Raw genomic sequence first — 57,671 nt, 5'->3', positions numbered from 1 at the left:
GAGTTTGCCTTTCATTTTGCTGGCGAGTTTCGCTGAGATAGGTAAACCAAGCCCTGTGCCCGATTTATGATGGCAAGTTTGTGCAAAAGGTTCAAAAATACGCTGCTGATCTTGAATAGCAACCCCTCCCCCCGTGTCTTCCACACTAAAATACAGATGCTGCTTAACCACTTCGATACGTAATAAAATCTGGCCAGCTTCGGTAAATTTAGCCGAATTACCGAGCAAGTTAACCAGAATTTGCCTGACTCGCAGAGGATCCAGTAGTGCTTTCTCGGCGACATTAGCATTGACTAAGCATTTTAGGGTGATGGGTTTATTCACGATCCGAGATTGGATGGTGATCATTGCATCATCAGCCAACTTCAAAATGGGGTAAGACTGTAAGTTCATTTCAATTTGGTCGGCTTCTATACGGGAAAAATCCAACAAATTATTGATAATGGCGAGTAAAGAATTGGCACAATTATATGCGGTATCACGCAAATCCATTTGCTTAGGTGTCAGTTGGGTATTACGTAGTAATTCGAGCGACCCAGTAATACCATTCAATGGAGTTCGAATTTCGTGGCTGATAGTTGTTAGATGCTCGGTTTTACGTTCATTGGCCTTTTCTGCTTCTTGCTTAGCCAAGGCTAATTCATTGGTACGAAGGGTGACTTTTTGCTCTAACTCGTCATAGCTTTCTTTTACTGTATCGAGTAGATGATTATAGGCTTTCGCAATTTGTCCCAGCTCGTCATTACGATCCTGTGGTAGTCGGTGTTCGAAGGTCGACTGACTGGCATTATTGATGATATTTACGAAGTTTCTCATAGGTTTGCTAAGGTTAATCTTTAATATATTCAGTAGGATAGTTGCTGTCAAAACTAAGACCAACAGAGCGCATGGCAGTTCTTTAAAAAAAGGTATTAACGCCATATCTTTAAGATAGACATCTGAAATTAACGTGATGTGCTGCCAGCCTGGCCCATGAATATGCTCTTTTATGACATAGTAATCGCCTAATGGGTGTGCGGTGTTCTTAGCATGTGGGTGGTCATGACTAAATTCATCTTTGAGTTTAACGAGTATCGACGGAGTTAAGGTTAAGGTAGATTTAGAAAATAACTCCCCCTTTGGTGTCATGAAAAAGCTGATGTCCCCAGGTCCTAAGGCATTATTTAGTGACATTGCTGACGCTAAATTGATACTAAAACCGACTTGTGGGGATAGGGGATCCTGTGGGTCACTCGAGTAACTGAAACTTAAGTGGTAGTCCTCAGAATTCTTGTCCTTGAGCGGTGTTCCCCAACGATAACCTGTAGTCGACGCTTGCACTGAGAGCTGTTTTATCTCGCGTAGACGAATTTGAAAATATTCATCATTGGCATCGGATGCTGCATAAATCGTAATACCTTCGTTAGGTTTCAAGATGAAAGTATCTAAATATCTGTGTTGCCCAGCACTGCCAAATGTTTGCGCGACCCACATGGTCAAAGTATCGTCATGGCTTTTCGCTTGGAATGGAAAATAATGAGACACAATTTCCTGGTCATTCACTTTGTCTATTGAAGCGAACTGTTTGAGCTGTTTATCGAGCTGGCGCACATCATAACTGGCATCGGTGAAAAGTGTATTACTCACCTCGGCCCGTAATCCGCTGAGCTCACTAAAGGCAACTAAGGAGCGTTCGAGTGTATGGCTGAACGTGTTGTTATAGGATAGATATTCCATCATCAGCCACAGAGCTACGAGCACTGACATAAAGGAGACTGTGAGCTTAGTAACTAAGGAAAACTTCCATTGGATCTTCATCTATGTTCTCTGCTCATCTTATTTCGGCCTTTGTCAGTTAAAAATACGCTATTCATCTTGTTCTTGCATGAACTTCGAAATCCATTCGAACCATTTTCTCATCTTAACCACGTTAACGGCCAGTGCTATCAGGTGAATAACTGAGGCTTGGTATTTTTCATCTACCTACCTTAAGTAGTTAAGGTGTTCACCTGATGGGCGCTAGGCTTGGACACTTACATACTGATCCTATGAAAGTGAAACTGGGTGTGAAAATGCTGACGAGATTGATTGAAAGTGGCTTCTTGGCTAGCCAAAACGTCGAAGGAAACACGACTTGGACCTTAGCCGAAAGACAAGCCCTCGTTCTCGAAACTGACACCTCTGTATCTATTGCAATAGTGCTAGCGATTTCGACCGATATTGCTGTGGATTGGCTAACACAAGCAACGCTCGCATTAGCCGCTAGTGATCACGCCTTAGATTGTGGCCTTCAGCTTAGAGGTGAACTCTGGTTGTTATGGCGTTATTACGATGAAATTCAAGATGATGAAGCTTTATCTCAAGGGATTGTCATGCAACTTGCTATAGCGAGGTTTCTCGAAAAGAGCCTGCTTAAACCTGTTGATAGCAATCGAGCTTCACTTATCGGGAGGACAGTATGAAAAAACTACTCAGTCTACTGTTACTTTGTCAGATTGGCCTAGTTCAGGCTGCACCACTGACAAACATTAAATGGCAAGGTGAACCCTTTGTAATGATCAGTCGAGGCACTGCGCTAGCCTCCGTCATCCAAGACTTTGCCAACAATTACGGCGTACCAGTCATTGTCAGTAACAAGGTCAACGACAACTATATCGGCCAAATCCAAGAACAAGATCCTAAATCCGTTATTCAAGATCTGACCCGTCGCTATGGCTTAGTTTGGTACTACAACAACGAAGTCTTATATGTTTACAAAGCCAGTGAAATTAATAGTGAAGTGCTACCGTTAACTAGCTTATCCGCGACTAAGGTCGACCATTACCTGCGCAGTGCAGGAGTGTTAGATAAGGGGGTCTGTAACATTAAATCTATGGCAGGGATCAGTGGCTTGCAAGTCACAGGTGTACCCGAATGCATTAACAGTGTCACCAAACTTACGGCACAACTTGATGCCAATGCTAAACAAACCACAGAAAACCAAGAAACGGTTAAAGTCTATCCACTGAAATACGCATCTGCCACAGACTCTATTTATGAATATCGTAGCCAACCTGTGAGTATTCCAGGATTAGTCACGGTGCTAAAAGAAATGGATCAAGGTACACAAGTCGCCAATGCAGTGGCGGGTTCTGTGAGTAATATTAGCGGCCCAGTCTTTGCCGCTGATCCTCGTCAAAACGCCATCATAGTCCGTGGAAGTGCCCGTGATATGGCCACTTATGGCTCTTTAATAAGACAACTCGATACTAAGCCCACCATGATTGAAGTGTCTGTATCGATATTCGATGTGGATGCCTCTGACTTTAAACAGTTGGGCATAGATTGGTCGGCGTCAGCCAAATTAGGGGGTGGTTCAGTCAGTTTCAACAGTGGTGATAGCAGTGACAATTTTTCCACTGTCATAGGCAATACTGGCAACTTCATGATGCGCCTCAATGCACTAGAGAAGAACTCTAAGGCCAAAGTGCTCTCACGTCCCTCTGTGGTTACGTTAAACAATGTGCAAGCAGTACTCGATAAAAACGTGACATTTTACACTAAGTTGGAAGGGGATAAAGTCGCTAAATTAGAGTCAGTGACCACTGGTTCTCTATTACGAGTCACACCAAGATTGATTGATGAAGTAGGTCATCAGGCTGTGATGTTGGATCTCAATATTCAGGATGGTCAACAGAGCCAAGCAGTGAGCCGTAGTGAACCATTACCACAAGTGCAAAACTCCGAGATCTCGACTCAGGCGACGCTGAAATCGGGGGAGAGTCTGTTACTCGGCGGCTTCGTACAAGATAGAGATGAAACGACCCAGAACAAGATCCCGTTACTAGGCGATCTACCATTACTGGGCGGTTTGTTTAGAAGCACAGATCACCACACTCAAAGCGTGATGCGTCTGTTCCTGATCAAAGCGGAACCCGTTAACCAAGGAGATTAATATGTCTTCAGGATACAAGCTCTTATGGTTAAACGGTCCATTGCAAGGACGAGAGTTATCTTTGCCTCTTGGTAACTTAAGCATCGGACCCGATGGTGATGTGTTAGCCACACTTGAACACGTAGAACAAGTGGATTTATTGATCGATGAAGCGGGGGTTCGGCTGCAGTCTTGGGTACCGACTTGGATAGCTGGACAGCCTATAAGCGAAGTCAATATGTTGCCATTGGGGCAAGTTATTGAACTCGCTGGTGTGGGTATCCTCTTAGGCCATTGCACCGATGAATTACAGCAACAGGCAATGCCATCACATTTTCAAACAAAGGCAAAGAAGTCGTGGTGGTTACTGGCGACAGTTTCAATGCTCTCTATGGTGCTATTAGCGACAGTGTTATTAGCTCCTGCAAAGATGCCTATCGCCGAGTTGACACACGCACAATGGTTATCGCAGCAGTTGCAGACCGACGGTTTAAACGGAGTTCAAGCCCATTGGTCAAAAGATGGCGTGGTGACATTGAGCGGCTTTTGCCAAGATTCACAACGTATGGCGCAGTTTCTCGGTGATATCAAAGGACAAGGTATTTTATTTATAGAGCAGACCACTTGTGGCGATCAGTTGATACGTAATGTCAAAGATGTCTTAGCCCAAAATGGATTTGCCAATGCCCTTGTGACCTTAGGTAGTGAGCCCAGCAATGTCATTATCTCAGGCGCCATTCAGTCAGGGGAGCGCTGGGATAAAGCGGTGTCTAGCTTGAATAACTTGCCCGGACTTGTTAATTGGCAAGTTAGCAATCAGGTTGACAGTCAGCTCAAACCGTTAATCTCCGCATTGCGAAACAAAAATTTACTGGTTGGTCTCATGATAGAGCGGATCAATGATGCCATCGTCATGACAGGTAAAGTCAGTGAACAACAGCAGCAACAGATTATGACTGTTGCGCAAGGATTAGAACCAACGCATGCCAATAGATTGAAGTTAGTATTTCAAAATATTCCAGTACAAAACGAACTTAATCATTTATTAAATGCTTCTGTGGTGACCTATGGTGGTAATGCACAGTCTCCATTCATAGAGTTATCGAGTGGTGTTCGGTTATCAACGGGTAGCAAATTAGATAATGGTTATGTCGTGGAATATATGAACATTCATGGATTAGATCTCAGTAGAGCCGGTGAGTTAATTCATGTACCACTTATTTTTTAGGAGGCATTATGTCAAGAATTACACAGCTTGAGGATGATATTAAATCACATAATTACAAACAGGAGGCTTACCATAATAGACTAGCTAAAATGCGCAGCAATATCTTATCTGGTAATAGTGGAACAATTCCATTGTTGGATGAAGCTATCAATGCGGCAGAAATAGTTATAGACACACTTTTTTCACGTTATAAAAAATAGCTTTAAATTTTAATTTAGTGGTTTGACCAGTTTTGTTTTATTCCCATCGTTTTTAGGTATCTTCAATGCACAATAGTATTATTATATAAGTCAAGGGGTTAGTTATGGATATGTTCAGCGATATAAAATCAGTTATGCAAGATCTTCAGCAACGTAAAGCAGCACTTGGAGAACATATTAAAGAATTTCAAGCGCTACAAGAAGAAATAAATCTTCTAGTTGAACGTTCTGATAGAGATCCTGAAGCATTAGCTAAGCTGATTAAGTTAAAGAATGCATTCCCTGGTGGATTTGAATCACAGCAAAATACTGTTATGAATAAAGTCAGTGAATTGGAACATCATTTCAAAAGTCTCGAAACACAATTTAATTTGTTAGGTAAAATAGAATCTGGCGAGGTTGATAATGATATTGACTCAACTTCTAAAGAAAAGGTGATCGACAAGGTTAAAAAAGTTAGAAGTTATATGTAAGTTCAATAGAAATCATGCTTAATTTAAATAATCAATGAGGTGTTATTATGGATATTTCAAATGTAGGTAATCAAGGCACTAGCATTATTAACTCTCAACAACCTGAAAGTGTCAAAAATCAAATTGCTTCACGCGGTGATTCAGTACTCTCAGGGGGAATTGCAGTCTTATATATGTTTATGAATCTGCTTTCTGAATTAGCCGATGCCAAATACAGTCAAATGCAGCAAAAAGCCGATGTTTCTCGTCAAGCGCAAGATATGGCAAATCAGGTTGATGAGGTCATTGCAAACGTCTCCAAAGATGGTGATAAAGCCGTAGGTAAACTTCCTGATGATGTCGTGAAATACATGCATGACAATGGTTTCACCATAGATGGTATGACCATCGATAAGTACCTAGCCAAGAATGACCCCGACGGTAAAGGGTTAGATAAAGGTAAGTTACAAGCGGTGAAAGCGGCGTTGGAATCTGTATCTAACCGTGCCTCTGACTTCGTTTCACAATCTCAGCTACAGCTGCAAAAAATTATGCAGACTTACAACGTTACCGTCAGTTTATTAAACAGTATGCAAACCATGCTAGCGGAGATGAACAAGTCGATTGCACAAAACATTCGTTAATTTAGTGCGATATCGTTTTTTGTTGGAGGTAATCATTGTGGAAATTACAAATGTAGCAACTCAAGGTACCAGTATTACCAACAGTCAAGCGTCGGATGAGGTGAAAGCTCAGATAGCGTCTCGCGGAGATTCAGTGCTCTCTGGAGGTATTGCAGTACTGTATATGTTTATGAATTTGTTGTCAGAACTGGCCGATGCTAAGTATGGCCAAATGCAGCAAAAGGCCGATGTGTCGCGCCAAGCTCAAGACATGGCGAATCGCGTCGATGAGGCGATAGCTCAAGTCGCGAAGCAAGGGGATAAAGCCACGGTAAATCTGCCTGCTGATGTCGTTAAGTATATGAGTGACAATGGCTTTGAAGTTGATGGCATGAGCATCTCTGCTTATCTCAGTCACAATGATCCCTCCGCTGTTTATTTGAAAAAGTTACTAGACAAAATTGCCGCAGCTGGACCAGAAGGAATGCAATCGGCGAGTTGGCAAGATGTGATCAGTTATATGGATGAACACGGCATCAAGGTCGATGGTCAGCGTTGTTGTGATTATATCTGGGGTCTTACCGAAGTCGGACAGCAATCATGGCAAAGCATCAGTAAGGTACATATGCAACAGATTGCCAATGCCCTTGGCGCTGCTGGAGGACTAGATAAAGGCAAGTTGCAAGCGGTGAAATCGGCTTTGGAATCGGTCTCAAATCGTGCCTCTGACTTTGTCTCCCAGTCACAATTGCAACTGCAGAAAATTATGCAGACCTATAACGTGACCGTCAGTTTACTCAATAGCATGCAGACCATGTTGGCCGAGATGAATAAATCCATCGCCCAAAATGTCCGTTAGGGAGTCAGTTATGAAACAGGAAGAATTTGAAGTAATTGAACACTTTCTGCAACGGGGAGGCTCACTGCGTATGTTGGCTGACGTCGAGCAAAGTGACTTGAATGTGTTGTACCAATACGCGTTGCAGTTAATGGCTTGCCGTGATCAACAGGGGGCGAAGCGGATCTTTTACCTCTTAATGCGCATAGACCAATGGAATTACGACTACTGCTTTTCTCTAGGAATATGCTGCCAGCAGTTACACGAACATGAAGAGGCCATTTTCTGTTTGGGCCGGGCAGGGATGATCAAAGTCGATAATCCGTTACCCGCTTATCATGCTGGTTTGAGTTACTTGGCGTTAGGTAACCATGATTATGCCCAGAGAAGCTTTAACGCCAGTCTACGTTGGTGTGAAGGCCACCCCGAGAGCACAGGGATTGCCGCCAGTGCACAGCGCGGGCTAGCCACACTCGCGAAGGAGAATTCCCATGTCAATTAACAGTGTGACAGAAAGAGGCCCTGAGAATGTGTCGGCCAATTATGCTAGCGCCCAGGCGCATGCTGTTAGCAAAGCAAGTTTGCCCGACTGGTCCATGCCTGTGACGCTCACTCAAACTGAGCATAAAGATCAGCATCAAGGTCCAGTCACAATGAAAGATGCACAAAGGGCATTGCAGCGTATTTTAACGCCCTTTTTTACCCCAGATCCTAAGACGGGCACTGTTGGTGGATTGGGATCATTGAATTCATTAGAAAAAGCGTCCATGGATTCCATGGTCATGATGGCTGCGAATCTCAGTATTTCGACCTTCGCAGACACAGCAAGCTCGGCCATGAAAGCTAGCAAGATAATGACCGATACTCAAGAGTTCCTGCGCGATAAAAAGGTGAAGGAATATCAAGAGCAACTGGCAAAAGCCATCGAGCAAGCTGATAAGGCCCACAAGGGGGGAATTTTCGGAGCCATTTTCGACTGGATTGTCGGAGCGGTTGAGGCCATTTACGGTGTAATTAAGTTGGTCGAAGGTGCCTTACGCTGTGCGGTTGGTGATGTTGCGGGGGGCGCATTAGAAATTGCCGGAGGTGCTGCCTATCTCGCTGCAGGAGTTGCTGGCATGGTTAAAGCCGCGGCAGAAACCGCCATCTTATGTGGGGCAGATAAAGATAAATGCCAGAGCGTAATTGATGTGGCAGGCAAAGTGCAATTAGGTTGCGAAATAGTGGGCATGGCACTGGATATCTTCCAAGCAGGGCGGGCAATTTCAGCGACACGTTCAATTGCCAAAGGTACAGAAACGGCGATGAAGGAAGCGGCTCCTAAACTCGTTGATGGTATTACTAAAGGTTCTACCGAAGCGGTCACTAATGTCGCGAAAGAAGTTGGTAAGCAAGTTGCCGAACAAGTTACTGACCAAGTTATGGCCAACTTAGGCAAGGGTTTAAAAGAAGCCGCTGAACAGGGGGGACGTAAACTTGCCAGCGGTCTGATGGATGCCTTCAGTAAAGAGGCGATTGAGCAACTCGTGACTCGATCTGTCGAAGAAGTCGGCAAACAGGCTATTAAGAAAGGCGTCCAGGTCACTGCCGAGGAAATCACTAAGCAAGTGGTGAAAGAGGTTAGCCATGAAGTGATTAAAACGGCAATCAAGGCATGTACTTTTACGACCTTAGATGTGATCCGTGCGACCGCTGGTGCAGGAAAAGCGATTACCGATGGCAGCATAGCCGTTGAGAAAGCCAAACTGCAAAAGCAAATTGAAGAACTGATTTTAAAACAGAATTTCTTAGAGTTTTGCTACGAGTGGTACGACAAGGCTAAAGAACAGCAAATGAAAACTGTAAAAGATCTGATTGAAAAACAAGGCGACAGCTTAGACGGTGCCAGTAAGGCGATCAGTCAGAGTGGCGCACTACAAGCTCGTATCGCAGGTTCAACAGTATAAGTGAGGTTTACCATGACAGATATCAACATTATTTCGAGCCAAGGCCACACTCCAGCGCCCGTTAACACAGACAAGACTGATCAACTGAATGACAACTGTGCCAGTGACGGTATGGATGCTATCTCGCAAATTAATGATCTTATGCTGAAATTGGCCGAGATGTTTAAAAAATTACGCAACGTATTACAGGACTACAACGTTAAGCAGCAACAACTCGGTTGGGACGTACAAATTGCCTCTATGGACGATAAACGTTCCGCCATTGATAAGGCCTGCGAAGCGAGTATCTGGACTGGTGTATTAGAGATCGCCGGAGGCGTGATAGGTATGGCAGGGGTTGGGTTATCGGGCAAGTTTGGAGATGCTGCGACTCACATGAGTGGGGCGTTTAGCAAAGGGATTGAAGGCACTGGCAAAGTGGTCGGTGCCAATATAAGCAAAGAGGCTGAACTAGAGCGCACTATCGGTGATTTTAAGGCGAGTAACGCCCAGAGCTATATCAAGGGTGTTAATGATCTGAATGATAAAGCAAAGCAAATTTCGGAGCAGATGCGCTCCTTGATCAAAGAGCTCGTCGAATTGCACGGCCGCATTAGCTCGGCAGTACATAACTAGCAGTGCTTCTATTCAACATCATTAAGTGTTAGGTCGAACTGGCCTAACACTAAGGAGATCAATATGGATAGTGTAAGTCAATATCTTGCCCGTCAAGGGGTGACAGTCAGTCCTGCTTATTTTGAAAACAGCCAGTTTGAATGGGGAAAATGTTGGGATAGTCCCCATTGGTCGATGGTGTATCGCGTCGACGAAAACACACTGACCATTTGTGACTTTTGCAGTAAAGGCAATACCTCGGGGGTCAGCAGTGCGGTTTTACAGTTAGTGGAACAATTACGTCATTTAAGGCGAAGTCTGCCGGATATTCAGCAGATCCGCGGCATGGTAATCCATGATGCAGGTAGGCCTGCACAACGTCTCGCTCGTCAGGCACTGAGAGAGGTATTGCTCAAACAAGGCGCCAAGGAAGTTAATCAGAATGGCGAGACTTGGTTGGTGTACTAGGCCAAACAAAAGCCGTTCATGGGCATGGTCAATTAAGAGGTAAAGATTATGACTGTCGAAGTTGCATTAGGTAGGCAACATACCTATCACTTTAACGAGAGCCGCTTAGAGCGGGTTCTCACCGCCAACACTTTAGATGAAGCGGGGAAAATGGGCTTACTGGACAAAATTCTTGATTGGTTTCGTGGTGGCGTGAAACTCGAAGCGATACAAGCTCTATATCAGCAAGTAACCCAGCCTGGCGTGCTCACTCCTTCCCAAGTGGCACAAAGGTTTTGTGCATTACGTAATTTAGCGGTCGATCAACATCAAACCAAATTTAAATTAGCTTTAGGCGACAATGGTGAGCAATGGCGGATGTTGTTAAGTATTGGTGGCCGTACAATTTATCAAACGGATAACCGCGATATAGACACACATTTCTATCAAGTTGCTGCAGTGAAAACCACAATAACGGCCAGTGATGACTTACGAAAAATGGCCTCTTCACTCACGCTGGAAAAGTATATTGAAGGCAATATTCAATGTATGTCTGACAATCAAGCTGTACAACAAGCCTTGCGAAATAGCTTGACAGATCCTCGCTTTAGCAGTGAAAAGTTTACTGGAATTCTCCCTAATGATAGCGAAGCTGCGACCTTTGTCGCTCAATTTGGCGATTTTCAGTGGACCTTTTCTAATCGCGCTGAAACAAATGGTGAATTTCGCGGTGGTTTACTTAAAAATGCTTTATCTTCAAGTGATTATGAAAATATTGGCGACTTGGTGGCTAAAGGTTTTATGAGCTGTGAGGATAATTTTCTGCGTTATGCCGTCACACCATCTCGTTACGAATTACTTAATTACGTTACTGCTCATGGCATGGAAGATGAAGGGCTAATACGAGTGCTATATCAGGCCAAAGTAGGTAATACTAATTTAGGGGCTCTTTATGGTTTGCCCGCCCCCAAAGATGCACCGCAACTAGACAATCTCGATGATTTTGTTTTATGCGATGAGGATATTAATCTTGGCGAATCCCAAGCGGATGTTTATGCCGATGAAGCTACATTCTACCAAGGTATAGGGCAGCACCAAACAACCACCATAGGTGATAACTGTTATAAATTACTTCAGTTGGATATCAATGAAGGCCTGCATTATCTCGCGACTAAAGCTAATCCGTATAAATTTCACGGAGGCATGCAGAACGCGTTCGACTACCTTGTTGGACGCAACTCAGGTGCGATTGCATTACGTAATTGTATAACATGCGCTAAGGCTGTCGATGTCAATATGGGACTCATGTTGGCTCGACAAAATGATAGCGTCGTTCCGCTCAAGTTTTGGGAAGCGATAGACACGAGAGCGGGTGTTATCAGTCAAGTTACGGCTCAGAGCCAAACGATAGGGTTATCGCCTGAACAGTCTGTCTCATCGTTATTATTTAGCGCCTTGCCTCAAGGAAAGCGAGCCATAGTCACTGTCCCTGTCAGTGGGGGAAAAGATTCCCATGCCATGAATTTTTTTCACTTCGATTCGGGTAAATGTTTTTTGGTCGATGGACAAAATGGTAAAAGCTATGATCTTCAGCACCCTGAGGATCGCACCGCGTTAGATAGCCACTATAATGCTCAGGGCCGAGACCTAGCACCTATCACACTCCATACCACAGGAGACTTGCCGAAATTTTAAGTAGATAAGGCATTCAATCGGATAGTTTACGATTTTCTCGTTATTCAGATACAGGATAGCAATCCGATTTAAGACACTTATTCGTGAACATTTACCTAGCCAAAAACGAATGAGCATCATCTTTTTTTCATACTAATGGATAGATTTTCGCATTGTCGAGTGGATCCCCGTAAATGCATTTAAATTGAACCGCTAAAGGCACCTCAAATGATAAATAAAGAGATTGAATTAGATTTTGAAAAGCTTGAAGCAGCCTGCAAGTTAGCCTTAGTCGAACAACAGACCTTAGCTGAGCAAGCTGGCTTAACGAGTCAAGATCTCGAGCTAATTTACCTATCAGGTACGAGTAAATATCAGGCAGGCTTACCTGCAGAAGCGATTGTCGATTTTACCTATTTGGTCATGCATCAGCCTTGGGATAGACGTTTTCATCTTGGACTGGGGTCTTGCCTACATTGGCTAGGTGAATACCAGCATGCCTTGACCTTCTATGGTTATGCACTCGTGATGGATGCTTGCTCTCCCGACGCGAGTTTCCGCATTGCGCAGTGCTTTCTGAGCTTAGATGATGACGCCTCGGCAATCGAAGCGCTACAGATGGCTATCTCACAGAGCTACAGTAAGCCAGAGCACCATTTTGTGGGGGAGCAAGCACAGCAATTGCTTAGTGCTCTCAATAATCAATAGACAATAGGATTTGCAATCTTCATTTATATTATTGAAAGAGGTTTATTATGAATGAGTTAACACATGTTCCTTTATCATCCCCGACTTTAAGTAGTTTAGATTTAGTCAGTTCGGCCCGCGCCTTGTTAAAAACACAATTAGGCAGTTTTGATCCCAAACAAGTGCCCCTGAGCTCTGAAGTCGACGGTAAGGTCACTGATATTCAATCCAAGGCACAACTGACTCGGGATGAAGCTAAAGTGGCTGCCGATGAGGCTAAAAAAGTGGGGGTAGATCTGGCCAAGTCCGGCTTTTTTAGTAAGCTCGCTTCGGTGGCTTTTGCTGGTATTGCGCTTGGCGTGTCTATCGCTGCCACAATACTCACGGGGGGGGCAGGGGTTCCCTTATTGATAGCCTCTGGCGTTGCTTTTACCTTAGCGGTCGCCGACGCGGGTTGTGCTTTTGCTGACTGGCGTAGTAAAGCGGCTGGGGGAGAAGGACTCGCCATGGGCAGCGATTCCATTGCTAATGCGCTAAATATCTTGTTAAGCAAGATGGGGGTAAATGATGATAGAGCACAGTGGTGGGGCAAAGCCGTTTCCATTAGCTCAAGAGTTGCGCTAGCAGTAGGCACTTTATGGAGTGCGGTGGTATCTCCTCCCTCTCTTCCCGCGCATATTGCTGGCACAGTTAATATGGTGAATATGGCCCGTAGAAGCGCCGAACCTGTCGTAGAAGGGGTTATCGGTTTAGTGAACCATACCTCGACCAAGGTACTGGATAAGTTAAAAGGTACTTCTCAAAATAAATCATTCGAAGCAGAAGTGTCTAGCGTAAAAGCATACCAACTGCGTCAGTTACAAGCCTCTGCCCTTACACAGCAAGGTAATATGAAACTCAGTGAGGTGCAGTTAGCACTGAAAGAGAGCCAAGCCAATGAAAAAACGGCGCAATTTGATGCCGAAATCCGTATGAAACAGAGTGAGCGATTCAGAGGAACTAATCAAACATTACAGCAACAACTTGCAGAGAAAGAGGGATTGCTACTGCAGAGTCAAAATCAATTTGAGCAACTACAGTCACGCTTCGATAAATCCAACGTTCAACTATCAGGCGTGATGCAGCAACTACAAATGCTACAGCAGCAATTAGCAGAATTACAGCCTGCGAGAGCTAGAAATAATAGCTTTAGCTAAATCAATAACAGTCCTTAAACAATATAGCGAGGAGACAATATGTTAAGCAGTAACGCCTTTAACGCTAGCATAGCGACTGGGTTAGGCCGTTTTTCTCCCTCAGAGAACGCAAGGCAAGCAATTCGGTTATCGCCAGATCAAGCGATAACTCAAAGACAAGCGATTAAAGACCAACACATTACGCAATTATCTGATGCACTATGGCTTAGCAGAGACGGGGATTCTGTGGTGGCAAAAGCATGTAAATCCGCGTTTAATGCCCTGGGAACGCAAGCTGATAAGCAAGATGCCGCTAAGCAGCACATCTTATGCTATGCAGCCCTAAAGTTAGACAAATTGATCCAGCATGGCAGTTATCTTGCGAGTCCTAAGGTGAACAAACAGGTACTGGCTGATATCGCTACTATGCTCGAAATCGATAGACACAGTGCAGGCAAGAGTGCCCTTGAGAGCGCTGCAAGGGTCCTAGTCGATAGAGTACATCTCGATCGACTAGAACACGTAGATCCCGCAATAATGACCGCAGTTAGAGATAGATTAGTCTTAAAAACACTCCATTGTTTGACCGAGAAAATGAATCGGGTCGTCGATAAACATATTGAAAAAAAGGGGTTATACGGAAAAGAGGGCCATAGTTTTAGTTCTGCACAAATTGACCATAAAGTGTATGACCTCCTGCTAATTCATAAACAAGTTCAACGGGGTCAAGATCTTAATGCATTACGCAGTGGCTTAGTCTGAGTCATTACGGACCGTCAGCAAGGATGCTGGCTAGTATATCAATCGTTTTCTTTTTTAGTCGTTCCTTCGATTCTTATCCCACGGGTTAGTTTCTCATAAGTCGTTGTTGACGCAGCTGCATTTAAGCGAATTCAGATCTCAGGTTAACACCTGATGTCAACCTATCCGCTCGCGTTTCACAATGAATCATAGTTTGCAGTAAGGGTTAATCCATATGAGTGCAATACAAATAATTTTGTTTCGACAGCCAGGGAAAATCCACTATCAGGGTGAAAATCTAGCGGTCGGCAGTAATCAGTTAGTTGTAACCACTGAGGAGGCAACAGCTTCTGCTTTGAGTCGTGACAATTGGATGAGCATCTTTTGTTATCCAGGTGAGCTACACGCATTATTTCACGAAATTGCCGATCTGATTGGCCCGAGTGCTGAGATGAATCGATTTCAACCAGAATCAACAAAAATACTCCCTGTATTTGATGAGTTAAGCAATGTCATTGAACAGTTGAAAGGTAATCATAATTTATTGATTAAGTTTATTTTTATGTACTGTCTTGGCATGGATAACCGTTACTTTTCCGGTTTAATGCGTTACTTCTTAGCCCATAACGACAAGATGCTGAGCTATCTTGAGGGCAATTTTATGCAACCTTGGCCAGTCACACGCTTTGCCGAAAATTTAGGCATTGAAGTACGCCGACTCAATTTCTTGTTTTATAAAAACTATGGTGTATCGGCAAAGCAATGGTTGTTAGAACGGCGCTTAAGTTATGCCCGTCAGCAACTGATAGTGACTGAGAAAAAAGTCGCCGATATTGCCTTAGATAGTGGTTTTAGTAATCACGCACATTTTACCGAATCGTTTAAGAAACGTTATTTATGCAGCCCAACCGTACTGCGTGCAACCTTTGTATAAGGAGGTCCCATGGACTTAAGTGCCATAGTTAATCAATTGTCTCAGCTATCGACGCGCTCAGCTCAAGAGGTACAGGCCAAGATGTCTGCAGGCGATTTGACCGATCCCGACAAGATGATCAAAGCCCAATTTGCCATGCAGCAATACTCTAACTTTGTCGGCTATGAGAGTGCCATGATAAAAGCGATTAAAGACATGATCCAAGGGATCATTTCTAAGATTTAACCCCCTTCGATTGCAAGGAAAAATTATGTTAACCAGTGCCGATAAACAACTGTTAGTAGAGGCTGCTATTGCCGCCTCAAACCATGGTCTAACATCGCAAGCCTATGCTTTGCTAGCCATTTTTCCTCAACTGATTAGCGATGATGAAGACAGACATATTTGTGCCAGCCTTATTTACTTTGGTTTAAATGAAAATACTAAAGCATTAAGAGAATTAGCCTCTTGTCAGACTGAAGCAGCCCAAGGATTAAGGTTTTTATTTTCAGGTTCAGGCCCAACAGCTGGGCGGAGTGAAATTATTTCACAGATGTTACGTGGAGGTTCCAATGGAAATTCATAGCCTAAGTCAGCTTGCTAAAGTCACCCAGCAAGCCAGCAAAACTACAGAAGCAGACCCTAACTTAGCAAGCCAGTTTTCACAATTAATGCAATTAGGGGGATCGGATATAAGTCAGGCGGTGAACATAGCAACTCAGCCACAGGCTTCGGGTTCATTACAAGGTGTGATACAGAGTGCTGAAAGTCACGGAGTCGGCCACTCACCCTCTCCAGAGGCCATGTTAGGCGGACAGCTCTTGATGGGTAAAGCCATAGTTGAGGTCGATTTGGCGGCAAAGACTGCGGGCGCCGTCTCCCAATCCATAAACAAATTGGTGAATATGCAATGAAATATTCTAAATGGTCAATATTGTTGCTCGTCTTCGCATTGACTGGATGCAAAGTCGATCTCTATCGAGATCTTCCACAAGATGAAGCGAATCAAATGGTCGCCCTGTTGATGCTTAATCACATAGATGCCAGTGCTGAAGCGGATCAAAAATCAGGTAATGTGTCCTTAAAAATAGATAAAGATCAATTTATCAATGCCGTTGAATTACTGAGGCAAAATGGCTTTCCTAAACCTCATTATGCCAATATCGAGGATTTGTTCCCTTCGGGTCAGTTAGTGACTTCACCCGCCCAAGAGGAAGCGAAAATGGGTTATCTAAAAGAGCAACAACTTGAGCGTACCTTGTCGAGTATGGATGGGGTGATTAGCGCTAGGGTGTCTATTGCTGAACCAGCACCCGACTCAGGGCGTCAGATTGCACAGACTAAGTCGGCCTCCGTTTACATTAAATATTCACCTCAGGCTAACTTAACAAATACGGAAAATCAGATTAAGAGCTTAGTGCAGAATGCCGTTCCAGGACTGAGTTACGACAATATCAGTGTCTTTTTGCAAGCTGCGAGTTATCGTTATCAAGCAATTACCCAGCCGACTAGCAGTAGTTCATCTCAATTTTTAGCCCAGGTTGAAGCGTACAAGTTACCATTAGTGATCAGCTTATCTGGAATAATGCTACTCAGCATAGGCGGTATGTGGTGGATGAGACGTAAGTAACCATAACAATTGTTGTTTCTGGAGGAACTATGGAGGACTTGACCCCTAATCAACCACTAATACGGGTCGAAGCTACTGGCCAAAACAAGTTAAATCGAGTTGTATCACCAGCATTATTGGCCTTCAATCGTCTCGTTTGGCAACCTGTTGCGACTATGCATCCGAGCTGGTGGCAAGAATTACAATTAACTCTTTGGCAGGCACAGTATCAAGCGGGTACCCGATTAGCGCAGCGAATCGAAGCAGTTGTGGTTTCCCGTTATGGTTTGGCAGGTCAAGATTTACCAAAGGAATTTAATGAGCTCGAGGCTAACCTGTTAGCCTGCCGGCATAAACTCAGTGCCATAGTGACGGCGCTGGGGCTCTTTCTCCTCAACCGCCCTGATTATGTGTCATTACGTGAATATCGTGATGCCTTGCATCAAGAGTTAAGCCAAGCACAAATTCAACAAATTTGGAATTTGTGGCCCCAGAGGCCCCAACTTACAACATATGTCTATCGAGACGAAGTGACTGCGACAGAGTTAGTTGGCGTAGCCCAGGCCTGCGCTATTACTCTGATAGGACAATTATGGGGAAACAAACCGTTCTGGCGGGCATTAGCCTTGACCTTACCTGTGCAAGCAACATTGCCATGTAAAGCGGACTCCTTAGCACCTATTTCCTTAGATATTCCTCGCTGGTTAATGAGATTGGAGCGACTACTATGAACCCATTTTTAATTGAGGTACGCCCTTGCGAGCTCCGTCGTGAAGGGCATCATTTGATCAGCGCCACAGCGTTACATCGGGCGAGTGAGTTAGCGGATATGGAACACTTAGTTCGTACGCGAATTGCCAAAGCACTCAAAAAAGCCCGCCGTCAACGCGATGCCGCGCAAACTCGTAGTGAGCAGATACTAGAGCAAGCACAACAGGATGCCCAAGCGCTTAGCGCACAGTGGCAACAGCAAGCTAAAGCTGTGGCCATCGATGAGGCCATTAGCTGGCATTATAACGAAGCCCAGTTAATTCAATCGCTTACCGATAAATTACATGCCAATATTGCCGAGCAAATTAAAAAAGTGTTGACGACTTGGATGCAAGAACATGAGTTGTCTGCATTTCTAATCAAACGGTTATCCGATCAAGTCTGCGAACGAGTAGGGCAAGGTGCCTTAACATTACTGGTTTCAAATGATGATTTTGCCGCGCTAGCCAAGGCATTCGATGGCCGTATGACAGTGCAAGTGTCAGCGGAGTTAGTCTCTGGACAGGCCGAATTAAGTTCTTCGACTATGACAGCTAAAATTGATCTTAATGAACACTTACAGCAATTACTGGCGGCGTTTGTCCCCGAACCATTAAAGGGCGTTGGCTAAGGAGCTTATTATGGTGCGTATCGATGGTGCCAACGCAGTGGATTTTCATAACACAGCGAGTGTTAACGAAACCCATGGACAAGTGTTTCCGGCAAACAATGTAACAGACATGGCGGCCGCAGAATTAGCGGAAGTGCGTTCTGAAGCATTGGAAGAGACCATGGAAGGATTAAGTCTCGGATTAAGCAGCCATTTGAAAAAGTTAACCTCAGGTAAAGAGCCAACTGATCCCCGATTTACAGCACTCGAGCAGTTACTGCAACAACTGGGAGACACGCAAGCAAGCACTGTCAATAAACTGGCCGAACAGTTTGCGAGCTTAGGCGATGGTGATGAGATCCTTTCGCAACTTAAACAATTGGGTTTAGACAGCGGTAACATGATGCTATTAATGATGGCGCTAGTCATGTCAGGAAAATTAGGTCAATCCGCCTATAATAAGCTACGCAAATTACTGACAGAATTACTCTCGCAAGAAGGAGCTGAAATAGCATTATTTGCCGCCCTTGAAGGCGTTGCACTCGATCATGCTGGTCTGCAAGCCTTGCAACAACTTTATCAACAAGCGGTTCGAGGCGATGCCGGCCTAGCCAAATGGTTTGAATTACTTCAGCATCTTCCTGACCGCCGTAAGCGGATCCGTGTGTTGCTTAGAGCACTATCTGAACCTCTGAGCGATCAGCACAGCGGGAGAAACATGGTCAAAATAGCTGCAGCGGTAGATGACTTACGTCGATTGCTTATTTTTCTTACGATAGAGGAACATTGCTATATGCTCGCCCGTGCGACTCAGCTTGATGGTGAACAAGTGTTAAAAGTCACGTTACAACTGACAGAACAAGCTTGGGTGTATCCCCAATGGATAGATGAACAAATACGATTATTACCTTTAATGCCCGCAAGACGATTGGGATTTCTGCGGCGCTGGCGGGAACTGCTGAGTATTATTCCTCTGGCATGTTTTCGCGATCCAGAACAGAAAGAACATATTGAAGAGGCCATGTTGGGCTTACTCGATGACTGGTGTGATCAGGAATAATGAGCATCTGCTAATGTTAGCGTAACGCAGAACTCAGGCAACTGTGATGATATTACAGGAAAGATCTACATTCAGACTATGTGGAATACCTATACTGTCCATTCGCTGACGCATGGTTGCTTGATTGACCTGCGAGATTTTTTTTGCCGCATAAGACTCGAGACTGACCCGTAATACAACAGGTATTTAAGTTAGAACTCGATTAGTCTCAGGTGTACACCTGATATTCATTCCTCCTGACTCAGGACAAACTTTCATCAAGGTCACACTTTCACCAATTGAGGGGACGCTAGATGAATGTACATGACCAATTATTAGCTCAGCTCGGCCAAGCACTCGGCTTACCATTAGTGTTTGATGCTAATGGACAATGTCTGCTAATGCTAGATCAAAAATTAATGATCTCTATACGTTACGGCGATGCGCAATGGACCTTTTATTGCATGCTCGCTCAGAAGCCGCAGCTGACTGAAAACCACTATTGGCAAACTTGTTTGCAATTGAATCTCAAACTTGCCGAACAAGGTAAGGGCTGCATCTGCTATGAGCCTCAGTCCGATGCTTTGTTATATTTAACATTTATTCCTATGCCAGCTAGTTCCCCCTTGCTCAGCGAATTTCTCGGTGACTTAGTCGACACGTATCAAGCTCTGCAGAGCCATGTTGAAACCGAAATGACTGGGACAACCTCATCAATAAATACCATAAATCTTAGTGCGGGGGGGCAATAATATGGCCTTAGATATCAGTGCATTTAGTCATGCGGCTAAGCTTGACGGCCGTCTTTCCTTAGTCGATACCCCCGAGGGTATACCGACGATTATAGTTGCCAAAGAAGGCTTTAAAGAAAAATTACTTAGCATGCTGAGCCATATTCCTTTACTCAAAAATACCCAAGCGGTCCAAGATTATGTCAATGGCTTGTCACTCGATAATAAGCAAGTGTTGGGCGTGTTCTTGCAGGCATTGGCGGTAAGATTTGGTCATGATATTGCACTGGATATGGTAGATGCTGTCGATTTGTCCGGTCATACTCCATTTACTCGGCGTACGATCGAGCAACTCACCGAACGGTGTGAAGCATTTATGCCGCTCCCTCCTTTAAACATATGCGAGACTAATGAATATACGCTCAAAGTTCTTGCTTTACCTTCCCAGAGCGGGATTGAGTCCAAATCGTCGGAGAAGCAAACGCTCAGCCCATCAGTGCTTAAACCTTCAGCAGAACCTATATCCGTCGATAAAGACATCAGGGGAACGGCTTTCCATATTTTAAGCCAGCAGCTTATTACGCCACAGGATATTTTACACACACAGAATCAATGCCTTAAGCAGTTGTTAACTACACCAGTACCTCAAAAATTAACTATGCCGACCACTCAAACTTGGCTGGCGTCTTGGGTGTATTCAGAACCTGAACCCATTAAAACCTTACAACAAGCTATTAAAAATTATAATCAAGTACTTAGCGACACTCAGCTAGCGACATGTATACAGAACTTAAATCAGAGTCGAGATCCCTTGATTAGCAGCGATGAACTGACTGCAATGCGTGATCATGTCAAATTTGGGCTAGTGCAAATTAAGCAGGCTTTAACCCTAGTCGCTGAATTGAAAGCTAATTTGTCGGTGGAGCAGAGCAGTGTTCTGTCGCCGCTACTGGCCGAAGTCAATCTGGGATTATCGCAATATGATGTGTTAACTACGGCAATGCAGACATTTGAGCAAGCCTTATTAGCATCGACCCCGATGCGCCTAGCCTTATCTGAGTTTCATGCCCAGCTTCCCTATTCACTACAAAACAAACTGACAGCGGATACTTTAGTGAGTAGTTATCAACTGTTTTCCCCTTTAATGCAAAATGAACTCAGTCAGACAGAGAGAGTTGAATATATAGCGGCAAGCTTAGTTTCTATGCTCAATGAGGAGAACATCAGCGAAGTCTCAGGGCAAAAAAAAATAATGCCAGAGATCAAAAGCTTAGTATTACTTATTAACCAGTTTGTGCTAAACCCTATACAAGAACCTCTAGCCATGAGTTCGTCATTTAAGACTCCATTTGAAGCGCAACAGGCTGAAGCCGAGCAACATCTAATCCAGCTAGAACAAGCACAAACCTTACTGGCCGACTGCCTTACTCGGGCCAGTAATCTTAGCGAACAATCGCTAATCGCTGTCGGCAAGCAAGTGAAAATCGAAGATCATTTAGCTGCAGTGAAACAGGCTGGAACCCAACTCAGTACTATATTGTATAAGGCTATCAACCCTTCTGGGGAAGAGGTTCATTTCGAAGATCTCACCGCAACATTACTGTATCTTGGCGGACAAGAATATGTCGAGAAAGGCAGTCGTTTACAGTTCGATGAGCCTGTTAACTTTGATGATCTCGACCTTGAGCAGACACTAAGAAATGAGCTCGATAGCTATACTTTAACACCTCAAGTGGCAAGTTTAGCGCAGCAAGTTCTACAAACTCAGCATCATCTTAATTGGTTCGAGGGAGTGAGCTCCATCAGCTTTAGCCCAAATAATTCGCAAGATATTTCGTTGTTTGATGATGTTAACAACCTGCAACTAGTCTCACAGATTGAGCAAGATCAAGCTCGTTATCACAGTTTTCTGACCGAACGTCTTGCCTTGTGTAATGATTATCACCGAGCCGTGACCGAGTTGCTGTCGGCTGTTCCCTCTGAGACGGTGCGCAATCAGCTAACCCAAGAGCTAGTGCAAATTAGTGCGGATCAAGATGCGACCCGAACTTTAGTTGAGCGACTCAATCGACTGCAGAGTGCACAAGATGTGCTAGTGATAGCGGGAAATAATGTCGCTAAATTGTCAGCGTTAACCCAGCAACTCGCGCAAGTTAGGAGGGAAACAAATGCTGAACGTGCCGAGGTCAATTTAAGTTATTTTCTTAGCCATCTTCCTGAATTACAAACTAATAATGAAAAAGTGCGCGCCTTAACTCAAGAGCAGCATCTCTTATCGGCTAAACTGGAAAAATTGACCGCACATTTACAGCAGTTATATGGTGAAGGGCTAGTACTCACTTTAGCCGAACCTGAGGCAAGTTCCCCTGAACTGCGAGCTTTTCACACTGTGACTCGCCAGTTAGCCGAAGTCAATCGCTCTATTGAAGATCTCGATGATGCCTACCAACATGGTTTGTTAAAGCTGAAAAAGACCACAATTGCAGCAAAAAATAATGGCGGCTATCCAGATCAAGGGGGAATGGCGAGTGGACATGCATGGCAAAGTTGGTTAGTACAAAAGTTTGTCGGCAATTGGTCTTCCCAATATCGTCCAAGTTTAGAAGAACTTATTTTATCTAGACAGCTGGCCAAAAATAACATGAGCAGTGTCGCGGAGGCTTATCTTGCTTTAGCATCAAGTGTTAAAGCCTCGAAAGCTAGCGTAGCAAATGTGTCAGCTTTAACCTCGCCTCAAAACATGATGGCTGCACTGGGCGACCTGCATAATTGGTCGATGGCACATCCGATCGAGGCACGTGAGCTCGCAGGCAATTTAACTCAAGCCTACAATATTATTTTGGCCAACCCAGGGACCTTTGGAATGGAATTGGTTAACACTGTCACCACAGTGTGGCAAACCGGGACGGTACAAAACCAAGTGCACGATATTCTGCAAGGTAAGAGAGAAGAGCTGCCGGATAAAACGAATTTCGCTATGACACCGCAAATGATTGCGTTATTACACATGGCACAGTTAGCGCCGTATATTGCTGGTGGGGCGAAAGGGGCTGCTAATACAGGCATAGGTGGGCCTTTAGTAAGCGGTGTATTTGGGATGATGTTTCCTGGCGCAGGGATGGCTACACCTGTCGTCGGCTTAGTTGGCGGCGTTCTGCAAACTTGGTCAGAACGTCAGCTTGCCAATAACATGCGTGCGTATCGTAGCAGTGAAGTTATGGTGAATGCTTTAATTAAAGGCATGCAGGCAGAAGGCGGGCTTAGTGCTCGTGGTGAGGCCATCGCTGGCTATATGCTACAGCGACAGGCCCTGCAAGATGTTGGTACAGTCTCCCGTGATTGTTTTGAAGTCGGTAAAGTCGGTGCAGTTAAGCGTGCACTCACAGATATCGTTAATTGGTGGAAACATGCTTCAACGGGAGCCAAAGTCTTTGCTGTGGTGACGACACTTGTGGTTGCCTCTGTGGTATCGGCGGGAGCGATCGCGGCGGCATTGTTTACCTTAGGGACTGGCGGCGTCGGAATAGTGGCAGCTGTGGGGCTTGGATTGGGAGGATTAATGGTAGGCGCCTATTTTTCCAAGGCTGTGGTGTCGACATTACAAGGGGCTAATTTTTTAGGCATGGCCGATACTGCCCGCGCGGCCGAGGCTGAAATGACAGAAAAACGAATTGAGCAAGCGTTCGCGCAATTGGCTCATACTCCCGTATCTCAAACTTCAATAATTAAGACAATTGCCCACAGCGTATCAGGCACCCCAGAAATCCCTAAATCGATGGCGGATGTATTGGGGCTTGAACAACACCAAGCCGCGCTAAAAGCACATTTACTGCCGCAATTAGTCGGCCTCGATAGTGATGCGCAGCAGGCGATCTTTGTTCAGAGCATGCAACAATATGCCAATGATAAAAGTCACGAAATAGAAATTAATCAAGCAATAGACAGGGAGAAAACAGTCGAGCTGGCTATGAAATGGGTTGCTGAACTTGACATAGTACCAGCACAATTACAGCAATGTATGGAAGAAATCGATGCGGCCTTATTGATGGAGAATTCTTCTCGATAATCCATAGTGGTTGAATCGCTGTTGACTTAGTACTTGCGGGTATTCAGGTGTTCACCTGATACCCGCTTTTTATTGTCTGGGAGATGATAAGATCGAGAGTTAATGCTGGAGAAGCGATATGGATTTACTACTAATGCGCAACCTCGAACAATTTTTTCGGTTAGTGAATCGCTGGCCTGTGAAGCTTGAGGAACGCATTGAATGCCATTGGCCTCCACACGGAGTGTTACTCGAGTGCCATCAAGGACGATTATTGATGACGACTTGGTTGCTTAACACTCCCGCACGTGATCTCAAACCTTATTTATCACGTTGGCATCCAGAAGCTTTTGCGGGCAGAGTTCAGCGATTGTTCATCGTCAAAAACCGTTTAATGATCAGTTGCCTCTGTCCATCGACATACCAGGGTCATGATTGGTATCACTTGTACCAGCTGCAACAAAAATTCCTAAATCGTATGCTCATAGGAGGTCAATGATGAACCTCATCAGTCGTTGGTTAAGTAAAGCCGCAGGGCGTCACGATATCATCTTAAGTGCTATGTTAATGGTAGCTGTATTTATGATGATCTTGCCTCTACCGACACCTTTGATCGACGTATTAATTGCCTTAAACCTTGGCTTGTCGATAGTGTTATTGATGATCGCCATATACATCCGTGACCCTTTAGAGTTCTCAGTATTTCCATCCCTACTATTGATCACAACCTTATATCGTCTGGCACTTACTATCAGTACCAGTCGTTTAATTTTACTGCAGCATGATGCTGGAGATATTGTATACACCTTCGGTAACTTCGTGGTTGGCGGCAACTTAGCGGTCGGAATTATTATCTTTGCCATCATCACCATAGTGCAGTTTATCGTTATCACTAAGGGGTCTGAGCGGGTGGCGGAGGTGAGTGCACGTTTTTCCCTCGATGGTATGCCTGGTAAGCAAATGAGTATCGATGGCGACATGCGTGCTGGCATCATTGACGCTAAAGAGGCAAAGCGTCAACGGGCACAAGTTCAGAAAGAAAGTCAGCTTTATGGCGCGATGGACGGCGCGATGAAGTTTGTAAAAGGCGATGCCATAGCCAGTATTATTGTCATTTTAACTAATATCATTGGTGGTATCGCTGTTGGTGTCATGCAGCACAATATGTCGGCTGCCGAAGCATTAAATACCTATGCAGTCTTGTCTGTCGGGGATGGTTTGATAGCCCAAATACCTTCGTTACTGATTTCAGTCACTGCAGGCTTAATTGTGACCCGAGTTCCTGGAGAGCAGAGACAGAATTTAGCCAACGAATTAGTGATGCAAGTAGGACGTCAACCCGCATCATTGCAAATGGCCGGGATAGTCATGTTCATCTTTGCTTTAATCCCTGGCTTCCCAATTTTAGTCTTCGGCACACTCGGTTCGGTCGTTTTAGGGGCTTCATTGTGGTTGAAGCGTCAGCAAAAACGAGCAAGTGCTCAAGGAGAGGAGAGCCATTTCACTGAAGCAGGCAAAAGTGACACGGCCAATGTCGACAATATGGCACCAGGGGCTGTACCACTGATTTTATATCTTGGAGCCGATGTGCCTATCCATGGGGTTAAAGAGGCACTGCAAAAACTACGTTGGCAATGGTTTGAACAATTGGGCGTGCCATTACCGGAAATCCAATTACAAATAGCGAAGAAAGGCAGCCTAGGTTGTTGTGATGTGCTCTTGTACCAAGAATCTGTATTGCAATTGCAGCTAGTACCACAGGAAGCCCTTTTGATTGACTCCATCGCAACGATTCCATGCCGTGTCGAGTCCATCCCTTTTAGTAATCAAAGATTGCATTGGATCAAAGGTAATGCGCTTGAACAGGCGGAAGCCCAAGGTTTAGCTGTTTGTCGTGATGAGCAAATTCCCGCTTATGTGATGGGTAAAGTGATCGACCGCTATGCAGGGGAGTTTATTGGTGTACAAGAAACCCGGTATTTAATGGATGCTATGGAGGCTCGCTACGGTGAGCTCGTCAAGGAACTTCAACGCCTCTTGTCAGTAGGAAAGGTCGCCGAGATCCTACAACGGTTAGTTGAAGAGGGGATTTCGGTGCGCGATTTACGAACTATTTTTGAAACCTTAGTAGAATGGGTGCCAAAGGAGAAAGACATCATCATGTTAACTGAGTATGTACGGATTGCGCTTCGCCGTCATATTCGTCGCAAGTTTGCTACTCCACAAAGTTGGATCGCTGTGCTCATGGTCGGAGAAGGAATTGAAAATGTGATCCGTGAATCGATACGACAATCGACTGCTGGCTCTTATTCGGCCTTGGACATGGCACAAACTCAGCAAATATTAACCTGCATTCAAGAACAGCTGCCACCGGAACAAACCTGTGTACTGTTGACTTCGCTCGATGTGCGCCGTTACCTGCGAAAAATCGTAGAACGCGAGTTATTTAGCACACCCGTTTTGTCGTTTCAGGAATTAGGCGACGATGCAGAAATAAAAGTCATAGGCCAAGTGGACTTAGTGGGTGAGGTACTCGATGCCGCACTGGCGAGCTAATGGAGGCGATAGATGAAATTACCCAGTAAAGAAACACTTTATGCACAACTCGAACCTAGTTTATTCGCCACTCAGAGTTTGTTGCCTGTTCCATCGGTTCGCTATTTCGGCAAAGTTCAAGAAGTGGGGGCCACACTCGTGCGTGCAACTTTGCCCGGTGCACATCAAGGAGAGCTTTGTCTCATTGGTAATCGCCTCAGCGCCGAAGTCGTTGCGGTAAAAGGCGATGAAGCCCTGTTATCGCCCTTCGACGTTACGGCTGGACTATGCAGTGGAGAATTAGTTGAAACCTTAGGCCATGGGCATCAAGTCCCCTTAGGTCAAGGCTTGCTTGGTCGAGTGGTCGATGGCCTTGGTGCTCCTATGGATGGCTATGGACTGACTGCAACGTCATTAAGGCCTAACCAAGGTTCTGCACCTAATCCATTATCACGACAACTTATTGATACTGTCATGCCCATGGGGATCCGCGCTATTGACAGCGCCCTCGCCTGTGGCATCGGCCAAAGGATTGGTATTTTTGCCGCTGCAGGAGGGGGAAAGAGTACCTTACTTGGCATGATCGCCGCGCACTGCCAAGCGGATGTGATTGTACTGACCTTAGTCGGCGAGCGTGGCCGTGAAGTCCGTGAGTTTATCGAATATAACCTCACGCCAGAGGCAAGAGCGCGCACTGTGATGGTGGTTGCTACATCGGATCGTCCTCCGCTTGAGCGAATGAAAGCCACACTAACGGCAACGACCATTGCTGAGTACTTTCGCGATCAAGGTAAAAATGTGCTGTTGATGGTGGATTCACTGACCCGATTTGCCCGCAGTGCGAGGGAAATTGCGTTGGCGGCTGGCGAGAGCCCAGTGTCGAGCGGTTATCCTCCAAGTGTCTTTGTCAATTTATCGGCCTTAGTCGAACGAGCTGGCCCTGCAGCCAAAGGTAGTATCACTGGCATATATACCGTACTGGTTGAAGGGGATGATATGAATGAGCCTATCGCCGATGAAGTTCGTTCCTTACTTGATGGACACATAGTGCTATCACGTCGACTCGCGGGAGCGGGCCATTACCCTGCAATTGATATCAATGCCAGTGTCAGCAGGGTAATGGATCAGATTGTTAGCCCTGAGCAGCGGTGTCATGCCGCCAAGATGCGCCAGTTACTGGCATTGTATCAAGAGGTTCAATTACTCATCCGAGTGGGTGAATACGTGCAAGGTGAAGATCAAGAAACCGATGAAGCAGTGGCTCGCCATCAGGATATTCAGCAGTTTTTGTGTCAATCAGTCAATGAATTCAGTCCCTATGAAGAGACACTACAAAAATTGAAATTATTGCTTTTAAGCCATTAATGGGAGGAACTCAATAATGAACCCATCCCAACTTACAGCGAAAGACGAGCAATTATTACAGCGATTACTCGCAATTCGTAGTGACAAAGAAGCTAAATTGCGCCGAGAGCTAGCCTTACATAGGCAAAAACTCAGGGAGCTACTTGACAGGCAAATCCTCATCAATCTCGAGCGGCAAGCGCAAACTAATCGGCTGCGTCTGCAGCAGATGCCAGAACAAATATTAACTCCAACTGAGCTAATCACTTTTAAATTGACCTTAATGAAAGAATACCAAAAAGAAAGGACATTAGCCGAAACTGCTGAGATGTTGGTAATAGAAAAAGAGCAGTTGGAGTCCATTATGGTGCATATGCAGCAGGCGATTCTTCAGTTAGTTAAATCCCAACAAAAACTGCAGGAGGTTGTCGATGAATAATCCTATGGCGATAGTGCGAACATCGAAAATATCTTTCCCCAGTGTCGAAGCCAGACAAGAGTCGGATCCAGAAATGCGTCGCTTGTTTAACCGTTATTTCTGCGGTCAACAGGAAGATGACAACACTCTATCTACCAAAGATCGGCTTACCGCTAAGGCACTACTCAGCCGCGATGGTGGTGTGTACCGACAAGGAGCGGCCGAAGTAATCCGGCAAGGTGAGCAACTATGCTATCGCTTGCTCAATGGCCCTATGATGGGATTAGTGATCCAAGCCTGTTACCAACCTCGAGGAATTCAATTGCAGTTGTTTCCTAAGACAGCGCGTCAATCGGAACTGCTCGCAAGACTCTTACCTCAACTCAGCGAGCAACTACAAGGGCGACGCTTTGCTATTCATTTAGATCTTATGCCAACCAACACAGCAGTGACGAGGTAGATGAATGAACATCAATAAACTGATCAATGCTAGCCAAGTCATAGGCCGTGGCCTAGCACAGCAAGCTTGCCAAATCGAACTGACGCGTATCGGGGGCGATGGAGTATTCTGGCAAAGACGCAATGCTCCATCAGGATCGGGTCTGTGGTGTTCTAAACAGGATTGGCAACTGTGGGTAACCGCAGTAACTGGCGTAACTTCCTCGACTGAGATTGCTTGTGATTTATTGCCCTGTGTTAGTGCGGCAGCATTTGATGTAGCGGGTGAATGGTTGGTCGATTGCCTTGAAGAAGTCCCTAAGCCATTTGGATTGGTGCCAGATATTTATCCCGTGCTAACGCTTCAAACTACGCAATTGGAACAAGGCGACGAGGGGAGTGCCACTCAATTGGCTTGTGTCTTAGTTGATTGGCCGCAAGAGGACTGGCAGAGCCAAGTCGAGTCATGGTCAGCATTCTCAGGTAAAACGGTGGATGTTAGTTTGAGTTTAGTGGCCGGTTTTGTGCCCCAAATAACGCCTACACCTGACTTACCCGAAATAGGCGGGGGGTTATGGCTCGATGGTGATGTGCAAATCGAGCAGGGGGAAGCGCTGTTATGGGCGGATGGACCGTTGGCTAAGATCAAGTTCATCACCCCTATTGATGGTCCTCAAGCACAACTCGAAATTGTGTCTTTATTGCCTAAGATGGACGCTATTCAGCCCCCTTTGATCGCCGATATTGGTCGAGTGAGTCTACCTCTGGCTAAGCTCGGCGCTATGATGACGGGTGATAAGTTAACGCTGGAGGTTACGCTGAATAATCAAGTGCGTTTAGGACGGTTCAGTCATCAGTACGGTCAAGAGCTGTACCAAACTCTGGCAAGTATTCATCTCCTGCGTGGAGAGTCGGGATTACTCGCACAAATCGAGGCTCTAGTATAAGGGGAATTGTGTTGCTTTTACGGATATGTCAGCGGTTTTTAGTTAGCTAAGGTCTTCACCTGATACAGGTCAATCACAAAGCGCGCCATGATGGAACCCTAGCCACAAAGGAGGTTTCCATGACCTTACTCGACCATCCAATCCAATTGATCATTATGTTGTTTTGCTTGTCACTGCTGCCGCTGTTCGCCGTGATGGGCACTTCATTCTTGAAATTGGCAATTGTGTTCTCTATGTTACGTAATGCCTTAGGGATCCAGCAGATCCCACCCAATATGGCAATTTACGGCCTCGCATTAATTCTCACTCTGTTCACCATGGCACCCGTGGGGATGGCAATCAATGACAATCTAAAAGCCACTCCTATAGTGTTCGATGCACCCAATGTATTTGAGCAAATCAACACTGAAGCCATAGCACCCTACCGCGCATTTCTCGAAAAAAATACCAGCAATACTCAGATTGAATTTTTCGCCAATATTGGCCATAAGGTCTGGCCCGAAAAATACCAGCAAGTGCTGACCAAAGACTCACTGTTAGTGATGGTGCCAGCCTTTACTATGAGTCAGCTCATAGAGGCATTTAAGATAGGTTTACTCATTTATCTTCCCTTTGTCGCAATTGACCTTATTGTCTCCAATATTTTACTGGCAATGGGCATGATGATGGTGTCCCCCATGACGATAGCCCTACCGTTCAAATTGTTGATTTTTATCTTGATGGGTGGATGGGAAAAACTGATCAGTCAACTAATGATGTCATTCTCATGAGTGAAACTATCATAGTACATTTCACCTCTGAACTACTGTGGATGGTGTTACTGCTGTCGCTACCTGTTGTTATCGTGGCCTCAGTTGTCGGAGTTTTGGTTAGCCTTATTCAAGCCCTAACCCAAATCCAAGATCAAACATTGCAGTTTCTGATCAAACTCATCGCCGTGTGCGTGACACTTGTGGTCTGTTATCACTGGATGGGTAGTTCACTGTTGAATTACGCCAGCATGGCTTTCGATCAAATTAGCCAAATGGGGGGGTAGTGATGACAACTCTGCTACCCAACCTATTAACAGCACAGCTTCCGGTGTTGGCACTCTGTATGATGCGCCCTTTAGGCATGATGCTGCTATTACCCTTATTTAAAGGGGGGGCAATGGGGAGCGCATTAATCCGTAATAGTCTGATTTTAATGTTTGCTTTACCTACTATGCTGGCAATGGATGAAATGCAGCCGATACTGCAGCAGGCCGACACTTGGATGCTCATCAGCCTATTTGGCAAAGAAATTATTGTAGGCATGTTACTCGGTTTCTGTGCCGCCATTCCCTTTTGGGCCATAGATATGGCGGGATTTGTAATTGACACAATGCGGGGGGCATCCATGTCGACTGTACTTAACCCATTGATGGGACTGCAATCATCGATTTATGGCATGCTGTTTACTCAAGTTCTTACTGTGCTGTTTTTAGTCTCGGGTGGTTTTAATTTTCTGCTAACTGCACTTTATCAGTCATATCAACAATTACCCCCAGGATTTAATTTAACGCTAAGCCAGCCCTTGATGGTGTTTATAGCCCATGAGTGGCAATTGATGTGCCAACTATGTCTCAGTTTTGCCATGCCCGCCATGGTGATTATGATCTTAGTCGACGTAGCCTTAGGGCTAGTAAACCGCTCGGCGCAGCAGTTAAACGTTTTCTTTTTGTCTATGCCCATTAAAAGCGCTTTGGTCTTACTGTTATTGATCTACAGCTTACAGTTTGCTTTGTCCCATTACCTGCAGACCATTTCTGGGGTAGAGCAGCACGTAGATATTTTGTTTGGACTCTTAGCAGGGCACTAGTGCCCCTGGTGGATATGACTTATGGCCGAGAAAACAGAAAAACCCACAGAAAAACGTTTACGAGAAGCGAGAAATCGCGGCCAGGTCATTAAAAGTGCTGAAATTGTCACAGGGTTACAGATGGCGATCATTCTCGGTTACTTTCTCTACGAAGGGCCTGCACTCGTCCAAGCCATTATGGCGTTAATCGACTTAACCATTCACGCCATCAATCTTCCCCTTGAAACTGCGGCCGAGCAAATCGTTGGTACCTTCGCCATGCTGGCATTACGTTTTTTAGGTGGGCTGACATTAGTACTCGTGTTTACCATAGTGGTGGGGAACTTAGTCCAAACAGGTCCCGTTTGGGCGGCTGAGTCTATAATGCCGAGCATGGATAAACTCAATGTCATGAATAATGCTAAGCAACTTATTTCACTGAAAAGTCTGTTTGAGCTCGCTAAAAATCTCGTTAAAGTCACAGTGCTGAGTTTAGTGTTTTACTATCTGCTCCATCGTTACGTTAACGCCTTTCAATACTTGCCTTTATGCGGAGAAGCCTGCGGTATCAGTGTGATTTCGACCATGATCACTTGGCTCTGGGGCAGCTTTTTAGGATGTTACTTAATATTTGGGATCGCTGATTATGCATTTCAACGCTATAGCCTAATGAAAGAACTCAAAATGTCTAAAGATGACACCAAACAAGAATACAAAGATTCTGAAGGTAACCCCGAAATGAAACAAAAACGCCGCGAAACCCAGCGAGAAGTGGCGTCTGGTAGTCTTGCCAGTAACGTTCGCAAAGCCACAGTGGTTGTGCGTAATCCAACCCACATTGCCGTGTGTTTGTATTATAGTGAAGGTGAGACGCCGTTGCCTAAAGTGCTTGAAAAAGCCGAAGATCACATGGCCTTACACATAGTGGCATTAGCTGAGAAAGCTGGGGTGCCAATTGTCGAGAACATTCCATTGGCCCGTGCCTTATTTAAACACGTTGAGGCAGGAGACGTGATTCCAGAGAGCCTATTTGAACCCGTAGCAGAGCTTTTACGTCTAGTGATGACAATATCCTATGATAATATGGAGTAACATGTCTTATTGTAATCAAATAGAATCCTTGATGATAATTGTCTCTTACGAATCCCATAATGAATCTATGAAATTCAAATAAGTAGCCACGCATAATATTGTTTGAAGTAATCAATTTTACCAAAATATTACTCTGAATTTGCACTAAGTTAGTTTTACGCACGCCGCAGAGATATGGTATCTGCAAGTGTGGGGTGAAACTCCACGACGTTGATTTTTTCTTGAAAAAGAATCAAATGAAGTCTGCATCTAGATTCGTTTGAATGTCTGAACTACCACAAGTGGCACAGTCATAGAATGTAGACCCCAACAATTTATCACCTGACGATTTGATAACGCACTAAATTGGCATGGCAGTTTAAGCACCACTCAATCGTGCTTTCCTTGTCAATTTCTACACAGATATTTGCAAATCTTTACCTGTTAACGACACTTCCTTCGTCTACTGTCTTTGGCTAACTCTATATACTGTTGGAACAATTTCAGTTCCTTAGCAAGATGAATGCTTGCTGTCTTTAGCATTGATGGACACGACAATACCGATGAAAAAATCCTCAAAGCGTAAATTGCTGCTCGCGTTAAGCGGCTTAATACTCCTCAGTGGCGGTGCTTATTTTATGTGGCATAAGCCTGAAACGGTACCTACCTATGTAACTGAAGCGGTGCGCCGTGGCGATATCGAAAACTCAGTACTTGCCAATGGCATGTTGCAGGCATCCAAACTGGTGAGTGTGGGCGCACAGGTATCGGGGCAAATCTTAAGTTTGCCGCTGGCACTGGGTGATGAAGTAAAGAAAGGCGATTTGATTGCTCAGATTGATAGCCTAGCGCAGCAGAATAATTTGAAGGATGCCCTCGCATCACTCAAGAGTATCAATGCTCAGTTCCGTGCTAAACAGGCGCAGATCCGCCAAGCTAAATTGGAATTTAGCCGCCAGCAGCAAATGCTTGCCGATAAGGCCAGTTCTCGTGCCGATTATGAAGTGGCCGATGCTAATCTAACGGTTTATCAAGCCGAGCTTGAGCAATTAGAAGCGCAAAAACAACAGGCTGAGATTAACGTCGACAGTGCCAGAATCGATTTAGGTTATACCAAAATTACCGCGCCGATGGATGGCACTGTGGTGTATTCCGCGGTGGAAGTGGGGCAAACCGTTAACGCTAATCAAACAACACCGACCATAGTTGAAATGGCGCAGCTGGATACCATGACAGTTAAAGCGCAGATTTCCGAAGCCGATGTTGTCAATGTCCATCCGGGTCAAGCCGTGTATTTCACTGTCCTTGGAAAACCGAATCATCCCTACCGTGGCGTTTTGAGGGCGATTGAGCCTGGGCCGATTTCGATGGATGGCGACGATAGCAATATGAGCTCTAGCGACTCAGACGCCATTTATTACCATGGTCTGTTTGATGTAGAAAACCCTGACCGCACCTTGCGTATCGGCATGACGGCGCAGGTGTCCATAGTGTTAGCTAAGGCCGATGATGCGCTATTAGTGCCTGCGCAGATATTGCGTATAAAGCCGAGGGAGAAATCCGCGGCGCCAGAGGCTAAGTCTGTCGAGCGTAAAGCCCGCAGCGGCTCGCAATATCAAGTGCCTGTGTTAGTTGATAACCAAGTGCAATATGTGGATGTCACTGTGGGGATTAACAACAAAATCAATGCTGAAATCACCGCGGGTTTGAAGGAAGGCGATCAGGTTGTGCTTGGCATGCCGTCTTCCGATGATGGCAGCAGTAAATTACGTCGCCCACCTAGCGTGAGGTTTTAACAGTGACAACGGCATTACTTGAAATTTCAGGTTGTTATCGCACTTTTCAGGCGGGTGAGCAGCAACTCACTGTGCTGAAAGATGTGAACTTGTCGATTGGCCGTGGCGAGATGGTGGCGATAGTAGGTGCTTCTGGCTCGGGTAAATCGACCCTAATGAACATTCTTGGTTGTTTAGATAAGCCGTCAAAGGGCGCGTATTTTATCAACGGCCAAGATACCTCGACTATGGACGTTGATGAGTTAGCGCAGCTGCGCCGCGAGCACTTTGGTTTTATCTTTCAGCGTTATCATTTACTGGGCGATTTGACCGCCATAGGCAACGTCGAAGTACCTGCTGTGTATGCGGGTAAAGAACGCACGGTTCGTAAAGACAGGGCCGAGCATTTGTTAACGCGTTTAGGCCTTGGCGACAGGTTTGACCATAAACCCAATCAGCTCAGTGGCGGACAGCAGCAGCGGGTCAGTGTGGCGCGCGCTTTGATGAATGGCGGTGATGTGATCCTTGCCGATGAGCCGACTGGTGCATTGGATAGTCACAGCGGCGAAGAAATGATGCAGTTGTTGCAGGAGCTTCACAGCGACGGTCATACCATCATTATCGTGACCCACGATATGCATGTGGCCCAATATGCCGACCGCATTATCGAAATCAAAGACGGCGTGATCATCAGCGATGAGCGCAGTCAGGATAAACAAACGGCTAAGCCACAAAGCTCGACGTCGCAAAGCTCAACATTACAAAATACGGCGTCACAAAAGCCTAACGGTGCAGTGGCAGCAAAAGATGGCTCGCGTGCGCGGGTGGCTTCGTGGGACAGATATGTCGAAGCGCTTAAAATGGCGCTGGTGGCAATGTCGACCCACAGGTTACGTACTTTCTTGACTATGCTCGGGATTATTATCGGTATCGCCTCTGTGGTTTCTGTGGTGGCCTTAGGTGAAGGCTCGCAGCAGGCCATTCTCAAAAGTATCAGTTCGATGGGAACTAACACGATTGATATTCGCCCTGGTTCAGGTTTTGGCGATAGACGCTCGGCGCGGGTGCGCACCTTAACCGCAACGGACGCCAATGCCCTTAAAAATCTGCCCTATGTTGATAGCGTGACACCAAGCATTGGCTCTACTGCAACGGTTCGTTTTGGTAATAAAGCGGTATCGGCATCGGTGAATGGTGTGGGGCCTGAGTTTTTCCGTGTAAGAGGGTACGAGTTAGCGCAGGGCCAATTTTGGGATGATGCAAGTGTCGCATCGCTCGCCCAAGATGCGGTGATTGATGACAACACCCGTAAGGAGCTTTTTCCTAACAGCGCTGCCGACAATAACTCGGCAATAGGGCAAGTGATTTTCCTTGGAGATTTACCCGTACGTATCATAGGTGTGACTCAACCTAAAGAAAGTGCTTTTGGTAACAGCGATGCGCTTAATGTGTGGGTGCCTTACACCACAGTTTCTGGCCGTATGGTGGGTAAAAATTATTTGGATGGTATTACCGTTCGACTCGATGAAACTGTGCCGAGTAACGCGGCGGAGCAGGGCATTATCGCGCTGCTTAAGATGCGCCACGGCACGCAAGATTTCTTCACCATTAATACCGATACCATTAGGCAGAACATTGAAAAAACCACGGCAACCATGACCTTACTGATCTCGGCTATCGCGGTGATTTCCCTTGTCGTTGGCGGAATTGGGGTGATGAATATTATGTTAGTGTCTGTGACTGAGCGAACCCGTGAAATCGGTGTTCGTATGGCCGTGGGTGCGCGCCAGAACGATATTTTGCGCCAGTTCCTTATCGAAGCCATTTTAGTGTGTTTGTGTGGTGGCACCTTAGGCATCGCCTTGTCCTACTTAATTGGCGTGGTGTTTGCTCAAACGGGGGGCAGTTTCCAAATGATTTATTCCACCACCTCCATCGTTGCTGCCTTTGCCTGCTCGACCTTAATTGGTGTGCTATTTGGTTTCTTACCCGCCCGCAATGCGGCGCAGTTAGATCCCGTTGATGCACTAGCCAGAGAATAATAACACCATGAATACTAAACTATTTAATCAACCATTTTCGCCTCGTAGCTGCGCTATTGCTGTTTGTACGGCTTTGGGACCAGCTCTGTGCATAGCCCTGTTGAGTGGTTGTGGCAGTGTTATGCGTTCAGACTTTGAACCGCCCGCACTGGCTATTCCTGAACAGTGGCAAAACACCACAGTGAACGAGCAAGTGAGAGTAGATCCTTGGTGGCAGCAGTTTCATCAGCCCGAGCTCGATAAGCTGGTCAGCCAAGTGCTGAGCACTAACAATGACTTAACCCTGGCGACCTTAACGCTGCGTAAGGCACGCTTGCTGGCAGGGCTAACGCGGGATGATCTATACCCACAGTTATCGGCAAACCTTGACGCTTCCCGTAATCAGCCATTTGAGGGTGGCGATGCGACTAAGAGTTATCAAGCGAAATTGTCCGTGAGTTATGAGGTGGACTTGTGGGGCAAAGTGTCGGCCAATATCAACCAAGCTCAATGGGCTGCGCTGGCGAGCGCCGAAGATAGAGAAAGTACCACCCAAAGCCTAGTGGCGACCACTGCATCCTTGTATTGGCAGATAGGTTATTTAAATCAACGGATTGATTTAAGCCAAAAGAGTATCGAGTACAGTCAGCAAACGCTGGCATTAACCCAAAGGCAGTATGATTCTGGGGCCGTGACGCAAGTGAATGTGCTCGAAGCTCAGCGCAGTATGGCGGGACAAGAGGCAGCCCATAGCCAGCTTATTCAACAATTAACTGTGGCTAAAAACGCCCTAGCGATATTACTCAATCAGACTCCTGCAGCTGTTCCTGCGCAGAGTTTAGCTTCAGGGGGAACTTGGGTTGAGATTAAGCAACTCCCCGACGTAGCAGTACCTGATGTGAGCGTGGGTGTACCCGCAGATTTGTTAGTGAGACGCCCAGATGTGAAGGCCTCCTTGTATCAACTGCGCTCCGCCTTGGCGAGTAAAGATGCGACCTATGCGAGTTATTTCCCAAGCCTGAGTTTAACCGGCGGTGTTGGGGAGTCGACCTCTGAGTTAAAAGAGTTGTTACGCAATCCCGTTGGCAGTTTAGGCGCAGGGCTAGTCTTGCCCTTTTTGCAGTGGAATCAAATGCAAATCAATAATGACATTGCCGATATCGATTATCAAACCGCAGTGGTGAATTATCGCAAGACGCTTTATTCCGCCTTTGAAGATGTCGATAACGCGATTTCGGCTAAGCAGCAATATCGCTATCAAGGGGAGAAGTTGGCGCAGCAATTCAGTGCAGCGGCGGCTGTTGAAGCCATTTATGAGAGCCAGTACCGCAATGGCGCTATCGGTATTCAGAATTGGATTGATGCCCAAGAGAATCGTCGCAGCGCCGAGGCGGCTTTACTCGAGAATCGTTACAACCAACTCACCGCCCAAGCGACGCTTTATCAAGCTCTTGGTGGCAGCGATATCGCCCCTCCTTTGGCAAAGGAATAGCGCATTTTTGTAAAAGCATCACAGCGCGACAGAAAAATAAAAAACCGCTATTAATAGCGGTTTTTTGTATTGCTCAGGGTGAGTGTTTGAATCTGTGCTTAGCCGTTAAGTGGATTAACTGCGTAATATTTGCAGCGGCAAGCTGAGCATATCATCGCCCGTTCCCGCTAAGTGCCAGATTATGCCGACTAAGGCACCAACTGTGAGCAAGTACCAAATAACCGAGAAGATTTGCCCGTATCTGTCTAATGGCAGCAGATGGCTTTGATGGCGAGTTCGCCACTCGAAGATGATTTCTAAGCTGCCGATCAACAACAAGAAGCCCAATAGCGCTAAGCCTAAGGTGTAGCTGATATACACTCCGAAAGCGGCACCGGCGGCGCAGGCGACCAGCCCCATGATGCTGTTCATCGAAAAACTGATGCTCTTTAAAATATGGCCGCCATCGAGTGGCAAAATAGGCAATAAATTAAATAGGTTAAGCAGCGCATTAAAGGCGGCAAGGCCAGCAAAAAACACATTGCCCGTTGCGTGGTAAGCAATCAAGGAAGCGATGGACATCAAGAGCCCAAAGGTAGGTCCCATGATAGAAATCACCACATCTTGCCAACGTGTATTAATTTTCTCATCGGAGAGCGCGAGTCCGCCCATAAAGGGAATAAGGTAAATCCCTTTGGTTTTCATCCCAAAATATTTCATTGCGCGAATATGGCCATATTCGTGGAATACCAAACAGGCGATAAGTGCGAGGGCGAATTGGAAGGAGAATAGCCAAGAGTAAGCGGCAACACTGGCGCCCGCTAACACCACCTTTATGACTTTAGCGCTCTTTAACAGCTTAAAGCCGAGGGAGGCGAGTCCTATCATGCTGATTTTTTGCTGCTTAACGATGGGCGTTTCTGGTGTTTGGCGTTCGATATCTTTCTCTGTCCGTCGCCCTTGGTCGATAATCTTGTCATCCATCAGCAAGCAGTAATCGAGGCGGAAAGGCTGCCAAACGAGATCGGTTTCGAGGCGAACTTGGATTTTAGCTTCTGTTATGGCGATGGCTTGCTCACCATTTTCTGTCACCAATGGGCTGCTGTGGTGGGTGAGTTCAAAGACATGGACTTTGAGGCCGCCATTATCGACGGAAGCTTCTTTTTGTGAGACTAAGGTGTTGTCCCAGTAGAGTTGTTGCCAGCCCGCGAGCGGGCCTTCTAAGCGCAGTTGTTTGCCTAAGCAGTCAATCTTAAGTAGTTCCAATTTCGGTTCCATCTATTTGTATATTTAGTGCCAACTTAAACGTCATCTCTTGAGTCGACGCAGAAAACGGTTATTTTGGAGTGCATCTTAAGCGCTTTACCGTCTGGCTTAGCGCTGTTGCACCGCGGCAAATTATGCCTGTGAATTGATTATGAGGATATTAGCTTTTAAGGTCATATTGTTTTTTATTGATTAACTGAGTCATTGATAGCCATTTATTATGGCTTATCATGTGTTTGCTGTTTATTCATCGAGGGTACGAACAATTTCGATTCCTTGGGCAATTGTCGTGAAAGCCAGTTTAGCAACACAACATTGTCCTAGTGCTTGGGCATGATTTTGAACCCATTTGATAAATTCATTGAGTGGTAAATCCTGTTTTTGGCGCAGTAATCGAGGTAATTCGCCAACAGGATCTTCATGGATTTTTTGTGGACAGGCACTGATAAGGTATCGCTGACCTTTGGAGTCTAATAATTGATCGGTTTCGATGAAGTGATGCTGATAGAGACAGGCCAGTTCGAGCCAATCTCTTTGATGTTCTAGGTAAAGTAATTCGTCATTTTGAGTCAGTTTTACAATCGCTGGCCATTCAATACTCGACATCTTAACGCTAGTCATTTCAGATCCTTAGGAAGTTTAAAATGGGCTCTGAGGTATTCTCTGAGATCAATCGGCGGCAGTAAACAAGGATTAGGATTTAGCAAGAAGGTGACTTGGCATACTGCTGCGTGCGTTTATCTGTGAGCAGTATGCCACGCTTGGAGAAGATAGATAGAGGCCAGAACGAGTTCAGAGGTTTGGCTACCGAGCGAAAGCCGCCTCAGCACTGGCGTTAAGAACCCTAGTGAACTTTATGTGCTCGGTGCAGCTTTGGCCTTGGCGTTATAGTCAAAGTTAATCTCTTGATTAACATTGGCAATACAACAAGTGCCGTGTTCACGTGCCGTACGGTGATTTGCTGGACCTATATGCAGCTCAACGTTAAGGAATACGTGTTTAAGCACTTCGATGCGGTATTTTTCGTAGTAGCCTTCGACTTCTTGTTTAAAGGTATCGAATTCAAGCTCTTCACGGGTACGTTCGTCCATGATGCGATTCTTCTCATCAAGCATCATCTTTATTTGCTCAATCATAACCGCGTCAGCTTGCCATTCTGACTTGGGGGGCAGTTTATTGAGGCGAGCCTCGATATCTAAACTGGCGACGACCATAGCTTTAACGCTCTCATCGAGTAGCTTGAGATCTTGCTTGAGTTCAGCCTGTCCCATTGCGCAGTAAACGTCAGTTTTAGTCCCTGCCGTTGCACCTATGACAACCGCCGTGATGCCTTTTTCAGCGTGTGCAACTCCGCCAACCAGATCACCACGACGACCGCTAGGATCGCTGACCGTTAAACTGCCGGCGGTTTTGGTATTACTGTGCAGCAACTGTTTAGTGACTAAGATATTACCTTTGGCAACTAATTGAGAATATTGCACAAATTGGGCGCTGATCTGGCCTTGAGAATAGATATTGGTAGAGTATTCATTGGCTTTAATCTGGCGGCCAATGATGCCTTTACTCACAGTGACATCGCCTTCTGCTTCAAGGGTGGCGGAGTCCACAAACCCCATCACGGTAATATCGCCTGAGCTTTTAACTATCATGCCCTCGTGGACATCACCTGTGATTAAAATACTGCCCTTGAAGGTAACATGGCCTGTGCTGATGTCGACATCTTTAAGTTGCAGTACATCATCGACATTCATACCTGTACGGGTTTCGACGGGTTGCCCCGGCACTATGGCGATCAGCTTATTGGGATCTTTGGGATGAAAAGCTGTGCCTGTTCCCACTTGAAGCACGGCATCCTTACCTGGTTTTTGTTTAAGGACTTCGCCCTTGATGTTGTAGCCCGGAGTGCCTTCGGTGGCTAAATGTTTAACCATCAAGAGATCATTGGCTTTAACAATGATCATTGCGCCTAAATTGCGCATATCGACACTGCCATCTTCGCGCTCTTGTGGCTGAAGCAAGCGCTCCCGCGCAAGGAATACTTTGCGTTCTAATACCGCATTGAGTCCATTTACAGGGGCTTTGCCTTGGGCTATTTCACTTTGGCAGATTTCCCCTGGCTTGAGTGTGCTGAGTTGCTTTAGTAGAGCTTGAATTTTGAGTTTGCTTAGCCCCATGCAGACGTTGTTTTTTTTGAGATGAGTGAGAATCTCTGGCAAATCTATCTGTTTACCACCCCATGCTGCGGTAAGTTTAAGACTGGCTTGCATTTTATCGGGACTAATCTCGATAGCTATGCTGCCATCGCGACGTTCGGCCAAAGTAGTATAGAGCTCAAATTTTCCATCGTCTTGATTACAAAGAGAGTTGATTTTAGCGACGGTTTTAGTAATGGCTGGTTCTAGCGGAAACAGGGCGGCGAATTCAGGTAAAGACAACAGGCGCATTATGTCTTCATGGGTGACTGGACCATGGACATTAGGGATCAGGCGCAATTCAGCTTTTGTCTTATCGCTGTTTAGCTCTATGAGTTCAGGGTCCAGCATAGGGGCATTCCTAGTAATTGCGTTTTATTCTTGTTAAGAAGCTGTTTTGAGTATAACAGTAGAAACTTAGGGTAAAGAAGCCTTTTTGGCTGCAAAATCAGCAAATGTTGTCATTTTGTTGTTAATGGTCTATGAGTGAATTTTAAAATAGTTTTTTATAAAAAATTGAGTCTTATAATCAGTGTTATCTCTGGTTTTATAACAAAAATTACTGAATAAACCACAACTTATATTGATTTTAGGTTTAACCATTATTTTGATGTTTTAAATCGAATCCCTATGTTAGGAACGGCTGTTGAGTGACTATAAGTGGGGGATTGTCAGAATTGCGGGCATGCGGCAGATCACAATATTGAATTTTGTAACAAAATGAAAGGGAGGTTTTATCTGAAAACAAACAGGGATTGGGATAAGAGTGAGTGGCTGGGTTGCCAATAACGCGCTTCAGCGAAAGCATCTGCGCGTTATTAATCAAACATCTATTTGTGCTGGAAGTAATACAACTTGTACTTGTTGTTATCGGCAACCACTTTCAATTGGCCAAATTCGGCGGCGATAATATCGGAATAGGGCAGGTGGCGATTGGCGACTATTTGCCAAATACCATTATGTTGTAATTGCTTAGCACTATCGGTGACAAAGTTCTGCGCTATGCTGGTGGTGCTGGCGAGGCCATCATGAAACGGCGGATTAGAGATAATGCCGTTAAATTTTCCTGTGGTTTGCGTGAGCCCATCGGATGGATACACTTTGGCTGTCATGCCATTGGCCGCGAGGGTGAGTTCGCAAGAAGCTAACGCCATGGCATTAATATCAACGCATTCTAGGGATAGACTCGGTTGTGCTTTTAGTAGGGCAGCGGTGATCACGCCAGCGCCGCAACCAAAATCGAGCACTCGACCCGAGAGTGTTGGTAGGTGTGACAATAATAATTCAGTGCCGAGATCTAACCGTTTTTCGCTAAATACCCCGACTAAATTACAGATACTGATCTCGCCTTGCGGCGTTGTGAGTTGATACTGACTGACCCAGTCGCTAAGTTTCATTGCCGGAGCGCTGCCCTCTAAATGGCTACCAAACAGCAGGCAGTGGCGGGCGTTATCGAGCTTCATCCCCGTCGCAAAATACTCAGGCAAGAGTTTAACTAAAGACTTAATGCCGCCTTTGTTTTCCCCAACCACTAATAGTTGGCCGTTAGGCACAAGATGGCTGGCGGCGAGGTTAAACAGATAAGGTGCGAGGGGTTTAGCCTTGGGGAAATAAACGATAACCGTATCGTACTTTTCTGGTTTAATTGGGTCTTGATGTGGCAGTTCGTGGCCGAAGTAGCAACGCAGTTTTGAATTCGCGTGCGGCGCTAAGTGTAAATAATGGTGATAATCTAAGGCGAGGGCATCGACCGAGGCCGCGACATCGAGCAGGGCTTTTGGCAGTAGATCGGCTTCATGATTGAGCACTAACACCTTATGTTGGCTTAGGCTGTCTTGATTACGAATAATGACTTGCGATGGATTAGTTAACACAGTTACAGGCACCTATAAACTTAAGTGTGGGCATTATACCCGTTATTCACGCCCGAGCCAGTTTGCATCGAATCACTGCGCTAAGACCTAATAAAATCCCTAATAAAAAGACCCAATAAAAAAGGCAACTGCATTATGCGGTTGCCTTATGTGATTGCCTTTAATGAAAGGAATCGATTAACGCTTAGCTCTTAGGTTTCTTCGGTTTTGGCAATAAGCTGAAAATCTTATTGGCGATATCAGTATTGTCTTGATGGCCGTTAAACAGCTCAGATGCGGGACCTGCGGCAAACACTTGTACGTCTGTGCCTGTATGGCCGTCGGTTGTCCAACCCGTATCAGTTCGCTTATCAATAACATGGCGAATTGCAACCGCGATGGTTTCTAACCCCTGCATTCTGGCGACCGTTAATGTTGCGATTTCTTCTTCGTTGAGCTCAAAACCTAAACCGCGGGCAAGATCGGCCTGCCATTGTTCACCGCTGATGGCGGCTAAGGCTAATGTGTCGGTACTGGCTGAAATGTTACGTAGGATTTCAGGGTTCCAGTTGTAGTTTCCATCGACGCCAATCGATAGGCCACCGGTGTTATGGTCGGCGGTGATCACCATCAGGGTATCAGGATGTTCACGCACGAATTGCTCAACCACTTCAATGGCATTGGAGAATTCATCCATTTCACCCATGGCTGTGGCAATGTCGTTATTGTGACCCGCCCAGTCGATGAGGCTTCCTTCGACTAACAGTACAAAACCTTGGTCATTCTGCGACAGTAAACTGAGCGCTTTTTGGGTTAAAGTGCTGAGTTTTTTCGCATCTTTTTCATCAATCGCCCAAGGTAATTGGACTTCGGCAAACAAGCCTAGCACTTTAGGTTGGGTGATGCTGGCGAGGTCTTCAAAACGAGTAATATGTTGATAACCCTTGGCTTTAAATTGCGCTAATAGTTCAGGGGTAAAGTATTTTTGACCACCGCCTAAGAATACATCGGCGTTGGTTTCTAGATAGCTGAGTGCTAAGGCGTCGTAGTTTTTACGGCTCTCATTGTGGGCTAAAAAGGCTGCAGGCGTGGCGTGGTTGATTTGCGACGTTACAGCGACACCTGTGCTGAGGCCAAGGGATTTGGCTTTTTCGAGTATGGTCGGCAGCGGTTGCTTTTGGGTATCGACCGAAATCGCCCCATTGTAAGATTTAACGCCAGTGGCGAGCGCTGTTGCTGCCGCGGCTGAGTCGGTAACATAACCACTGACACTGGCGGGATAAGTGCTCGCCATACCTACAAGTAAACGGTCGAATACGGTTTGTTCGACTTCCTCTGTGTCAGGATTATCTTTGTAGTAACGGTAAGCGCTAGTGTAAGACGGTCCCATACCATCACCTATCATGATGACAATATTTTTGGGACGCGACGGTGCTTTCGTTGGACCTGTTTCTATGTTGGCCCAAGTCGGAGTCGATAGTAATAAACCTATGCCGAGTAACAAGAATGGCGCTTTGGTGAAACTCATATCACATCCCTAGAAAGTGGCTAGGCGCTTGTGATGTCAAAGCGCCTTAAATCAACAAACTCGTTGGTAAATTTTTATGCTTTGGTGTTAATGCGTGCTTCAATAGCATCCATTAACATGCCGGTGATGTCGACATTAAATGCTGCTTGGATCTCACGGATACAAGTTGGACTAGTTACGTTGATCTCAGTTAGCTTGTCACCAATGACATCGAGGCCGACAAAAATCAGTCCACGCTTTTTAAGTTCTGGACCAATGGCGCGGGCAATTGCCCAATCGCTGTCGGATAAAGGTTGAGCCACACCGCTTCCGCCTGCCGCTAAGTTACCACGGGTTTCGCCTTTCATTGGGATACGCGCCAAGGCGTAGGGCACAGGCTCACCATCGACCACTAAAATGCGTTTATCGCCTTTGGTTATCTCAGGGATAAAGGCTTGCGCCATGGCATATTGTTGGCCATAGCTGGTCAAGGTTTCTATGATGACCCCAAGGTTTGGGTCGTCCTGCTTCACGCGGAAAATCGAGGTGCCGCCCATACCATCAAGTGGCTTAAGAATAATATCGCCCTTCGCTTGGTGGAAAGCGCGGATACGTTTGGCATCACGGGTCACGATCGTTTCTGGCGTGAATTCGCTAAACCATGCGGTAAACAGTTTCTCGTTAGCATCACGTAAGCTTTGCGGCTTGTTAACGATCAACACGCCTTGTTCTTCGGCGCGTTCAAGCATGTAAGTTGCGTAGATAAACTCAGTATCGAATGGCGGGTCCTTACGCATTAAGATCACGTCGAGTTCGCTCATCGGCGTGTCTTGAGATTCACCTAGTTCAAACCATTTGCTCGCATCATTGAAAACAGTTAACGGACGCATATTGGCCATAGCCACACCGTTGACCATGGCAAGATCGGCCATTTCCATATAAAACAGCTGATAACCTCTTTCCTGCGCGGCCATTAACATGGCAAAACTGGAGTCTTTCTTAATGTTGATCTCACTGATGGGGTCCATCACTATGCCGAGTTTTATCATTAATCTGTTCCTTATTTGTCGCCGTTTGCAGGCAAAAAAGCATTTATTGGATAATGGGGGGCCATACCACCGCAGTGTGCGGCTGTGGACGGTCTAGCCTAAATCACCAAATCTGAGTTGCAGTGCCGTAATGGCGGTGAGCGAGGCGGTTTCGGTGCGTAGCACTCTGGGGCCAAGCAACACATCGGTAAACTGATAGGTTTCTGTCATGGCGATTTCTTCCGCCGACAAACCGCCTTCTGGGCCAATTAATAGTCGCACGCGGGTATGGGCCAAATCTAAGCCATTGATACCGTGTGCGGCACGTGGATGCAAATTGAGTTTAAGCGCTGAGGTAGGTTCAGTGCACCAATCGTGTAAGTCCATCGCTGGGCGAACCACGGGCACTTGGCTGCGTCCCGATTGCTCACAGGCGCTCACGACGATCTTCTGCCATTGCTGAATTTTTTTCTCTAGGCGTTCACCGTTGAGTTTCACACCGCAGCGATCTGAAAACAGCGGCGTAATCGTATTCACGCCAAGCTCGACCGATTTTTGAATGGTGAACTCCATTCTATCGCCGCGGGAAATCACTTGGCCTAAGTGCAAGTTAAGTGGTGACTCAGATAAATTGGCCTCACATGAGAGCAGTTTTACTGTGACATGCTTCTTACCTGCATCGACAATTTCAGCAAGATAATCATTGCCATCGCCATTAAATAGACTGATATGTTCGCCGTTGCCCATGCGTAGCACCTTGCCGATATGGGCCGCGCCATCTTCGTCTAAGTTCAACTGTTGATTGATGGCTAATGGCTGAGGTTGATAAATTCTTGGGACTCTCATTGTCGACCTTATTCGGCTAATTGTTGACGCTGTGGTGGCGCATTACAGGCATTCTGCACAAAGGGGTTATGGTTACCTTGGGTTTGCGCTATGGCGTTATCACGTTTGCACTCAATAGTATCAACTGGATAGGTTTTATCCCATGCCTTAAATAATTTTAATTGGCTTGAGGCGATTTTAAGACCATAGGTCTGCTGCATATAGAGGTAGGTTCTGGCTATCTTACCGCGGGTATTTGCGGGAGGTTGTGCTTGACGATTCTTAAAGTCGACTACCATAGCACATTGGCCATATTGGTCGGCCTTACCGTTCCATTGGCTAAATCGGAAGTTGCTGCGATCGCCATTGACCTCACCAATTGCGGGTACCAAATTATGCATGTCCGATTCCATCTTATTAAATTCATTACTGTTATCGGCACAGTTTTTACGGCCGCCCTTTTGCCAGCATTGGAGTTGATGGCCAAATTCCCAGGCGGGGACTATGTGTTCCCACTCGATACGGTTGGCACGGGTTTCCTGTTTACGGACTTGATAACCACAGCTGGCGAGATCGGGTTTCCACGATTTGCCTTTGATCTGAATTTCACAGCCACAGTAAAAGCTGACTGCGGGCAGAGTACCTTGGCGACTGCCTGCGTAGAGCGCCTGTGACTTGGTTTTCGCTTGGCTGAAACTGCTGGGATGTGACACTGAGGCACTTGCGGGCACAGATAAGGTCGCCGCCCAAGTGATTAGGCACAACAAAAGTCGCCGTGAATTAACGGTTAAAGGAGCTTTGTTCAAAATTTATCCCAAAATAACAAACACTACGCGAGCCTTTGGCTCATCTTTTATGGCGTGATGGTAAGGGAAATATCGCTGTTTATGCAAATTGAGTCATACTTAGGTGGGGGTTTTGTTTGCTGAAAGTCGCTAGATCGCAGTTAAATGGGTCTTACAGCGTTTACAAATATAACGACTTTCACCACGCAACACCTTGTTATGGCGGCGAATACTCAGTCGAATCGGTCCACAGGCGCAGCGATACTCAACATCGCGACTCGTAACTGAAGTGGTATTAAAGCTATGTGTGGTACTCGGATTGACCTTAAATACCGTTAACATCAAAGATTGCCATTCTTTACCGTGGGGCTTGGTTTTGCCAAAAAGCTGAAAACACAGCAAATGACAAATTTCGTGGGGGACGACCTCAGTCAGAAATGCCTCGCTGTTTTCGCGTAGCAATACAGGATTGAATCGCAAGCGATTCTGTTGCAGATGAGCCGTACCCGCACTCTTACCCCTTAGACTAAATTGAGTGACTGGGCGTGGAAAAGTGCGCTTAAGCGATATCTCGGCCTCTTGATAACAGGCTTCAATTCGCTCTAGTACTTGAATTTGTAGTGTCGAGAGTGGACGTGATGAACCGGTGAAAATATGTGCTTGAGCCGGATTTTGTAATGGTGGACTCGTTATCACCTGCGACTTATCTTGGCTTTGGCCTAAGGCTGCGTACGTCGATTTTGTCAGCGGGGCAAGTGCTTCACTGCTGCGACGGCGTAAGGCATTGAGTAAGTCAGCGGGTTTCAGCATAGGGTTAGCGTTGGATCTCGTCGGTTAAAGATAAAATTGAGTGCTTAAAACTTATCGGTGATTAAGCCTGCCTAAGCGTTCACATCAGAAGCGTTAGCATCATAGCGAACGCTATCTGACAATGCCAGTTTCAGCCAGTTTCAGCCAGTTTCAGCCAGTTTCAGCCAGTTTCAGCCAGTGTGACTTGGCTATAAACTCGCTGCCGCCTGCATCACCATAGTGCGTACTTGTTCGACTATGGCTTGCTCAGTATCTGCGTCATAGCCTTTGACTCTTGGTGTGTGAATGTGGCCGACCTTGGCATGGCTATTAAACTTTTGCTGCAAGACTATGGCGCGATAGGAGATTTCATTAGAGAGATAACCGCCGCCTGAACCTTCGACTGACGTTTCGTTTTGCAGTTCGTTTAATGATGTTGCACTAAATTCGCCGCGGGCAAGGGTAGTGACAGTATGGTTATCATTGACTTTCCACTGACCATCTTTGACTTGCATAGCCGAAACAGGCAGTGAAAATTCCACAAATTCGGGGCCGATAAAATCTTTACCATTAAGCTTTGGGGCAACCGGTGCGGTTTTAGTGCCGCCAGTGAGTACGTTTTGGTTATCGGGCGCCGCTGCACTGCGATTTCGCCCTGGGAAGCGTTCGATATCAAAATCAGTTCGGCCCATGCTAACGGTGAACACAAATTGGGTTTTGGGATCGCGATAAATCGGGCTCAATAGCGACTCGATAAGCCCTTGGTCAAAATCTGCAAAACGTACTGGCACCATAGCGGTTTCGATTTGTGCCGTTTTACCATTAATTTCAAAGCGAAAACCATCCAAGGCGAGGGCGACTAAACCTGAAGGATTACTCTGGGTGATATCTTTGTCGAGGAAGAAAGGATCGAAACCCGTGAGAAATATTTTGATTTGGACATCATCACCATATTGAATATCGCTAAAACCCCGTGAGGCTTTTTCAACCGCACTCATTAATATGTCTTGTTGCCAATCGGCCATTTTAAAGTTGGCGCTGGTGGTTTTTAGACTATTAAGCATGGCAAGGCGAGCCCAGTATAAAGGTCGGTCGTCAAAATGCCCTGACTGTACATCGCGGACAGCTTGTTGCCATAATCTGTGTCCTTGGCGCGCAGCTAATTGGGTGGCGTCAACTTCGTTTTTCTTTGAGCTCAGTTGAGCCAGACCATCGTCAAGTGCTTGATAGCGAGTGACTACGTCGCCTATGGTTTTTTCGGCTGTTGGTAGGCGGGAAACTTCAAGATCACCAAATAACTGCACGGCACTGGCTGTAGTCATTAAGCTGGTGGTGAGGATGAGTGTTAACACTGGCTTTAACATGTTTGGCTTCCCTGTAGTGATTAGACGTTATTCATTGGAAATAATGATTATTTTTTTCGTACGGATAGGCTCTTATGCCAAAAAGTATGCACTACAAGCTGAGGGTAATAAAGTTAAGCTCAGTGATCTTCGTCATCTTATGTCAATATCTTCTATCACAAATCATGTGGCGCTAGCATTAATCCATCTGCAACAGTGCAATAGGGTCTAGTTTGCCTCTTTTTTGCCACAATTGGTCAGCAGTTTGCTAGGGCTTGCCAAAACCCTAAGTGATAGCCTTAATCACTTTTTTAGTTCATTGGATTGTTTGTTTTTCTACAAGGAGACTTTATGCGTTTGTTCACCATATCGGCTGTGCTGGTGATGTCGTCTATTTTAGTGTCGTCAAGCTTAGTGGCGCCGACTTTTGCATCTACTATAGCTAAGGAGTGGCAAGAAACCCGCAGTTGGGATGCCAGTTTTACTCAGCACCAAACTAAAGGCGTAGTGGTGTTATGGAATGAAAACAAGCAACAGGGATTCACTAATAATCTTAAACGTGCCAATCAAGGTTTTTTACCTGCATCGACGTTTAAAATTCCTAACAGTTTGATCGCGCTAGAGCTTGGCGTGGTGAAGGATGAGCATCAAGTCTTTAAGTGGGATGGTAAAAGTCGAGATATCGCAACTTGGAATCGTGATCATAACCTTATTACTGCAATGAAGTATTCGGTTGTGCCTGTCTACCAAGAGTTTGCTCGCCAAATTGGTGAGGCGCGTATGTCGAAGATGATCGCCTCGTTTGATTATGGTAATGAGGATATTTCGGGAAATTTGGATAGCTTTTGGTTAGATGGTGGCATACGAATTTCTGCTACGGAGCAAATCGATTTCCTACGTAAGCTTTATCACAACAAGATACACGCTTCTGAGCGCAGTTTACGTATTGTTAAGCAAGCCATGCTGACTGAAGCGAATTCTGACTATATTATCCGTGCGAAAACCGGTTATGCAGTCAGAGCGGAGCCAAGCATTGGCTGGTGGGTAGGTTGGGTTGAACTCGATGATAATGTATGGTTTTTTGCGATGAATATGGATATTCCCGACGCCGCAGGTTTACCATTGCGTCAAGCCATTACTAAGGAAATCTTAAAACGGGAACGCGTTATTCCTTAGCCCATGCTAGGTAGCGTAAGCATAGCGTATCCAAACCTTGCGAGAATTGCGTATGACGCTGCCTACTTAGCTGACATCAATCGTGATACTGAAAGCCTAGACTCAGATCTAGGCTTTTTTATTGGGCTTTCTTGAAACAGGCTTCCTTGATGCGACGGGAAACGTTAACCCATTAGGGATTGCAGGCTTTCTTGGCTGCTGAAGCGTTTTACAAAGAAGTCTAAGAAGACACTGATGTTGGTGGCCAGTTGGCGTCGGCTCGAATAAACCCCATAAACCTTAAAAGGTTCAATCGGCCACTCCTGTAAAATCGGTACTAGCTGTCCATTAGCAAGTTCAGTCTTACAGGCTGAATTGGATAACATGGCGATGCCAAAATCATCTATGGCTAATTGCTTCACCATTATCGGGCTGTTGACCCTCACTTTACGCTGAAAGTTCGCCATGGTTTTACGCGAACCTTTACCCAATGGCCAAATTGGTGCTGAGCGAGAAGTCCCCAATAAAATCCCACTGTGCAGGCTGAGTTCCTTTGGAGTCGCGGGTGTGCCTTTGAGTTTTAAGTATGCAGGGCTTGCCACTAAAATTGGCTGGCGTTCAAACAGTAATCTTGCGACTAAGTCCGACGATTGAAGTGGGCCATATTTGATGGCTATGTCATATCCTTCACCGACTAAACCAATATCGTTGTCGGTAAACTGGACATCCAATTCAACATTGGGATATAAACGCATAAATCCGCTACAGAGGTTAGCGATAAGTTCTTGGCTAAATGACACTGGGATTGCAATGCGTAATGATCCTGACACATCATCGTGAGTATTCTCGATAACTGCCTTGGCCGCTTCTACCTCATTGCGAATCGAATCACAGTGTTGATAAAAGAGTGCCCCGATTTGGGTCAAACTCAAATTACGGGTGTCGCGCTGTAGTAATCGCACGCCAAGTTGTTCTTCTAGCTGCGCGATTTTGCGACTTATGGTGGATTTTGGGTGGCCGGTTTCACGTGCAGCTTGGGAGAATCCCTTCGCTCTAACTACGGCTGCAAATAGCATCATACCGTTTAAATCTGGCATGTTATTCCCACTGTCTCATATTTGGAACAAAGCGTCCTATGCAGTTTAATGGCATTTGACGGGATAACAAAGTTATATTTATTGGCTAAAAATTTTCAGAGGCTAAGCAGAGGATCTTTTGATGACCAGCAATAATCAGCCCAAACACATGACTCAAGCCCAAACGCCCGATCCGCTTTTTTTACAGGCCGAGCATTTGGCAAAAGATTTTTCTCTGTTTCCTAAGCACAGTAAACAGAGTTTATCGGAAGAAATTAAAGGTCTTTTAAATGAGGATGCTATTCAAGCAAACTTAAAAGACTTGGCATCTTTAGATGTCGACGGTTACGTTGCTAAAGTGATCCAGCCGACCCAAGATAAAGGTCGTCCTGGTGCAAAACGTATTATTGCCGATCTTAAAGGTCGTTTGATTACGGAAACTCACTTGGGCTCTTTTTACAGTGCTGAGGTCGAGCTGAACTTTGGTTCACGCACTCGTCGTATTGGCTTTATTGCCCAAGAACGCACTACAGCTAACGGTGCTTGGATGCCTGAGCATCATTACGCCGCTTGTAAAGCAATTCGTCATTTCGCCGAATTGTCTATGCCTATTATCTATTTAATTGATACCCCAGGGGCGGATGCTGGCGAAATCGCTAACAGCCAAAACCAAGCGCATTCAATTTCTAAAGCCATCGCAGAAAGTGCCAACGTTGACGTACCGACAGTCGGTATCGTAATTGGTGCTGGTTATTCTGGTGGCGCAATTCCATTAGCGGCTGCGAACATTCTGTTGTCGTTGCGTGACGGTATTTTCAACACGATCCAGCCACAAGGTCTGCAAAGTATTGCCCGTAAGTACAACTTATCTTGGCAAGAATGTGCGAAATCTGTGGGTGTATCACCAGAAGAGCTTTATACCTCAGGTTGTATCGACGGTATCATCGACTTTTCACCGGGCGATCGCGACGAGCGTCAGCACAATCTGCGCCGCGCTATTATTAGCAGCGTAGAAGCGGTTGAGCGTGCAGCGATGAATTTTGTGCGTGAATCTAAAGATTTACGTGAGCATTATGATCGCAGTTTAACTCGTTTCCTTAATCCATCTAAAAACTTGATGGCTTTGGAACTGAATGCAGAATTGGCTGTGGCAACGAGCCCGACCAGTCACCATAACTTGTTCGGTAGCGCCTATCGCTATTTGCGTTATTTAACGCTACGTAGCCGTATCCATTCTATTTCTCAAGAGCAATATGGTCGTCTGTCACGCGCTAGCGTGCCAGAAGGTGATCTGTTGGCACGTATTCAACAGGAACAAGACCGTGTGTTCCAAGCTTGGTTGTCTAACCCTGATAAGCTAGTTTATGACGAAGATTTGAATAAATTGTGGACTAACTTTGTCGCTAAACGTGACGAAGTTTCTACCGAGCGTAACATGCTGACACGTTTGATTTTGGGTGAGCCAAAAGAGAACTATAAAAAAGCACGTAAGGCGTTGTTATTCAACATCAGCTGGTCTTTGTATCACCGCTGGAAGAGCAATGCGGCTAACAACTTTAAAGGGCTGATTCAGCACTTAGAAAGTTTGCCAAAGTCTGTGACTCAAGCTAAATGGCCTGAGCTGAATCAGCTGACTGTGCTGGATGTGGTGGTAAATGAAGAACTGCGTGAAGACTTTATTTGGCAATGCCATAACATTCTGATCTTCAATGCCTTGTATGACAACGTTGTGGGCAGCTTAGCGTCAATCGCTAAAGAAGCCATGATGTCGAAGAGTTTGTCACGTAACTCAGTGAACAACCTGTTGCACAAGTCAATTGACCATGCATTGTCGACGCAAGATACCTCGAACGACAAAGCTAAGTTCTATAAGTGGCTCAAGTATTTTATGGGTCAATCGAACCGCGCCGATTTGTTGGTGCGAGTAGAGCAGTGGAAGAGTGTGGGTTTCCCACAACTTAACGACAGTCTATTCGTGGTACTGACTTACTTCTTCGAGCGTTTACTGCCTGAGTATTTCGATAGTGAAAGCGATACCAGCAAGTACACTGGCGCGATCAACCCTGTGCGTATCGGTCGTCGTAAGGACTTCTGGAACCGCTTGACCATGGGTTATCAGGATCTATTAATCCAAAAAGTGCTGCGTGACGAAAAACGTAAAGGCAACATGACTTGGGAAAATGTGGTGAAGCAGTTCTTTACCCATTTCGAAGAGATCAACGGCGACAAAATGTCGGCTAACTTGCTCAACTTCCCAGGCTTCCGTTTATCGATTGAAGACGCATTAGATAAAGGCATTCGCCCATGTGGTTTGATCACAGGTATTGCTGACTTTAAAGAAAAAGGTCAAAAAGTGCGTGTGGGTGTGGCTGTGTCTAACACCGCATTCCAAGCGGGTGCATTCGATATGGCCAGTGCTGAGAAATTCTCTGCATTATTGATCGAGTGTGCTAAGCGTAAATTACCCGTTGTGTGCTTTATCAGTTCAGGCGGTATGCAGACTAAAGAAGGCGCCGCGGCGCTATTCTCTATGGCTGTGGTGAACGACCGTATCACGCGTTTTATTCGTGATAACGAATTGCCAGTATTGATGTTTGGTTTTGGTGACTGTACCGGTGGTGCGCAGGCGAGTTTTGTGACTCACCCATTGGTGCAAACTTACTACCTGTCTGGTACTAACATGCCGTTCGCGGGTCAAATGGTGGTGCCAGCTTACTTACCATCAACGGCAACGCTTTCTAACTACTTGTCAAAAGTACCTGGCGCAATGGCGGGCTTAGTCCATAACCCATTCAGCGACAATTTAGACTCTCAGTTAGCAGGTATCGATCCTCTGATGCCAATGCCTTCGGCAAAAATTAACGACGTGATCATCAATGCACTGTCGACCTTAGTGGTTGAAGCTACTGTTGAAGAAGAAGTGATCGTGCAGAACGATCCACGTAAGTTAATGAAGCCAATTAACAAAGTATTGGTTCACGCTCGTGGTTGTACAGCTGTAAAACTTATTCGTAAGGCGCATGACAATAATATCAATGTGGTATTAGTGGCGTCGGATCCTGATATGACGTCAGTCCCCGCGGATATGCTTAAAGAAACCGACAAGTTAGTTTGTCTTGGTGGTAACACATCGGATGAAAGTTACTTGAACGCATACTCAGTGCTGAAAGTGGCCGAATATGAACAGGTTGATGCATTGCATCCTGGTATTGGTTTCCTCTCAGAAAGCCCGCAGTTTGCTGCATTGTGTGTGAATAACGGTGTTAACTTCGTCGGTCCTAGCGTGCATTCAATGACGACTATGGGTAACAAGTCGAACGCAATTAAGACATCGCAAGCGCAAAACGTACCTGTTGTTCCTGGTTCGCACGGTATTCTGACCAATGCTGAACAAGCCGTAAACGTGGCGAGCGAAATCGGCTATCCAGTACTGCTTAAAGCGGTACAAGGTGGTGGCGGTAAAGGTATTCAGGTTGTAAAACGTCCTGAAGACATGATTGGTTTATTCCAAAAAACCGCAACTGAAGCGGCCGCCGCCTTTGGTAACGGTGACTTGTACTTAGAGAAGTATGTGACATCACTACGTCACATCGAAGTGCAGTTACTGCGAGATAAGTTCGGCAACGCGAAAGTATTAGGTTTGCGTGACTGTTCGGTTCAACGTAATAACCAAAAAGTGGTCGAAGAATCTGGCTCAACTATGCTGCCGGACGAGCTGAAGCGACAAGTGCTGGCCTATACCCGTGCCTTAGGCGACGCGACCGATTACATGGGCGCAGGTACCGTAGAGTTTATCTATAACTTAGATGCGAACGAAGTCTACTTCATGGAGATGAACACGCGTCTGCAGGTTGAGCATCCCGTCACGGAAGCGACTTCAGGTATTGATATCGTTAGCGCGCAGTTTGATATTGCTGCTGGCCGTTCAATTGCAGCGTTAGAACCGAAAGAAATTGGTTATGCGATGGAAGTACGTGTGACAGCTGAGAAAGCGGCGCTCGATAGCCATGGCATACTGCAGCTTATTCCAAATCCTGGCAAGATCACTGAGTGTGTGTTCCCAGATCATCCAGATGTGGAAATCATTTCGATTGCTGCGCCAGGTAAAGAAGTATCGCCATACTACGATAGCTTGATTGCGCAAATCATCATGCGCGGTGAAAACCGTGAAGATGTGATTGCCAAACTGTACGAATACTTAGACAGTGTAGTGCTGAAAGGCATCGCGACTAACATTCCGTTACTCAAGCTGATCTTGAAAGATGGTACCTTCAACGAAGGTGTTTACGACACTAACTATCTGCCACGCTTAATGGCTGAGCTCGATATTCCTGCGTTGATCGCAGAAATGGAAGCTGCCGCTGAAACTGTGGAAGTAGATACTGAGTCACTGCGTGTTGGCGAAAGTAACGAACTGAAAGTGTTAGCCCAAGGCGCAGGTATCTTCTATACCTCTTCTGCACCGGGTGAAGCGGACTTCGTGAAAGAAGGTGACATAGTCACGGTCGATCAAACGCTAGCACTAACAGAAGCGATGAAGATGTTCTCGCAAGTGACCTTAGCTGGCTTTAACCGTCAGAGTGCGATTCTGTACCCTGAAGATAAGAAGTATCGTATCGAGCGCATCCTGAACAGCAATGGTCAGCAAGTGTCTCAAGGCGACTTACTGTTCGTGGTCTCGCCTGTTGAAGAATAAGCTCAGCGTTTAAGGCCATAGCTGAATGAGAAAATACCCGCCATTGGCGGGTATTTTTTTGCTTCTAAATTATTGCCACTAAATTTTCTGTCACTAAATTTCCTGTCACTAAATATAGGTAAGCGAACATGTCACTCTTAATGTGCATTACGTCTTTGATAAATCAACTTAGCTTTATATAGATAAGCTCATAACTAACAAGTGGCCAATATCAGCTTTGTGCAATACGGCCTGTATCTCTGATTAAGTCGGCAAAGAGTTTCTTTAATCTATCGTTCGCCCATTTATTAGAACAAGCTGCATCAAGAACCCACCTCTGGCCTCGAGAATCAACGGAATCTCCGTGCTTTATTAGTATATAGAGGCTCATCAAACCTCATTTTAAGTTGAAACTGAGTCTAAAATGAGCGGGCGTGGATAACTTTGGGGGTAAGTGGTGGATATGGTGTGGCTAGATTAGGTAATTGGAATTAACTGCAAATTTCCTTAAAATAGGGGTTGCACAAAATCTCCTGCTGCCTATAATGCGCATCCACTGACACGGCAGACAGCGTTAAGCAGCCTGATGTGACGGTTCATCGATGAGTTTACTGATTGATGAGTGTTGAGAAAGTTTGCAAAAACTCCTTGACGCGAAACGGGAAATGCGTAGAATACGCAGCCCTAGCCAACGGGAAGCGTTCGACGCTCAGTGTGGTACTCAAGTTCTCTTACGAATATTGAGTTGCTCTTTAACAAGATAAAACAAGAAATCTGTGTGGACACTCACAGGTGTTGAGTTAATCGAAACTGCTTAGCCTTCGGGTTGGCAGTCAAAAATTTAAATCAATGTAACAATGAGTGTTCATAGTAATATGTACAGTTTGTTTCTTTTAGCGAGAAACAAAAAATCAGAATTCATTGAGCCGCTGAAGTCGCAAGACGGAAGCAACAAAACTTTAATTGAAGAGTTTGATCATGGCTCAGATTGAACGCTGGCGGCAGGCCTAACACATGCAAGTCGAGCGGCAGCGGGAAGATAGCTTGCTATCTTTGCCGGCGAGCGGCGGACGGGTGAGTAATGCCTAGGGATCTGCCCAGTCGAGGGGGATAACAGTTGGAAACGACTGCTAATACCGCATACG

Annotated in this window: 52 protein-coding genes and 1 rRNA gene (1 of these 53 running past the window's edge); 41 read left to right on the top strand and 12 right to left on the bottom strand. The window is 45.7% G+C overall.

The window, feature by feature from the left end; genetic code table 11:
• On the bottom strand, positions 1-1,797 hold the 5' portion of the coding sequence (locus L5M51_RS21140; protein WP_263174485.1) for a two component system sensor kinase. Its footprint begins 978 nt before the window's first position; 1,797 of the gene's 2,775 nt are visible here — the first part of the coding sequence; it begins with the start codon at positions 1,795-1,797; the stop codon falls past the left edge of the window.
• Positions 1,798-1,991: 194 nt separating this feature from the next.
• Here L5M51_RS21140 and L5M51_RS21135 point away from each other — a divergent pair, with 194 nt between their 5' ends.
• From L5M51_RS21135 to L5M51_RS20950, 38 genes are all read left to right on the top strand, one after another.
• A complete protein-coding gene (locus tag L5M51_RS21135) occupies positions 1,992-2,441 on the top strand; it encodes a hypothetical protein (protein WP_263174482.1) in 450 nt (149 codons plus the stop codon).
• The gene (locus L5M51_RS21130) at positions 2,438-3,913 is read left to right on the top strand and encodes an EscC/YscC/HrcC family type III secretion system outer membrane ring protein (protein WP_131525041.1); all 1,476 of its coding nucleotides are present in this window, start codon (positions 2,438-2,440) and stop codon (positions 3,911-3,913) included. The genes L5M51_RS21135 and L5M51_RS21130 overlap by 4 nt, the downstream gene beginning before the upstream one ends.
• A 1-nt stretch (position 3,914) precedes the next feature.
• On the top strand, positions 3,915-5,120 hold the full coding sequence (gene sctD / locus L5M51_RS21125; RefSeq protein ID WP_263174480.1) for a type III secretion system inner membrane ring subunit SctD: 1,206 nt from the start codon (positions 3,915-3,917) through the stop codon (positions 5,118-5,120).
• A gap of 8 nt (positions 5,121-5,128) precedes the next feature.
• The gene (locus L5M51_RS21120) at positions 5,129-5,320 is read left to right on the top strand and encodes a hypothetical protein (RefSeq protein WP_131525043.1); all 192 of its coding nucleotides are present in this window, start codon (positions 5,129-5,131) and stop codon (positions 5,318-5,320) included.
• 104 nt (positions 5,321-5,424) lie between these two features.
• Positions 5,425-5,793, top strand: coding sequence for a hypothetical protein (locus tag L5M51_RS21115; protein ID WP_131525044.1), 369 nt, complete (start codon positions 5,425-5,427; stop codon positions 5,791-5,793).
• Positions 5,794-5,840: 47 nt separating this feature from the next.
• Positions 5,841-6,416, top strand: a complete 576-nt coding sequence (locus tag L5M51_RS21110) for a secretion protein EspA (protein ID WP_006081435.1) — start codon at positions 5,841-5,843, stop codon at positions 6,414-6,416.
• A 37-nt stretch (positions 6,417-6,453) separates the two neighbouring features.
• Entirely contained in the window at positions 6,454-7,254 is an 801-nt protein-coding gene (locus tag L5M51_RS21105; RefSeq protein WP_263174478.1) for a secretion protein EspA, read from the top strand.
• Positions 7,255-7,264: 10 nt separating this feature from the next.
• Positions 7,265-7,735, top strand: a complete 471-nt coding sequence (locus L5M51_RS21100; RefSeq protein ID WP_028759293.1) for a SycD/LcrH family type III secretion system chaperone — start codon at positions 7,265-7,267, stop codon at positions 7,733-7,735.
• A complete protein-coding gene (locus L5M51_RS21095) occupies positions 7,725-9,179 on the top strand; it encodes a type III secretion system translocon protein (protein WP_168826763.1) in 1,455 nt (484 codons plus the stop codon). The genes L5M51_RS21100 and L5M51_RS21095 overlap by 11 nt, the downstream gene beginning before the upstream one ends.
• A gap of 12 nt (positions 9,180-9,191) precedes the next feature.
• A complete protein-coding gene (locus L5M51_RS21090; RefSeq protein ID WP_263174476.1) occupies positions 9,192-9,794 on the top strand; it encodes a pathogenicity island effector protein in 603 nt (200 codons plus the stop codon).
• 63 nt (positions 9,795-9,857) lie between these two features.
• Positions 9,858-10,241: a secretion protein gene (locus tag L5M51_RS21085; RefSeq protein ID WP_131525048.1), complete on the top strand. Its 384-nt coding sequence runs from the start codon at positions 9,858-9,860 to the stop codon at positions 10,239-10,241.
• Between the two features lie 48 nt (positions 10,242-10,289).
• Positions 10,290-11,915: a hypothetical protein gene (locus L5M51_RS21080; protein WP_263174474.1), complete on the top strand. Its 1,626-nt coding sequence runs from the start codon at positions 10,290-10,292 to the stop codon at positions 11,913-11,915.
• 207 nt (positions 11,916-12,122) lie between these two features.
• Positions 12,123-12,602, top strand: a complete 480-nt coding sequence (locus tag L5M51_RS21075) for a SycD/LcrH family type III secretion system chaperone (protein WP_173246820.1) — start codon at positions 12,123-12,125, stop codon at positions 12,600-12,602.
• A gap of 47 nt (positions 12,603-12,649) precedes the next feature.
• Positions 12,650-13,777: a hypothetical protein gene (locus L5M51_RS21070; RefSeq protein ID WP_198573552.1), complete on the top strand. Its 1,128-nt coding sequence runs from the start codon at positions 12,650-12,652 to the stop codon at positions 13,775-13,777.
• A gap of 39 nt (positions 13,778-13,816) precedes the next feature.
• The gene (locus tag L5M51_RS21065; RefSeq protein WP_263174472.1) at positions 13,817-14,518 is read left to right on the top strand and encodes a hypothetical protein; all 702 of its coding nucleotides are present in this window, start codon (positions 13,817-13,819) and stop codon (positions 14,516-14,518) included.
• A gap of 214 nt (positions 14,519-14,732) precedes the next feature.
• Positions 14,733-15,431 (top strand): helix-turn-helix domain-containing protein, encoded by a 699-nt coding sequence (locus tag L5M51_RS21060; RefSeq protein ID WP_012197144.1) that lies wholly within the window; start codon positions 14,733-14,735, stop codon positions 15,429-15,431.
• A 9-nt stretch (positions 15,432-15,440) separates the two neighbouring features.
• Positions 15,441-15,656, top strand: a complete 216-nt coding sequence (gene sctF / locus L5M51_RS21055; protein WP_012197145.1) for a type III secretion system needle filament subunit SctF — start codon at positions 15,441-15,443, stop codon at positions 15,654-15,656.
• Between the two features lie 25 nt (positions 15,657-15,681).
• Positions 15,682-15,996 (top strand): EscG/YscG/SsaH family type III secretion system needle protein co-chaperone, encoded by a 315-nt coding sequence (locus L5M51_RS21050; RefSeq protein ID WP_012197146.1) that lies wholly within the window; start codon positions 15,682-15,684, stop codon positions 15,994-15,996.
• A complete protein-coding gene (sctI, locus tag L5M51_RS21045; protein ID WP_131525054.1) occupies positions 15,983-16,324 on the top strand; it encodes a type III secretion system inner rod subunit SctI in 342 nt (113 codons plus the stop codon). Before L5M51_RS21050 ends, sctI begins: the two co-directional genes overlap by 14 nt.
• Positions 16,321-17,040 (top strand): type III secretion system inner membrane ring lipoprotein SctJ, encoded by a 720-nt coding sequence (sctJ, locus tag L5M51_RS21040; protein WP_173246808.1) that lies wholly within the window; start codon positions 16,321-16,323, stop codon positions 17,038-17,040. The genes sctI and sctJ overlap by 4 nt, the downstream gene beginning before the upstream one ends.
• A 29-nt stretch (positions 17,041-17,069) precedes the next feature.
• A complete protein-coding gene (locus L5M51_RS21035; protein WP_263174470.1) occupies positions 17,070-17,750 on the top strand; it encodes a type III secretion system domain-containing protein in 681 nt (226 codons plus the stop codon).
• Positions 17,747-18,400 (top strand): type III secretion protein, encoded by a 654-nt coding sequence (locus tag L5M51_RS21030; protein ID WP_012197150.1) that lies wholly within the window; start codon positions 17,747-17,749, stop codon positions 18,398-18,400. Before L5M51_RS21035 ends, L5M51_RS21030 begins: the two co-directional genes overlap by 4 nt.
• A gap of 10 nt (positions 18,401-18,410) precedes the next feature.
• Positions 18,411-19,439, top strand: coding sequence for a TyeA family type III secretion system gatekeeper subunit (locus L5M51_RS21025; protein WP_263174467.1), 1,029 nt, complete (start codon positions 18,411-18,413; stop codon positions 19,437-19,439).
• Positions 19,440-19,732: 293 nt separating this feature from the next.
• Entirely contained in the window at positions 19,733-20,170 is a 438-nt protein-coding gene (sicP, locus tag L5M51_RS21020; RefSeq protein ID WP_028761715.1) for a chaperone SicP, read from the top strand.
• Position 20,171: 1 nt separating this feature from the next.
• On the top strand, positions 20,172-24,215 hold the full coding sequence (locus L5M51_RS21015; protein ID WP_263174466.1) for a type III secretion system effector BopA family protein: 4,044 nt from the start codon (positions 20,172-20,174) through the stop codon (positions 24,213-24,215).
• Positions 24,216-24,333: 118 nt separating this feature from the next.
• Complete coding sequence (locus L5M51_RS21010) at positions 24,334-24,693, top strand: type III secretion apparatus (RefSeq protein ID WP_263174464.1); 360 nt, start codon at positions 24,334-24,336, stop codon at positions 24,691-24,693.
• Positions 24,693-26,750, top strand: coding sequence for an EscV/YscV/HrcV family type III secretion system export apparatus protein (locus L5M51_RS21005; protein ID WP_263174516.1), 2,058 nt, complete (start codon positions 24,693-24,695; stop codon positions 26,748-26,750). Before L5M51_RS21010 ends, L5M51_RS21005 begins: the two co-directional genes overlap by 1 nt.
• A 12-nt stretch (positions 26,751-26,762) precedes the next feature.
• Positions 26,763-28,094 carry an EscN/YscN/HrcN family type III secretion system ATPase gene (locus L5M51_RS21000; protein WP_028761718.1) on the top strand — a complete coding sequence of 444 codons (1,332 nt, stop codon included), beginning with the start codon at positions 26,763-26,765 and terminating at the stop codon, positions 28,092-28,094.
• 16 nt (positions 28,095-28,110) lie between these two features.
• Positions 28,111-28,512 carry a hypothetical protein gene (locus tag L5M51_RS20995; RefSeq protein WP_168826780.1) on the top strand — a complete coding sequence of 134 codons (402 nt, stop codon included), beginning with the start codon at positions 28,111-28,113 and terminating at the stop codon, positions 28,510-28,512.
• The gene (locus L5M51_RS20990; protein WP_168826782.1) at positions 28,505-28,951 is read left to right on the top strand and encodes a hypothetical protein; all 447 of its coding nucleotides are present in this window, start codon (positions 28,505-28,507) and stop codon (positions 28,949-28,951) included. The genes L5M51_RS20995 and L5M51_RS20990 overlap by 8 nt, the downstream gene beginning before the upstream one ends.
• A 4-nt stretch (positions 28,952-28,955) precedes the next feature.
• Positions 28,956-29,876, top strand: a complete 921-nt coding sequence (locus L5M51_RS20985; RefSeq protein WP_263174460.1) for a hypothetical protein — start codon at positions 28,956-28,958, stop codon at positions 29,874-29,876.
• Between the two features lie 119 nt (positions 29,877-29,995).
• Positions 29,996-30,646, top strand: a complete 651-nt coding sequence (gene sctR, locus L5M51_RS20980) for a type III secretion system export apparatus subunit SctR (protein ID WP_012197160.1) — start codon at positions 29,996-29,998, stop codon at positions 30,644-30,646.
• Positions 30,643-30,912 carry a type III secretion system export apparatus subunit SctS gene (sctS, locus tag L5M51_RS20975; RefSeq protein WP_012197161.1) on the top strand — a complete coding sequence of 90 codons (270 nt, stop codon included), beginning with the start codon at positions 30,643-30,645 and terminating at the stop codon, positions 30,910-30,912. The genes sctR and sctS overlap by 4 nt, the downstream gene beginning before the upstream one ends.
• Before the next feature lie 2 nt (positions 30,913-30,914).
• Positions 30,915-31,715, top strand: coding sequence for a type III secretion system export apparatus subunit SctT (gene sctT / locus L5M51_RS20970; RefSeq protein WP_263174458.1), 801 nt, complete (start codon positions 30,915-30,917; stop codon positions 31,713-31,715).
• A 21-nt stretch (positions 31,716-31,736) separates the two neighbouring features.
• Positions 31,737-32,786: an EscU/YscU/HrcU family type III secretion system export apparatus switch protein gene (locus L5M51_RS20965; RefSeq protein ID WP_131525061.1), complete on the top strand. Its 1,050-nt coding sequence runs from the start codon at positions 31,737-31,739 to the stop codon at positions 32,784-32,786.
• A 542-nt stretch (positions 32,787-33,328) separates the two neighbouring features.
• Complete coding sequence (locus tag L5M51_RS20960; RefSeq protein ID WP_263174456.1) at positions 33,329-34,561, top strand: efflux RND transporter periplasmic adaptor subunit; 1,233 nt, start codon at positions 33,329-33,331, stop codon at positions 34,559-34,561.
• 2 nt (positions 34,562-34,563) lie between these two features.
• Positions 34,564-36,582 (top strand): MacB family efflux pump subunit, encoded by a 2,019-nt coding sequence (locus tag L5M51_RS20955; protein WP_263174455.1) that lies wholly within the window; start codon positions 34,564-34,566, stop codon positions 36,580-36,582.
• Positions 36,583-36,589: 7 nt separating this feature from the next.
• Positions 36,590-38,053 carry an efflux transporter outer membrane subunit gene (locus tag L5M51_RS20950; protein ID WP_263174452.1) on the top strand — a complete coding sequence of 488 codons (1,464 nt, stop codon included), beginning with the start codon at positions 36,590-36,592 and terminating at the stop codon, positions 38,051-38,053.
• Between the two features lie 114 nt (positions 38,054-38,167).
• Here the strand turns inward: L5M51_RS20950 and L5M51_RS20945 are convergent, their stop codons facing one another.
• The 10 genes from L5M51_RS20945 to L5M51_RS20900 form a co-directional block, all read right to left on the bottom strand.
• Complete coding sequence (locus L5M51_RS20945; RefSeq protein WP_263174450.1) at positions 38,168-39,310, bottom strand: site-2 protease family protein; 1,143 nt, start codon at positions 39,308-39,310, stop codon at positions 38,168-38,170.
• 231 nt (positions 39,311-39,541) lie between these two features.
• A complete protein-coding gene (locus L5M51_RS20940; RefSeq protein ID WP_028759298.1) occupies positions 39,542-39,919 on the bottom strand; it encodes a DUF4144 family protein in 378 nt (125 codons plus the stop codon).
• 233 nt (positions 39,920-40,152) lie between these two features.
• Positions 40,153-41,841 (bottom strand): DUF342 domain-containing protein, encoded by a 1,689-nt coding sequence (locus L5M51_RS20935; protein ID WP_263174447.1) that lies wholly within the window; start codon positions 41,839-41,841, stop codon positions 40,153-40,155.
• A gap of 479 nt (positions 41,842-42,320) precedes the next feature.
• A complete protein-coding gene (locus L5M51_RS20930; RefSeq protein ID WP_105251493.1) occupies positions 42,321-43,364 on the bottom strand; it encodes a methyltransferase in 1,044 nt (347 codons plus the stop codon).
• Positions 43,365-43,548: 184 nt separating this feature from the next.
• Positions 43,549-44,871 carry an alkaline phosphatase gene (locus tag L5M51_RS20925; protein WP_263174442.1) on the bottom strand — a complete coding sequence of 441 codons (1,323 nt, stop codon included), beginning with the start codon at positions 44,869-44,871 and terminating at the stop codon, positions 43,549-43,551.
• Positions 44,872-44,945: 74 nt separating this feature from the next.
• Entirely contained in the window at positions 44,946-45,899 is a 954-nt protein-coding gene (gene gshB / locus L5M51_RS20920; RefSeq protein ID WP_105251495.1) for a glutathione synthase, read from the bottom strand.
• A gap of 93 nt (positions 45,900-45,992) precedes the next feature.
• The gene (rsmE, locus tag L5M51_RS20915) at positions 45,993-46,724 is read right to left on the bottom strand and encodes a 16S rRNA (uracil(1498)-N(3))-methyltransferase (protein WP_263174440.1); all 732 of its coding nucleotides are present in this window, start codon (positions 46,722-46,724) and stop codon (positions 45,993-45,995) included.
• An 8-nt stretch (positions 46,725-46,732) separates the two neighbouring features.
• Entirely contained in the window at positions 46,733-47,509 is a 777-nt protein-coding gene (gene endA, locus L5M51_RS20910; RefSeq protein WP_411569075.1) for an endonuclease EndA, read from the bottom strand.
• 129 nt (positions 47,510-47,638) lie between these two features.
• On the bottom strand, positions 47,639-48,298 hold the full coding sequence (locus L5M51_RS20905; RefSeq protein ID WP_263174439.1) for a SprT family zinc-dependent metalloprotease: 660 nt from the start codon (positions 48,296-48,298) through the stop codon (positions 47,639-47,641).
• Positions 48,299-48,486: 188 nt separating this feature from the next.
• Complete coding sequence (locus L5M51_RS20900) at positions 48,487-49,641, bottom strand: hypothetical protein (protein WP_263174438.1); 1,155 nt, start codon at positions 49,639-49,641, stop codon at positions 48,487-48,489.
• A gap of 330 nt (positions 49,642-49,971) precedes the next feature.
• Here L5M51_RS20900 and blaOXA point away from each other — a divergent pair, with 330 nt between their 5' ends.
• Positions 49,972-50,796, top strand: a complete 825-nt coding sequence (gene blaOXA / locus L5M51_RS20895; RefSeq protein WP_263174437.1) for a class D beta-lactamase — start codon at positions 49,972-49,974, stop codon at positions 50,794-50,796.
• Positions 50,797-50,960: 164 nt separating this feature from the next.
• On the opposite strand, the gene L5M51_RS20890 is transcribed toward blaOXA, so the two are convergent.
• Positions 50,961-51,872, bottom strand: coding sequence for a LysR family transcriptional regulator (locus L5M51_RS20890; RefSeq protein ID WP_105251501.1), 912 nt, complete (start codon positions 51,870-51,872; stop codon positions 50,961-50,963).
• Positions 51,873-51,993: 121 nt separating this feature from the next.
• On the opposite strand from L5M51_RS20890, the gene L5M51_RS20885 reads away from it, so the two are divergent.
• Positions 51,994-56,547, top strand: coding sequence for a biotin carboxylase N-terminal domain-containing protein (locus L5M51_RS20885; RefSeq protein ID WP_105251502.1), 4,554 nt, complete (start codon positions 51,994-51,996; stop codon positions 56,545-56,547).
• 939 nt (positions 56,548-57,486) lie between these two features.
• A 16S ribosomal RNA gene (locus L5M51_RS20880) occupies positions 57,487-57,671 on the top strand; the annotation flags it as partial.

Origin of the sequence: Shewanella sp. SM73, from assembly GCF_025653795.1 — a bacterium.
Taxonomy (GTDB): Bacteria; Pseudomonadota; Gammaproteobacteria; order Enterobacterales; family Shewanellaceae; genus Shewanella; species Shewanella oncorhynchi.
Note: the sequence above shows the minus strand (reverse complement) of the source record. Positions and strands in the feature narration are given on the sequence as shown.

Excerpts from the sequence above, each read along its gene's own strand:
- L5M51_RS21135 (WP_263174482.1), top strand. The coding sequence starts at position 1,992 with ATGGGCGCTAGGCTTGGACACTTACATACTGATCCTATGAAAGTGAAA.
- L5M51_RS21130 (WP_131525041.1), top strand. The coding sequence starts at position 2,438 with ATGAAAAAACTACTCAGTCTACTGTTACTTTGTCAGATTGGCCTAGTT.
- sctD (WP_263174480.1), top strand. The coding sequence starts at position 3,915 with ATGTCTTCAGGATACAAGCTCTTATGGTTAAACGGTCCATTGCAAGGA.
- L5M51_RS21120 (WP_131525043.1), top strand. The coding sequence starts at position 5,129 with ATGTCAAGAATTACACAGCTTGAGGATGATATTAAATCACATAATTAC.
- L5M51_RS21115 (WP_131525044.1), top strand. The coding sequence starts at position 5,425 with ATGGATATGTTCAGCGATATAAAATCAGTTATGCAAGATCTTCAGCAA.
- L5M51_RS21110 (WP_006081435.1), top strand. The coding sequence starts at position 5,841 with ATGGATATTTCAAATGTAGGTAATCAAGGCACTAGCATTATTAACTCT.
- L5M51_RS21100 (WP_028759293.1), top strand. The coding sequence starts at position 7,265 with ATGAAACAGGAAGAATTTGAAGTAATTGAACACTTTCTGCAACGGGGA.
- L5M51_RS21095 (WP_168826763.1), top strand. The coding sequence starts at position 7,725 with ATGTCAATTAACAGTGTGACAGAAAGAGGCCCTGAGAATGTGTCGGCC.
- L5M51_RS21090 (WP_263174476.1), top strand. The coding sequence starts at position 9,192 with ATGACAGATATCAACATTATTTCGAGCCAAGGCCACACTCCAGCGCCC.
- L5M51_RS21085 (WP_131525048.1), top strand. The coding sequence starts at position 9,858 with ATGGATAGTGTAAGTCAATATCTTGCCCGTCAAGGGGTGACAGTCAGT.
- L5M51_RS21080 (WP_263174474.1), top strand. The coding sequence starts at position 10,290 with ATGACTGTCGAAGTTGCATTAGGTAGGCAACATACCTATCACTTTAAC.
- L5M51_RS21075 (WP_173246820.1), top strand. The coding sequence starts at position 12,123 with ATGATAAATAAAGAGATTGAATTAGATTTTGAAAAGCTTGAAGCAGCC.
- L5M51_RS21070 (WP_198573552.1), top strand. The coding sequence starts at position 12,650 with ATGAATGAGTTAACACATGTTCCTTTATCATCCCCGACTTTAAGTAGT.
- L5M51_RS21065 (WP_263174472.1), top strand. The coding sequence starts at position 13,817 with ATGTTAAGCAGTAACGCCTTTAACGCTAGCATAGCGACTGGGTTAGGC.
- L5M51_RS21060 (WP_012197144.1), top strand. The coding sequence starts at position 14,733 with ATGAGTGCAATACAAATAATTTTGTTTCGACAGCCAGGGAAAATCCAC.
- sctF (WP_012197145.1), top strand. The coding sequence starts at position 15,441 with ATGGACTTAAGTGCCATAGTTAATCAATTGTCTCAGCTATCGACGCGC.
- L5M51_RS21050 (WP_012197146.1), top strand. The coding sequence starts at position 15,682 with ATGTTAACCAGTGCCGATAAACAACTGTTAGTAGAGGCTGCTATTGCC.
- sctI (WP_131525054.1), top strand. The coding sequence starts at position 15,983 with ATGGAAATTCATAGCCTAAGTCAGCTTGCTAAAGTCACCCAGCAAGCC.
- sctJ (WP_173246808.1), top strand. The coding sequence starts at position 16,321 with ATGAAATATTCTAAATGGTCAATATTGTTGCTCGTCTTCGCATTGACT.
- L5M51_RS21035 (WP_263174470.1), top strand. The coding sequence starts at position 17,070 with ATGGAGGACTTGACCCCTAATCAACCACTAATACGGGTCGAAGCTACT.
- L5M51_RS21030 (WP_012197150.1), top strand. The coding sequence starts at position 17,747 with ATGAACCCATTTTTAATTGAGGTACGCCCTTGCGAGCTCCGTCGTGAA.
- L5M51_RS21025 (WP_263174467.1), top strand. The coding sequence starts at position 18,411 with ATGGTGCGTATCGATGGTGCCAACGCAGTGGATTTTCATAACACAGCG.
- sicP (WP_028761715.1), top strand. The coding sequence starts at position 19,733 with ATGAATGTACATGACCAATTATTAGCTCAGCTCGGCCAAGCACTCGGC.
- L5M51_RS21015 (WP_263174466.1), top strand. The coding sequence starts at position 20,172 with ATGGCCTTAGATATCAGTGCATTTAGTCATGCGGCTAAGCTTGACGGC.
- L5M51_RS21010 (WP_263174464.1), top strand. The coding sequence starts at position 24,334 with ATGGATTTACTACTAATGCGCAACCTCGAACAATTTTTTCGGTTAGTG.
- L5M51_RS21005 (WP_263174516.1), top strand. The coding sequence starts at position 24,693 with ATGAACCTCATCAGTCGTTGGTTAAGTAAAGCCGCAGGGCGTCACGAT.
- L5M51_RS21000 (WP_028761718.1), top strand. The coding sequence starts at position 26,763 with ATGAAATTACCCAGTAAAGAAACACTTTATGCACAACTCGAACCTAGT.
- L5M51_RS20995 (WP_168826780.1), top strand. The coding sequence starts at position 28,111 with ATGAACCCATCCCAACTTACAGCGAAAGACGAGCAATTATTACAGCGA.
- L5M51_RS20990 (WP_168826782.1), top strand. The coding sequence starts at position 28,505 with ATGAATAATCCTATGGCGATAGTGCGAACATCGAAAATATCTTTCCCC.
- L5M51_RS20985 (WP_263174460.1), top strand. The coding sequence starts at position 28,956 with ATGAACATCAATAAACTGATCAATGCTAGCCAAGTCATAGGCCGTGGC.
- sctR (WP_012197160.1), top strand. The coding sequence starts at position 29,996 with ATGACCTTACTCGACCATCCAATCCAATTGATCATTATGTTGTTTTGC.
- sctS (WP_012197161.1), top strand. The coding sequence starts at position 30,643 with ATGAGTGAAACTATCATAGTACATTTCACCTCTGAACTACTGTGGATG.
- sctT (WP_263174458.1), top strand. The coding sequence starts at position 30,915 with ATGACAACTCTGCTACCCAACCTATTAACAGCACAGCTTCCGGTGTTG.
- L5M51_RS20965 (WP_131525061.1), top strand. The coding sequence starts at position 31,737 with ATGGCCGAGAAAACAGAAAAACCCACAGAAAAACGTTTACGAGAAGCG.
- L5M51_RS20960 (WP_263174456.1), top strand. The coding sequence starts at position 33,329 with ATGAAAAAATCCTCAAAGCGTAAATTGCTGCTCGCGTTAAGCGGCTTA.
- L5M51_RS20950 (WP_263174452.1), top strand. The coding sequence starts at position 36,590 with ATGAATACTAAACTATTTAATCAACCATTTTCGCCTCGTAGCTGCGCT.
- L5M51_RS20945 (WP_263174450.1), bottom strand. The coding sequence starts at position 39,310 with ATGGAACCGAAATTGGAACTACTTAAGATTGACTGCTTAGGCAAACAA.
- L5M51_RS20940 (WP_028759298.1), bottom strand. The coding sequence starts at position 39,919 with ATGACTAGCGTTAAGATGTCGAGTATTGAATGGCCAGCGATTGTAAAA.
- L5M51_RS20935 (WP_263174447.1), bottom strand. The coding sequence starts at position 41,841 with ATGCTGGACCCTGAACTCATAGAGCTAAACAGCGATAAGACAAAAGCT.
- L5M51_RS20925 (WP_263174442.1), bottom strand. The coding sequence starts at position 44,871 with ATGAGTTTCACCAAAGCGCCATTCTTGTTACTCGGCATAGGTTTATTA.
- gshB (WP_105251495.1), bottom strand. The coding sequence starts at position 45,899 with ATGATAAAACTCGGCATAGTGATGGACCCCATCAGTGAGATCAACATT.
- rsmE (WP_263174440.1), bottom strand. The coding sequence starts at position 46,724 with ATGAGAGTCCCAAGAATTTATCAACCTCAGCCATTAGCCATCAATCAA.
- L5M51_RS20905 (WP_263174439.1), bottom strand. The coding sequence starts at position 48,298 with ATGCTGAAACCCGCTGACTTACTCAATGCCTTACGCCGTCGCAGCAGT.
- L5M51_RS20900 (WP_263174438.1), bottom strand. The coding sequence starts at position 49,641 with ATGTTAAAGCCAGTGTTAACACTCATCCTCACCACCAGCTTAATGACT.
- blaOXA (WP_263174437.1), top strand. The coding sequence starts at position 49,972 with ATGCGTTTGTTCACCATATCGGCTGTGCTGGTGATGTCGTCTATTTTA.
- L5M51_RS20890 (WP_105251501.1), bottom strand. The coding sequence starts at position 51,872 with ATGCCAGATTTAAACGGTATGATGCTATTTGCAGCCGTAGTTAGAGCG.
- L5M51_RS20885 (WP_105251502.1), top strand. The coding sequence starts at position 51,994 with ATGACCAGCAATAATCAGCCCAAACACATGACTCAAGCCCAAACGCCC.